This is a genomic window from Actinomyces sp. AC-20-1 (genome assembly GCF_023369555.1).
GTDB lineage: Bacteria > Actinomycetota > Actinomycetes > Actinomycetales > Actinomycetaceae > Actinomyces.
In genome coordinates, this window is the sequence record NZ_JACJVC010000009.1 from 1 (window position 1) to 56,620 (window position 56,620).

The 56,620-nt window shown below is 71.2% G+C and carries 50 protein-coding genes, 1 tRNA gene and 1 riboswitch (1 of these 52 cut by a window edge); of the genes, 19 read left to right on the forward strand and 32 right to left on the reverse strand.

The features are described from left to right. Both H6X67_RS06715 and H6X67_RS06720 read left to right on the forward strand, forming a co-directional pair. A partial coding sequence (locus H6X67_RS06715; RefSeq protein ID WP_283251341.1) for an ATP-dependent helicase C-terminal domain-containing protein occupies positions 1-1,188 on the forward strand: 1,188 nt, incomplete at its 5' end. Between the two features lie 89 nt (positions 1,189-1,277). Beyond that, positions 1,278-1,811 (forward strand): low molecular weight protein-tyrosine-phosphatase, encoded by a 534-nt coding sequence (locus tag H6X67_RS06720; RefSeq protein ID WP_249368674.1) that lies wholly within the window; start codon positions 1,278-1,280, stop codon positions 1,809-1,811. On the opposite strand, the gene H6X67_RS06725 is transcribed toward H6X67_RS06720, so the two are convergent. Beyond that, positions 1,780-2,859 (reverse strand): alpha/beta hydrolase, encoded by a 1,080-nt coding sequence (locus H6X67_RS06725; RefSeq protein ID WP_249368671.1) that lies wholly within the window; start codon positions 2,857-2,859, stop codon positions 1,780-1,782. The genes H6X67_RS06720 and H6X67_RS06725 overlap by 32 nt on opposite strands. Before the next feature lie 99 nt (positions 2,860-2,958). Continuing rightward, positions 2,959-3,050, forward strand: a riboswitch (SAM riboswitch). A gap of 56 nt (positions 3,051-3,106) precedes the next feature. Here H6X67_RS06725 and H6X67_RS06730 point away from each other — a divergent pair. From H6X67_RS06730 to H6X67_RS06740, 3 genes are read left to right on the forward strand one after another with little or no spacing between them, the layout of a single operon-like run. Then, a complete protein-coding gene (locus H6X67_RS06730; protein ID WP_249368673.1) occupies positions 3,107-4,096 on the forward strand; it encodes a methionine ABC transporter ATP-binding protein in 990 nt (329 codons plus the stop codon). After that, positions 4,093-4,839 carry a methionine ABC transporter permease gene (locus H6X67_RS06735; protein WP_249368670.1) on the forward strand — a complete coding sequence of 249 codons (747 nt, stop codon included), beginning with the start codon at positions 4,093-4,095 and terminating at the stop codon, positions 4,837-4,839. Before H6X67_RS06730 ends, H6X67_RS06735 begins: the two co-directional genes overlap by 4 nt. A 57-nt stretch (positions 4,840-4,896) precedes the next feature. Beyond that, a complete protein-coding gene (locus tag H6X67_RS06740; protein ID WP_249368669.1) occupies positions 4,897-5,784 on the forward strand; it encodes a MetQ/NlpA family ABC transporter substrate-binding protein in 888 nt (295 codons plus the stop codon). Between the two features lie 85 nt (positions 5,785-5,869). Here H6X67_RS06740 and H6X67_RS06745 read toward each other — a convergent pair whose 3' ends face one another. The 3 genes from H6X67_RS06745 to H6X67_RS06755 all read right to left on the reverse strand — a co-directional run bounded on the left by H6X67_RS06745 (position 5,870) and on the right by H6X67_RS06755 (position 8,392). Further along, a complete protein-coding gene (locus H6X67_RS06745) occupies positions 5,870-7,204 on the reverse strand; it encodes a hypothetical protein (protein WP_249368668.1) in 1,335 nt (444 codons plus the stop codon). Positions 7,205-7,271: 67 nt separating this feature from the next. Further along, on the reverse strand, positions 7,272-7,910 hold the full coding sequence (gene upp / locus H6X67_RS06750) for a uracil phosphoribosyltransferase (RefSeq protein WP_249368667.1): 639 nt from the start codon (positions 7,908-7,910) through the stop codon (positions 7,272-7,274). A 50-nt stretch (positions 7,911-7,960) separates the two neighbouring features. After that, a complete protein-coding gene (locus H6X67_RS06755) occupies positions 7,961-8,392 on the reverse strand; it encodes a nucleoside deaminase (protein WP_249368672.1) in 432 nt (143 codons plus the stop codon). A gap of 143 nt (positions 8,393-8,535) precedes the next feature. Here H6X67_RS06755 and H6X67_RS06760 point away from each other — a divergent pair, with 143 nt between their 5' ends. The 4 genes from H6X67_RS06760 to H6X67_RS06775 all read left to right on the forward strand — a co-directional run bounded on the left by H6X67_RS06760 (position 8,536) and on the right by H6X67_RS06775 (position 10,776). Then, on the forward strand, positions 8,536-9,123 hold the full coding sequence (locus tag H6X67_RS06760) for a DapH/DapD/GlmU-related protein (protein WP_249368666.1): 588 nt from the start codon (positions 8,536-8,538) through the stop codon (positions 9,121-9,123). 70 nt (positions 9,124-9,193) lie between these two features. Further along, positions 9,194-9,282: transfer RNA gene (locus H6X67_RS06765), tRNA-Ser, on the forward strand. Between the two features lie 124 nt (positions 9,283-9,406). Beyond that, entirely contained in the window at positions 9,407-9,850 is a 444-nt protein-coding gene (locus tag H6X67_RS06770; RefSeq protein ID WP_249368665.1) for a hypothetical protein, read from the forward strand. 389 nt (positions 9,851-10,239) lie between these two features. Continuing rightward, positions 10,240-10,776: a hypothetical protein gene (locus H6X67_RS06775; RefSeq protein WP_249368664.1), complete on the forward strand. Its 537-nt coding sequence runs from the start codon at positions 10,240-10,242 to the stop codon at positions 10,774-10,776. Positions 10,777-11,281: 505 nt separating this feature from the next. Here the strand turns inward: H6X67_RS06775 and H6X67_RS06780 are convergent. The 4 genes from H6X67_RS06780 to nrdF form a co-directional block, all read right to left on the reverse strand. Further along, positions 11,282-12,106 (reverse strand): formate/nitrite transporter family protein, encoded by an 825-nt coding sequence (locus H6X67_RS06780; protein WP_249368663.1) that lies wholly within the window; start codon positions 12,104-12,106, stop codon positions 11,282-11,284. 70 nt (positions 12,107-12,176) lie between these two features. After that, positions 12,177-13,040, reverse strand: coding sequence for a hypothetical protein (locus H6X67_RS06785; protein WP_249368662.1), 864 nt, complete (start codon positions 13,038-13,040; stop codon positions 12,177-12,179). A 50-nt stretch (positions 13,041-13,090) separates the two neighbouring features. Continuing rightward, the gene (locus H6X67_RS06790; protein ID WP_249368661.1) at positions 13,091-14,290 is read right to left on the reverse strand and encodes a Fic family protein; all 1,200 of its coding nucleotides are present in this window, start codon (positions 14,288-14,290) and stop codon (positions 13,091-13,093) included. A gap of 141 nt (positions 14,291-14,431) precedes the next feature. Next, on the reverse strand, positions 14,432-15,406 hold the full coding sequence (nrdF, locus tag H6X67_RS06795; RefSeq protein ID WP_249368660.1) for a class 1b ribonucleoside-diphosphate reductase subunit beta: 975 nt from the start codon (positions 15,404-15,406) through the stop codon (positions 14,432-14,434). Between the two features lie 25 nt (positions 15,407-15,431). On the opposite strand from nrdF, the gene H6X67_RS06800 reads away from it, so the two are divergent. After that, the gene (locus H6X67_RS06800; RefSeq protein ID WP_250649213.1) at positions 15,432-16,124 is read left to right on the forward strand and encodes a nucleoside/nucleotide kinase family protein; all 693 of its coding nucleotides are present in this window, start codon (positions 15,432-15,434) and stop codon (positions 16,122-16,124) included. 55 nt (positions 16,125-16,179) lie between these two features. On the opposite strand, the gene H6X67_RS06805 is transcribed toward H6X67_RS06800, so the two are convergent. From H6X67_RS06805 to nrdH, 4 genes are all read right to left on the reverse strand, one after another. Beyond that, a complete protein-coding gene (locus tag H6X67_RS06805; protein ID WP_249368658.1) occupies positions 16,180-16,563 on the reverse strand; it encodes a rhodanese-like domain-containing protein in 384 nt (127 codons plus the stop codon). A 79-nt stretch (positions 16,564-16,642) separates the two neighbouring features. Next, entirely contained in the window at positions 16,643-18,796 is a 2,154-nt protein-coding gene (gene nrdE, locus H6X67_RS06810) for a class 1b ribonucleoside-diphosphate reductase subunit alpha (RefSeq protein ID WP_249368657.1), read from the reverse strand. Continuing rightward, the gene (nrdI, locus tag H6X67_RS06815) at positions 18,781-19,206 is read right to left on the reverse strand and encodes a class Ib ribonucleoside-diphosphate reductase assembly flavoprotein NrdI (RefSeq protein ID WP_249368656.1); all 426 of its coding nucleotides are present in this window, start codon (positions 19,204-19,206) and stop codon (positions 18,781-18,783) included. The genes nrdE and nrdI overlap by 16 nt, the downstream gene beginning before the upstream one ends. Positions 19,207-19,220: 14 nt before the next feature. Next, on the reverse strand, positions 19,221-19,463 hold the full coding sequence (gene nrdH, locus H6X67_RS06820) for a glutaredoxin-like protein NrdH (RefSeq protein WP_249368655.1): 243 nt from the start codon (positions 19,461-19,463) through the stop codon (positions 19,221-19,223). Between the two features lie 590 nt (positions 19,464-20,053). On the opposite strand from nrdH, the gene H6X67_RS06825 reads away from it, so the two are divergent. The 5 genes from H6X67_RS06825 to H6X67_RS06845 all read left to right on the forward strand — a co-directional run bounded on the left by H6X67_RS06825 (position 20,054) and on the right by H6X67_RS06845 (position 25,480). Continuing rightward, a complete protein-coding gene (locus tag H6X67_RS06825; RefSeq protein WP_249368654.1) occupies positions 20,054-20,563 on the forward strand; it encodes a transcription repressor NadR in 510 nt (169 codons plus the stop codon). Between the two features lie 143 nt (positions 20,564-20,706). Beyond that, positions 20,707-21,786 carry a PTS sugar transporter subunit IIC gene (locus H6X67_RS06830; protein ID WP_249368653.1) on the forward strand — a complete coding sequence of 360 codons (1,080 nt, stop codon included), beginning with the start codon at positions 20,707-20,709 and terminating at the stop codon, positions 21,784-21,786. A gap of 195 nt (positions 21,787-21,981) precedes the next feature. Beyond that, on the forward strand, positions 21,982-22,680 hold the full coding sequence (locus H6X67_RS06835) for a DUF4956 domain-containing protein (protein WP_249435485.1): 699 nt from the start codon (positions 21,982-21,984) through the stop codon (positions 22,678-22,680). Positions 22,681-22,762: 82 nt separating this feature from the next. Continuing rightward, positions 22,763-23,575 carry a polyphosphate polymerase domain-containing protein gene (locus tag H6X67_RS06840; protein WP_249369828.1) on the forward strand — a complete coding sequence of 271 codons (813 nt, stop codon included), beginning with the start codon at positions 22,763-22,765 and terminating at the stop codon, positions 23,573-23,575. 171 nt (positions 23,576-23,746) lie between these two features. After that, positions 23,747-25,480 carry a carbohydrate-binding domain-containing protein gene (locus tag H6X67_RS06845; protein WP_249369830.1) on the forward strand — a complete coding sequence of 578 codons (1,734 nt, stop codon included), beginning with the start codon at positions 23,747-23,749 and terminating at the stop codon, positions 25,478-25,480. 28 nt (positions 25,481-25,508) lie between these two features. Here the strand turns inward: H6X67_RS06845 and H6X67_RS06850 are convergent, their stop codons facing one another. The 4 genes from H6X67_RS06850 to H6X67_RS06865 form a co-directional block, all read right to left on the reverse strand. Beyond that, positions 25,509-27,371: a glycoside hydrolase family 13 protein gene (locus tag H6X67_RS06850; protein ID WP_249435486.1), complete on the reverse strand. Its 1,863-nt coding sequence runs from the start codon at positions 27,369-27,371 to the stop codon at positions 25,509-25,511. A 192-nt stretch (positions 27,372-27,563) separates the two neighbouring features. Beyond that, entirely contained in the window at positions 27,564-29,285 is a 1,722-nt protein-coding gene (locus H6X67_RS06855) for an L-serine ammonia-lyase (protein WP_283251342.1), read from the reverse strand. 74 nt (positions 29,286-29,359) lie between these two features. Further along, entirely contained in the window at positions 29,360-31,411 is a 2,052-nt protein-coding gene (locus H6X67_RS06860; protein WP_249369329.1) for an alpha-amylase family protein, read from the reverse strand. A gap of 39 nt (positions 31,412-31,450) precedes the next feature. Beyond that, entirely contained in the window at positions 31,451-31,873 is a 423-nt protein-coding gene (locus tag H6X67_RS06865) for a winged helix-turn-helix transcriptional regulator (RefSeq protein WP_250707982.1), read from the reverse strand. 97 nt (positions 31,874-31,970) lie between these two features. Between H6X67_RS06865 and H6X67_RS06870 the strand changes: the two genes are divergently transcribed. Next, entirely contained in the window at positions 31,971-32,591 is a 621-nt protein-coding gene (locus H6X67_RS06870; RefSeq protein ID WP_249369327.1) for an NAD(P)-dependent oxidoreductase, read from the forward strand. Positions 32,592-32,717: 126 nt separating this feature from the next. Continuing rightward, entirely contained in the window at positions 32,718-33,536 is an 819-nt protein-coding gene (locus H6X67_RS06875) for a PfkB family carbohydrate kinase (protein ID WP_249369325.1), read from the forward strand. A gap of 358 nt (positions 33,537-33,894) precedes the next feature. Here the strand turns inward: H6X67_RS06875 and dnaB are convergent, their stop codons facing one another. Then, positions 33,895-35,436, reverse strand: coding sequence for a replicative DNA helicase (gene dnaB, locus H6X67_RS06880; RefSeq protein WP_283251343.1), 1,542 nt, complete (start codon positions 35,434-35,436; stop codon positions 33,895-33,897). A gap of 485 nt (positions 35,437-35,921) precedes the next feature. Between dnaB and H6X67_RS06885 the strand changes: the two genes are divergently transcribed. Continuing rightward, positions 35,922-37,331 (forward strand): MATE family efflux transporter, encoded by a 1,410-nt coding sequence (locus H6X67_RS06885; RefSeq protein ID WP_249369331.1) that lies wholly within the window; start codon positions 35,922-35,924, stop codon positions 37,329-37,331. Between the two features lie 183 nt (positions 37,332-37,514). On the opposite strand, the gene H6X67_RS06890 is transcribed toward H6X67_RS06885, so the two are convergent. The 6 genes from H6X67_RS06890 to H6X67_RS06915 form a co-directional block, all read right to left on the reverse strand. Continuing rightward, positions 37,515-38,510: a hypothetical protein gene (locus tag H6X67_RS06890; RefSeq protein ID WP_249369714.1), complete on the reverse strand. Its 996-nt coding sequence runs from the start codon at positions 38,508-38,510 to the stop codon at positions 37,515-37,517. 318 nt (positions 38,511-38,828) lie between these two features. Then, on the reverse strand, positions 38,829-39,284 hold the full coding sequence (rplI, locus tag H6X67_RS06895) for a 50S ribosomal protein L9 (RefSeq protein ID WP_249369716.1): 456 nt from the start codon (positions 39,282-39,284) through the stop codon (positions 38,829-38,831). A gap of 15 nt (positions 39,285-39,299) precedes the next feature. Next, positions 39,300-39,536 carry a 30S ribosomal protein S18 gene (gene rpsR, locus H6X67_RS06900; RefSeq protein WP_166858113.1) on the reverse strand — a complete coding sequence of 79 codons (237 nt, stop codon included), beginning with the start codon at positions 39,534-39,536 and terminating at the stop codon, positions 39,300-39,302. Between the two features lie 90 nt (positions 39,537-39,626). Next, complete coding sequence (locus tag H6X67_RS06905) at positions 39,627-40,190, reverse strand: single-stranded DNA-binding protein (RefSeq protein WP_249369718.1); 564 nt, start codon at positions 40,188-40,190, stop codon at positions 39,627-39,629. A gap of 27 nt (positions 40,191-40,217) precedes the next feature. Then, complete coding sequence (rpsF, locus tag H6X67_RS06910) at positions 40,218-40,505, reverse strand: 30S ribosomal protein S6 (RefSeq protein ID WP_166858109.1); 288 nt, start codon at positions 40,503-40,505, stop codon at positions 40,218-40,220. 208 nt (positions 40,506-40,713) lie between these two features. Further along, positions 40,714-43,008 carry a transglycosylase domain-containing protein gene (locus H6X67_RS06915; RefSeq protein WP_249369720.1) on the reverse strand — a complete coding sequence of 765 codons (2,295 nt, stop codon included), beginning with the start codon at positions 43,006-43,008 and terminating at the stop codon, positions 40,714-40,716. Positions 43,009-43,262: 254 nt separating this feature from the next. Between H6X67_RS06915 and H6X67_RS06920 the strand changes: the two genes are divergently transcribed. Further along, positions 43,263-46,118 carry a cation-translocating P-type ATPase gene (locus tag H6X67_RS06920; protein ID WP_249435487.1) on the forward strand — a complete coding sequence of 952 codons (2,856 nt, stop codon included), beginning with the start codon at positions 43,263-43,265 and terminating at the stop codon, positions 46,116-46,118. Between the two features lie 51 nt (positions 46,119-46,169). Here H6X67_RS06920 and H6X67_RS06925 read toward each other — a convergent pair whose 3' ends face one another. The 9 genes from H6X67_RS06925 to H6X67_RS12000 all read right to left on the reverse strand — a co-directional run. Beyond that, a complete protein-coding gene (locus H6X67_RS06925) occupies positions 46,170-47,825 on the reverse strand; it encodes a glycoside hydrolase family 53 protein (protein ID WP_249367746.1) in 1,656 nt (551 codons plus the stop codon). Positions 47,826-47,871: 46 nt separating this feature from the next. Then, positions 47,872-49,011: a glycoside hydrolase family 53 protein gene (locus H6X67_RS06930; RefSeq protein ID WP_249367745.1), complete on the reverse strand. Its 1,140-nt coding sequence runs from the start codon at positions 49,009-49,011 to the stop codon at positions 47,872-47,874. Between the two features lie 4 nt (positions 49,012-49,015). After that, the gene (locus H6X67_RS06935) at positions 49,016-49,849 is read right to left on the reverse strand and encodes a sugar ABC transporter permease (RefSeq protein ID WP_249367744.1); all 834 of its coding nucleotides are present in this window, start codon (positions 49,847-49,849) and stop codon (positions 49,016-49,018) included. Between the two features lie 5 nt (positions 49,850-49,854). Then, positions 49,855-51,222, reverse strand: coding sequence for a carbohydrate ABC transporter permease (locus H6X67_RS06940; protein ID WP_249367743.1), 1,368 nt, complete (start codon positions 51,220-51,222; stop codon positions 49,855-49,857). A gap of 46 nt (positions 51,223-51,268) precedes the next feature. Beyond that, positions 51,269-52,588, reverse strand: coding sequence for an extracellular solute-binding protein (locus H6X67_RS06945; protein WP_249367742.1), 1,320 nt, complete (start codon positions 52,586-52,588; stop codon positions 51,269-51,271). 271 nt (positions 52,589-52,859) lie between these two features. Further along, positions 52,860-53,693: a MerR family transcriptional regulator gene (locus tag H6X67_RS06950; RefSeq protein ID WP_249367741.1), complete on the reverse strand. Its 834-nt coding sequence runs from the start codon at positions 53,691-53,693 to the stop codon at positions 52,860-52,862. 50 nt (positions 53,694-53,743) lie between these two features. After that, positions 53,744-54,754 (reverse strand): LacI family DNA-binding transcriptional regulator, encoded by a 1,011-nt coding sequence (locus H6X67_RS06955; protein WP_249435488.1) that lies wholly within the window; start codon positions 54,752-54,754, stop codon positions 53,744-53,746. Positions 54,755-54,832: 78 nt separating this feature from the next. Continuing rightward, positions 54,833-55,777 (reverse strand): sugar ABC transporter permease, encoded by a 945-nt coding sequence (locus tag H6X67_RS06960; protein WP_249367739.1) that lies wholly within the window; start codon positions 55,775-55,777, stop codon positions 54,833-54,835. Beyond that, positions 55,777-56,620: the 3' portion of a carbohydrate ABC transporter permease gene (locus H6X67_RS12000; protein WP_249367738.1), read on the reverse strand. It continues 503 nt past the right edge of the window; the window shows 844 of its 1,347 coding nt (coding positions 504-1,347); its start codon lies beyond the right edge, outside the window — the gene reads right to left on this strand; its stop codon occupies positions 55,777-55,779. The genes H6X67_RS06960 and H6X67_RS12000 overlap by 1 nt, the downstream gene beginning before the upstream one ends.

A 56,620-nucleotide genomic window follows, 5' to 3' on the forward strand; every position in this document is an offset into this window, starting at 1 on the left:
GCCCTGCTCAGCGCGGACCTGCGCGCCCCGGGCGGGGACCTCACCGCGCTCGCCCGCCAGGTGCGCGACGCCTCCCCCGCCTGGCGCACCGAGGCCCGGCGGCTGGAGAGGGCGGCCGAGCAGGCGCTGCGCGGGCTGCCGGCCCCGCACAGGTCGGGCTCCTCCGGCAGCACCCGCGGGTCCGGGACGGGACCTGAGACCGTCGGCCTGGGCGAGGCCGTCGCGCGGGTCGCCGCCCTCGCCCACCCCGAGTGGCTCGCCCGCCGCCGCACAGGCGCCCCGGCCGCCGGTCAGGAGGCGGCCTACGCGACGGTCGGCGGCACCGGCCTGCGCCTGCCCGCGTCCTCCCCCCTGGCGGCCTGCGAGTGGCTGGCCGTCGCCGACGTCGACCGCGCCCCCGGGCGCTCGGACGCCCTCGTGCGCGCCGCGGCGCCCGTCGACGAGGACCTGGCGCTCGAGGTCGCCGCCGCCTGGCTCGCCGAGTCCGAGCGCACCGGGTGGAAGGGCACGCGCCTGCGCGCGCAGCGGGTGCGCTCACTCGGCGCCATCGCCCTGTCCACCACCCCTGTCGCACCCTCACCGCAGGTGGTGGGCGACGCCGTCGTCGCGCGCTGCCAGCAGGAGGGGCTGGACCTCCTGCCTTGGGGGGAGGCGGCCCGGCTGCGCGCCCGGATGCGCTTCCTGCACCGCGTGCTCGGTGGGCCGTGGCCCGCCGTCGACGACGCCTCGTTGCTGGAGCGCGCCGATGAGTGGCTGCGCCCGGCCGCCCAGGCGCTGGCCGGCGCTCGGCAGCTCGACCTCGGGCGCCTCGACGTCGGTGCGGCGCTGCGGGCCCTGTTGCCCTGGCCCGAGGCGGTCCGGCTGGACGAGCTGGCCCCCGAGCGCGTCGAGGTGCCCTCCGGCTCCCACGTGAGGATCGACTACGACGGCGAGCGTCCCGTGCTGGCCGTGCGCGTGCAGGAGTGCTTCGGCTGGGCCGCGACGCCGCGCGTGGCCGGGGTGCCCGTCCTGCTGCACCTGCTGTCGCCGGCACGGCGCCCGGTGGCGGTCACCGACGACCTGCGCTCCTTCTGGCAGGGGCCCTACCAGCAGGTGCGGCGCGAGCTGCGCGGGCGCTACCCGAGGCACGCGTGGCCCGAGGACCCGTGGACGGCGCCGGCCCTGCGGGGGACCGGCAGGCGCGGCTGAGCGTCGGCCACAATCGGGGGGTGAGCACCGCACCGGCCCCGCCCGTCCCGCCCGCGCCCCTCGACCCCACCGGGCCCTACCGCGTCGCCATGGTCTGCACCGGCAACATCTGCCGCTCCGCCATGGCGCAGGTGGTCCTCACCGACCGGCTGGCCGCCGCGGGCCTGGGGTCCGACGTCCTCGTCACCTCCTCGGGCGTCAGCGACGAGGAGCACGGCAACCCCATCGACCCACGGGCCCTGCGCCTGCTGCGCGAGCGCGGCTACGGCGCCGGCGACGACGAGGCGGCCCGCGCGGCCGGCAGGGTCCTGGCCTCCCACCGGGCGCACCGCGTCACCGACGCCGAGCTCACCGGCCACGACCTGCTGCTCGCCATGACCGGCGCCCACCGTCGCGAGCTCGTGCGCCGCGCGCAGCAGGTCGGCGCCGACCCCGGGCGCGTGCGCATGTTCCGCGCCTGGGACCCGGTGGCCCCGGCGGGGGCCCCTGACCGCGAGCTGGACGTGCCGGACCCGTGGTACGGGACGATGGCGGACTTCGTCGACACCCTCGAGGTGGTCGAGCGGGTCTGCGACGCCCTGGTGGGCGCCCTCAGCCGAGCCTCGCGGCCAACCAGCCGGTGAGCACGGACAGGTACTCGCCGCGGGCCGGCTCGGGCGACAGCGCGAGGTCGTGCACGCCCCCGGGCACCTGGCGGACCGTGACGTCGCGGCCCAGGTAGGGGGCGCGCGCCACCATCTGGCGCACGTCGAGCACGAGGTCCTGGCGCAGCGCCTCCTCGGGCGTCAGCTCCTCCCTGGCGGCCCCCGTCGCCGAGTCGGTCGAGCAGCACAGGAGCACCGGCACCTCGATGCCCAGACCGTGGTGGACGTCGCGGTGCGCCCGGCGCACGGCCGCCATGAAGCCCGCCCTCACGGGGAAGGACGGCGAGGGCTTGAGCGACAGGTCCCAGTCCCACTCGCCCCCCCAGCGGCGGTGGAGGGTGCGCCCGTACAGGTCGTCGGAGGCATCCCCCAGCGTGGCGCCGAAGGCCCAGTCGGCGGGCCTCTCGCCGTCGCCCGCCCACCCGGGCACCCCCTGCGCCAGCGGGTCGTTGACGACGATGCGGTCCGGGTCCCGGCGCGAGAGCAGGTCGACCAGGGCCGAGCCGTAGGAGCGCATGAGCCCCCCCGCCTGAAGGTCCAGCCACGGGGAGTTGAGCGTCACGGCCTCCACGGCCCCCGGGTGGTCGCCCGCCCACAGGACCACCTGGAGGCCGCCCGTGGAGTGCCCGTTGAGGACGAGGGCCGTGTGGCCGTGCTCCTCGCGGATGATCCGCACCGCCTCGCTGATCTCCTCGTCGTGCACGCGCAGGTCGCGCACGTCGTGCGGGGAGCGGTAGCCGACGCCGGAGCGCCCGCAGGTGCGCAGGTCCAGGGCGTAGAACTCGTAGCCGGCGCCCAGGAGCGCGTCAGCGAGCCAGGTCTGGAAGAAGTAGTCGTTGCGGCCGTGCAGGTACAGGACGGCGCGCGCGTGGCGCGGGGCCCGGCCCGGCTCGGGCACGGCCTCGCGCTGGTGGACCAGGACGGCGTGGTCGGCGCCGGGGGCGTCGTCGCTCACCGTCACGGGCAGGCGGCGGGCGACCCACGGCTCGCCCAGGAGGTCCGTCTCGAGGAGGGGCTCGGTGCTCATGACCGCATCCTGGCACTCCCAGCCGCCCGGCGAGTGACCTTCGTCCCTCACGGCCGGCAGTCCTTGACACACTCCCTCGCCCGCCACCTATCGTGTGCTCAACCATCCAGAGCAACCGAGAGACCTGGCTCGACGACGTTGCAGCAACCCCCGCTTCGCGGTGAGGGTGCTTCCGCCAGGACCGATGGAGGAATGAGTGAGCGACCTGTACGCACCCACCGTCTCCGGCGAGGCCGGAGCGGAGCCCATGATCTCGCTGCGCGACGTCCACAAGGTCTACACGCTGCGCGACGGCACCGAGGTGCGCGCTCTCGACGGCCTGAGCCTCGACGTCGCCCCCGGCTCCATCCACGGCGTCGTCGGGACCTCCGGCGCCGGCAAGTCCACCCTCATCCGCTGCCTCACCGGGCTCGAGCCCGTCACCAGCGGGCAGGTGCTCGTCGCCGGACGGGACATCTCGCACCTGTCCTCCCGCGAGCTGCGCGAGGCCCGCCGCCAGATCGGCATGGTCTTCCAGCACGCCAACCTGCTCGAGCAGCGCACGACCGCCCAGAACACCGCCTACCCGCTCTACCTGGCCGGCGTGCCCAAGGGCGAGCGCCACGAGACCGTCGCCCGCATGCTCGAGCTCGTCGACCTGGCGGACCGCGGCGCGTCCTACCCGGCCCAGCTCTCCGGGGGCCAGCAGCAGCGCGTGGGCATCGCCCGCGCGCTCGCGGACCAGCCCGCCGTGCTCCTGTGCGACGAGCCCACCAGCGCCCTCGACCCGGAGACCACCCGCTCGATCCTCGAGCTCATCCGGGACGTGCGCGACCGTCTCGGTGTCACCGTCATCATCATCACCCACGAGATGAGCGTCGTGCGCTCCGTGTGCGACTCCGTCAGCCTCCTCGAGGCGGGCAGGATCGTCGAGTCCGGCCCCATCGAGCGGGTCGTCTCCGACGTCACCTCCCGCCTGTCCCTCGAGCTGGTACCCGTCCCAGTCGTGCCCGACGACGCCGTCCACCCGGGTGAGGCGGTCATCGACGTCGCCCTCACCGCCCACCCCGGGCAGCCCGCCGCCGCCCAGGTCCTGGCCCTCGTGGCCGAGCAGGGCGCCGACGTCGCCGGCGGCGTCTTCGAGACCCTCGGCCAGGCTCAGGTGGGTCGCCTCGCCCTCACCCTCCCGGCCGAGCGCACCGAGACGGCCCTGGCCGTCCTGCGATCCGCCGGCGTCCACGCGGAGGTCCGCGCATGAGCACCCTCACCACCCTCTCCCTGACGGCCCACCCGGTCCTCGGTGCCCTGTCGGCCGCCGCCTCCAACGACGGCACCTGGTTCGAGCGCAGGGTCATCCAGCAGAAGCTCGTCCCCGCGATCCTCGAGACCCTGGGCATGACCTTCGTGTCCGGCACGCTCGCCATCGCCTTCGGCCTGCTGCTCGGTCTCGCTCTGGTCACCACCGGCAAGCGCGGCCAGCACCGCAACCGTCTCCTCTACGAGGTCCTGTCGCAGGCCGTCAACTTCGGCCGCTCGATGCCCTTCATCATCCTGCTCGTGGCCATCATCGCCTTCACTCGCCTCATCGTGGGCTCCTCCATCGGCTGGGCGGCGGCCTGCGTGCCGCTGACCGTCGGCGCGATCCCCTTCTACGCCCGCCTGGTGGAGAACGCGATCGCGGAGGTTGACGAGGGCAAGGTCGAGGCGGCCCTCATGATGGGCGCGTCCCCCAACCAGATCACCTGGGGCGTGCTCGTGCGCGAGGCCCTGCCGGGGCTCATCAGCGCCGGCACGGTCACCTTCATCACCCTCATCGGCTACTCCGCGATGGCCGGCACCGTCGGCGGCGGAGGGCTCGGGGACCTGGCCATCCAGTATGGGCACAACCGCAACTGGACGGACGTCATCATCCTCACCGTCATCATCATCGCGGCCATCGTCGCCGTCATCCAGGTCGCGGGCGACCTCCTCGCCCGCGTCGTCGACCACCGCCGCCGCTGACAGCCCCGCTGCAGCCCGGCCCACCGCACCCCCCACCAGAAGAGTAAGGACACCACTATGGCCTCCACCCTCACCCGTCGTTCCGTCATCGCCGGCGGTCTCGCCTCCGCGCTCGCGCTCACCCTCGCCGCCTGCGGCGGCTCCGGCTCCTCCACGGGCTCCTCAGGCTCCGGCGAGTCCGGCGCGGTCGACGGCATCAGCGTCGACGGCGAGACCACCACCATCAAGGTCGGCGCCACCCCGAACCCGCACGTCGAGATGCTTCAGTGGATCCAGGACAACCTGGCGGCCGAGGCCGGGCTCAACCTCGACATCGTCGAGATCACCGACTACCAGACGCCCAACACCTCCCTCGCGGACGGCTCCCTGGCGGCGAACTTCTACCAGACGCCCAACTTCCTCGCCCAGCAGATCGACGAGAAGGGCTACGACTTCGTCTCCGTCGCCGACGTGCACATCGAGCCGATGGGCATCTACTCCGCCACGGCCAAGGGCATTGAGGAGATCGCCGACGGCTCCTCCATCACCCTCAACAACGACCCGGCGAACACGGCCCGCGGCCTCAAGCTGCTCGAGGCCGCCGGCCTCATCACCCTCGACGACTCGGTGGACCTGCCCTCCGACCTCGACATCACGGACAACCCGAAGAACCTCAAGATCGTCACGGTCGCCGGTGAGCAGGTCGCCACGACGATGTCGGACGCGAACGTCGGCGCCGTCGTCCTCAACGGCAACTACGCCATCGACGCGGGCCTGACCCCCTCCAAGGACGCCCTCCTCCTCGAGGAGGCCGAGGGCTCCCCCTACGTCAACCAGCTCGTCGTGCGCACCGCCGACAAGGACAACGAGGCCCTCACCACGCTGGCCGGCCTCATGACCTCCCCCGAGCTCAGCGCCTGGATCTCCGAGCGCTGGACGGACGGCTCCGTCATCGCCGCCTTCTGAGCCGCCCCCGGGCCGGCCGGCCCGGGTCGCGACCATGTGCGAGGACCCCGCCTCAGTGTGAGGCGGGGTCCTCGCACATGAGGTCTCAGCCGGCGGGGACGTAGCCGTTCAGGGTGCCGGCGTCGACGTCGTAGCCGACGGCGAGGCTCTCCGTCACCATCGAGAGCTGGTCGCCGGCCATGACGTCCGTGCCCTCGAAGGTGACGGCCTCGCCCGTGGAGGTGTCGTGCATGAAGGCGAAGGCGTTGTCCGTCAGGCGGTCCTTGAGACGGACCGTCATGACCGTGTGCTCCGGGGTCATCGTCACCCAGGTCGCGCAGGACATGGAGGTCTGGGCGATGACGTCGGCGGAGGCGCCGGCCGAGATCGTGGGGACCTCGATGGTCGGGCCGTCAACGGCCCGGACCCTGTCGAGGCAGTCGCTGTCCTGCGGGTGGTAGCCCCAGCCGATGATGGTGCTGAGGTCGCCGTCGGCCCACAGGTCCTTGAACTGCCCGCGGGTGCGCGGGTGGGGGCCGTACTGCGGGGTCTCGTTCGCGACCCACGGCGTGGTGCCCGGGTAGTCCTCCGTCGCCTCGCCGCCCTTGATCCCGTAGGAGTAGATGTGCCAGTACTCCTGGCTCAGGTCCCAGGAGGCGATGGCCCAGCCGTCGGCGGCCGCCGCGATGGTCCAGCCCTGCAGCGCGGGCATCGTGAAGGCGATGGCCTCACCGGTGTCGATGTTGACGGCCGCGTGGGCGCCGACGAGGGCGTAGCGGGCGCCGTCGCGGTGGTAGACCGTGGGGGCCTGGGTCATGGACTCGAGCTCGCGGTGGCCGCTGGGGACCTTGGCGGTCCACACCGGTGCGCTGCTGCCGGGCGCCCAGCCGTAGCAGGACTCGGAGTCGGGGCAGGTGACCACCCGGTCCTCCAGGACGACGGGGCGGTCCGCCGCCGACCACGGGGCGGTGGAGACGGTTCCGGTGGCGAGGTCGATGAGGGTGGTGCCGTGCACGAGCGTGGTCGAGTCCCACACCTGGAAGGGCGCCTCCCCCACGGTCCCGGCGGTGAGGTCGGCCGTGGCGGTCCACGCCTGGGTGGCGCCGGAGGCATCGACCCGGTAGCCGGTGAGGGCGGCGCTCGTGCCCGTGGAGGCGGAGCGCTCCACGGCCACCAGGTAGTCGCCGGCGACGACGACCTCGGCGCCTGCGGGGACCTGGGCGGACCAGACCCGGGTCGCGCCCTGGGCCCAGCCGCCCTCCGGCAGGGCGTAGGGGCGCACGTTCGTGGCGCTCATCGCGGTGCGCTGGTCGGCGGAGGTGACCCAGCCGAGAGCGCCGACGCCCGCGAGGGTGAGCGCACCGGCCAGGACGGCGACGAGGACCGCCCGGAGGCCGGGCCTGTCGGGCTGACGCGCGGGCGAGGCGGGGGACAAGGTCATGGTGTGATGCTAAGGGGGTGGGCGCCGTCGGGCAGCCCCCTCGGGACGGTCCCGGCGCGCCCGAGCGTCAGTCGACGATGCCGTAGAGGCGGTCTCCGGCGTCGCCGAGGCCGGGGACGATATAGGCCTTGTCGTTGAGGCGCTCGTCGACGTGGGCGGTGACGATGGTGACGTTCGCCCGGCCGCCGATGGCCTCCTCGAGGGTCCTCAGGCCCTCGGGGGCGGCGATGAGGCACAGGGCGGTGACGTCGCGGGCACCGTGGGCCAGCAGGTACTCGACGGCGGCGATGAGCGTGTGGCCCGTGGCGAGCATCGGGTCGACGACGAAGCACTGGCGGCCGGAGAGGTCGTCCGGGAGGCGGTTGGCGTAGGTCTCGATCTCGAGGGTGTCCTCGTCGCGCTTCATCCCCAGGAAGCCGACCTCGGCGGTCGGCAGGAGGCGGGTCATGCCCTCGAGCATGCCGAGCCCGGCGCGCAGGATCGGCACGACGATGGGGCGGGGGTCCGCGATGCGACGGCACTGGGCGACGGCAACCGGGGTCTGGATGCTGACCTCCTCGGTGCGTACCTCACGGGTGGCCTCGTAGGCCAGGAGGGTGACGAGCTCGTCGACGAGCTGGCGGAAGACCGCGGAGGGGGTCTTCTCGTCGCGCAGGACGGAGAGCTTGTGGTCGATGAGCGGGTGGTCGGCAACGTGCAGGCGCATGGGCACAGCCTACGGCGCACGCCGGGCCCGTGCCGTTGTCCGGACGGCGATCAGCGGCGCCCGGAGAAGAAGGAGCGGAGCAGGGCCTCGGACTCGGCAGCGCGCAGGCCGGTGAGGACCTCGACGCGGTGGTTCGCGCGCGCGTCGCGCAGGACGTCGCGCACGCTGCCGCAGGCACCGGTGCGCGGCTCCCACGCCCCCAGGACCACGGTGGCGAGGCGGGCGAGCTGGATGGCGCCCGCGCACATCGTGCAGGGCTCCAGGGTGACGACGAGCGTGCAGCCGTCCAGGTGCGAGTCGCCCAGCGCGGCGCCCGCGGCCCTGAGCGCGCGGACCTCGGCATGGGCGGTGGGGTCGTGCTCGGCCTCACGGGCGTTGGCGGCCTCGGCCAGGACCCGGCCGTCGGGGGCGAGGACGACGGCACCGACGGGCACCTCGCCCTGCTCGCCGGCGGTCCGGGCGAGGTCGAGGGCGCGGTCCATGGCGGCGCCGTAGCGCTCGTCGGTCAGGGTCACGGAGACAGCCTCGCACGTGAGCGGCCGGAGCCGGCGGCAGGTCGGCGTGGATCATCCGACGGCGGTGGGCAGCCCTGCCCAGGGGATGTGCCGCTCGATAGTCTGCTCGTATGACAGACGCCGAGATGACCCTTGAGCGGTTCCTTGAGATGACGGCACGTGGGCGGGCCCTGCCCCACGACGAGCAGGTGCATGCCTTCATGGTGGCCGTGGGTGAGGAGAGCCGGCGCCTGACGGCCCGCCTGAACTCCGAGTACCTGGACCCGGCTGAGCGGGCCGAGCTCTTCGGTCGGATCACCGGGGAGGGGGCGCCGGAGGGATTCGGCATCTTCCCGCCCTTCACCACGGACTTCGGCCGCAACATCCACGTCTCTGAAGGCGTGTTCATCAACTCGGGGTGCCGTTTCCAGGACCAGGGCGGCATCTGGATCGGGGCTCGCAGCCTTATCGGGCACAACGTCGTGCTCGCGACCCTCAACCACGACCTGTCCGTGGCCCGGCGCGGTGACACGATCCCCGCGCCGATCCGCATCGGCGAGGACGTGTGGGTCGGCGCGAACGTCACCGTGCTGGCGGGTGTCACCATCGGTGACGGCGCGGTGGTGGCCGCGGGGGCGGTCGTGACCAAGGACGTGCCCGCACGGACCGTGGTGGCCGGGGTGCCGGCGCGGGTGGTGCGTGAGGCACCTGAGGAGTGAGCGCGTGAGCGAGGTCGCAGGGACGCGGGATTGGGCGTGAGGGGCCCGTCCGTGTACCCTCGTTCTCCGAGGTAGTGTGTCCGAGCGGCCGAAGGTGCAGATCTCGAAAGTCTGTGTGGTTCATAGCCACCCTGGGTTCGAATCCCAGCACTACCGCCATCGGGAGGCCCGGCGTTCCTACGGAAAGTTGGATCGCCGGGCCTCTCGCGTGTAGCGCGTGGAACGTACGTGGAACGCTGAGGCGGGTCTGCGTGTCATGGCGCCTGTCCTGAGAGGACCACTCATGAGCCCCCTGTTCCTCGACGTCGACGACGCCGGCCTGGCCCACCCCACGTGGTGCGACCACGGTTCGGGCTGCTACGTGACCGACGACGGCACCCCCGATGTCTCGGTGGTGCACACCAAGCGCCTGCCCATGCTCACGCTCCATGAGTGGCGGTGGGCGGACGGCCGGGTCGAGCGGGTGGTCACCGCTGACTGGGAGGAGATCTGCGACGACGACGTCGACGGCCAGGCTGCGGCCGACCTTGAGGTCCTGGCCCGTGACGCCCGGACGGCGCGTGAGTGGCTGGCGGCCCGGCAGGCCCAGTCCTCCGGCACGGCGTCGTGCGCGCGCACCGAGCGGGCCACGCACGCAGCCGCTGGCGGGCTGGGCACGGTCGGCGATGTCGGCACCGTGCGCAATGTCGGCACGGTTGGTGCTGCCGGTGTGGTGGGGTGCGTCTGACGCTGCTCGCGGAACGCGGCCAGGGGGTGTGAGTGCGGCTCGCACCCCCTGGTCCGTTCCTGCCGGTGTGACGGCCTGTGGGCGCTGGCGTGCGGACGCTGTAACGAAACCGCATGGTGCACGTGCGTCCTTGGGGTGCGTGTTCGACCCTCTTGTGTTCGGCCACTCGGGTCCCTGCCCGCCCCCACAAGGGCTCCCAGGGGCCTTGGAGGCGCGGAAAAAACGGACGCTCACCGCCGCACGCAGGACTGGGGGTGCTATCCGGCGGTTATCCGGCTGGGCCGGGGAGGGGGAGGCCCCCGGTGGGTGCGAGGGGGCCGCGAGCGCGCTCGCGTGCGGGCACGCTAGTGTCTGGGCCTGTGAGTGTGACGGCGTGGGGTGATGAGAGCGTGCGCCGTCGTGGTGTGGGCCAGCCGGTCTACCTGCTGGGCGCCTACCTGCCCCAGGGTGACGGGGCGGGCCTGACGGCAGACCTGTTGCGTTTCGAGCGTGGTCGCAAGCTCCACTGGCGTGACGCCAAACCCAGGGACAAGCGCGCCGTCTGCCAGGTCATCGGCGCGCACGAGGCCTCGCACATCGTCGTCGCGGCCGCGCCGCTGGTCGACGGCGTGCGCGAGGAGAGAGCCAGACAACGCGCGCTCGCGAGCCTGCTCGTCATCCTGGAGCAGTCCTACTCGGTCGACACACTCGTCCTGGAGAGGCGAGAGCGTTCCCAGGACGAGAAGGATGAGGCGCAGTGGGCGGCGCTGACACGCTCGGGAGCGATCCAGGCGCTGCGGCTCTCGCACGTGCACGGCGGCGATGAGCCGCGCTTGTGGGTGCCGGACCAGGTGCTGGGAGCCTACGGTGACTCTCTGGCCGGCGACACCCGGGCCTGGGAGCACCTGGCCCACCGCGTGCGGGTCGAGCACGTGAGCCTGGCGTAGACAGCACCGCAGGCAGCGCGAACGCCGGGCCCTGTGTCGACACAGGAACTCCGGCGTTTACTTCCGCACCGCATCGTAATGCGGGGGCAGGACCCAGTGTGCCCCGCCAGACCCCAAAGGGTCAAGGACAGTGGCACGGAAGGCGCCCAGACCATTGGGCGCCTCCCTCTGTACCAGATGAGGGGCGGGCAGTGGCCTCCCCCCCCGGGCCGCCAGGGATCGCGCGCCCGTGGGAGGGCCAGGCGCAGATGCCAGGCGACGCGGTGCGGGCCTCAACGGCGCGCACAAAGGACAACGTGCCTGCCGATGGACAACCTGCGTGCACCAGGACAACCAGAACGAGGCCAACAGGTTGTCCTGCGAGCAACAGGTTGTCCTTGGAACAACACGTTGTCCTGGGAGCGACAGGTAATCCGGGAGGGCCGCATCAGGGAGCAGCCAGCGCCCACCCGCACCACCCAGCACCGGGCCCGGCGCAGGAGCACCGGCCCCGGACCGCACCCTCTCAGTGCGCGACCGGCAGACCGGCCTCGACGCGAGCCTCGTCGGCCCCCTCCTCCGCCTTGTGGGCGACGAGGTACGCGCAGCCGACAAAGACCGCGCCCCCGACGACATTGCCCAACCCGACGACGAGGAGGTTGCGCGCCGCGTTCACCAGCGTCGCCGCCTCGTAGCCCTCGAGCAGGCCCAGGGAGAAGGTCGTCATGTTCGCCACGACGTGCTCGAAGCCGCAGGTGACGAAGGCGGCCATGCACCAGGCCATCGCGATGATCTTCGAGCCCTCGCTCGTCGAGCGGGTGGTCCACCAGATCGCCAGGCACACGAGGATGTTGCACAGGATCCCTCGGGTGAGCATCTCGAGCACCGAGTAGTCGACTCCCTTGTGGTGGACGGCGTACTCGACGAACGCTCCCGCCGCGGTCCCGGGCTCGACGACGCCCGCCCAGTGCACGAGCAGCGACAGCACGACGGCTCCCAGCAGGTTGCCCAGCAGCATGAACAGCAGGACACCGCCCGCACGGGCCCAGGTGATCGTGCGGCGCACGGCCCCGACGGCGAAGACCATCATCGCGCTCGTCGCCAGCTCTCCACCGGCGAAGACGCACAGGATGAGGCCCATGCCGAACACGGCGCCGGAGATGAGGGAGAACCAGGGGTCGCCGGCCTCACGGAAGGGACCGGCCGCGGTGAGCATGAAGACGTCGGCCAGGCCGATGAAGGCGCCCCCGAGCATGGAGGAGACGAGGAAGGGAAGGGGACGGCGGGCCTCGCCGGTGCGGGTGACGGCGTAGCCGGCGTGGTAGTCGATGTTCTGGGTGAGGGAGAGCATGGTCTGATCCTCCCTCCTCGCACCACGGCGGCACCGGGCTCTACGGCTCACCGCCGCCGTGGTCCACGCCTCATTCCGGCAGGATGAAGGAGCAGCCGAGCGCGAAGGGGAAGCCGGGGGCCAGGACCGCGTCCACTACGGGCTGGGCCATCGCGACCAGCCGCTCGACGTCGAGGCCCTCCTCACCGCCCGCCCGGCTCACCAGTGTCGAGTAGGGCACCTCAAGATCCAGCAGGGTCATGCCGTCCTGGTGGGTCGCCTCCGCCCAGGAGGGGGTGTCGACGTCGAGCAGGGTCCCCAGGTGGAAACGCATGACGGAGTCGGCGTCGACCTCGCTGGGGACGGACAGCAGGTGGTGGGCCTCCGGGTCGCGCGGGGCGCGCAGCGTGAACAGGAGGATGGCGCCGTCGCGGGCGGCCCGCAGCATGAGCCGGGCGACGTGCACGCTGAAGCCGGTGATGTCGAAGTCGGCGGCGGTGTCCCCCATCGCCTCCTGGACGGTCAGCGGGAGGCTGAGCGGCACGCGGGCGCCGTCACCAGGGTCGTTGACGGCCCTGCGCCCCGACGGCGACGCCGCCCTCAGCAGCAGGACGGGCCCCTCCTCTCCGTCCTGGGCGGGCAGGAGCGTGCCCGTCTCGACGTGCTCCGCCCAGCCGGTTGGCGTCGGAGAGGGGCCGGGCTCGGTCTCGACGTGCCCGAGCCCGAGGACGTGGGCGAGGTCGGTCCCGTCGGTGGGTCGGTACCACTCGATGTCGGTGCCGTCGTGCCACAGGGGCACGACGCCGTTGAAGGGCATGCCGAAGCGGACGTGGCGGGGACCGGTCGGCGCCTCAGGGGCCGGGGACGCGCCGTCGGGGGCCGCCCCGGGCAGCGGCGGCTCCATCGGGTCCTCGACGTCGCCGGTGCCGGGCCTGCCCACGAAGTACTCGCTCACGCACGCAGGCTACCAACGCGGGCTCTGCCGCCGGCCTGGGCCTCGGGGTGTCAGGCGCTGGCCAGCAGGACACGAAGCACCTCGGGCGCGGCGAAACGCCGTGCAGCCGGCCCCCTGCCCACCTCTGCCAGGACACCGAGGTCGACGAGCTGGCTGACCAGTGAGTTGGCCCGCCCGTAGGACACTCCGGTCTCCCTCTCGACCGACCGTACCGTGAAGGACGGATGCGCCACGGCGAGGTCGACGACCGACAGGGCGTGGGCCGAGCGCAGGCGCGAGCCCCGCACCTGCTCCCTGAGCTCGTCCTGGACACCGACGAGGGCGAGCATCTGCCGCTGGGTCGTGCTGGCGGCCTCAGCGAGTCCGTGAGCGAAGAAGGTGAGAAAGGTGTCCCAGTCGCCGTCGGTGCTCACGCCCAGCAGGGCGTCGTAGTAGTCGGAGCGCCGGGCCTCGAACCAGGAGGAGACGGTGAGCGTCGGCTCGGACAGAAGGCCGGTACGCAGAAGGGTGAGGACGATGAGATAGCGTCCCAGCCGTCCGTTCCCGTCACGGAACGGGTGGAGGGTCTCGAACTGGTAGTGGGCCATGCCGGCGACGACGACGGGGTCGATGCGGTCGGTGTGGTCGGTGCCGATCCAGTCGAGCAGCGTCTCCACGCCTGCGCGCAGCTGGTCGCCGGGAGGGACCGGGACGAAGCGTGCGGCCTCGATGGGGGTGAGGTCCCGGTCGGCGCCCTCCCTCCGCCCGATGACGACCTGACCGGTGCGCAACCGCCCTGACTCACTCTCGAGAGGGGTTCCCCGCATGAGCCGGCCCTGAAGGTCCTCCAGGAGCCCCAAGGTCAGTGGTCGCTCCTGCTGGACCCAGTCGAAGCCGATGCTCGCCATCGCGACGTAGTTGAGGATCTCGGCCATCTCCGCCGTGGCCGGGAACTCGTCGTCGGCGGTGAGGACCTCGGCGAGAGGCGCGTAGGTTCCTTCGAGCGCAGAGGTCGCCTGGGCCTCCCTCCGCAGGGAGGGCATCCGCAGGAGATAGGGGTTGGGGAGCCGACGCGCGGTGGCGTCCAGTGAGGCGAGGGCCCGGCCGGCTGCGGCCACAGCCCGGTGCGTGGTCCCGTCCAGCACCGGCTCCGCCTCTGGCAGGGGCGTGGGGATGAAGGCCGTGTGCTCCCACGGGCCGCGGAATGGGTCGAATCCGGAGATCTCGACCAGTTGTCCCATCGTCGGGTTTCTGAACATCGAGGTATCCACGATGTCAGCCTAAGACCCGTTGTGTGACATCGCTACAGCCTCGATGTCACACAACGGGCCCTTGTGTGACATCGAGGCCGTGGGTGTGTCCGTTAACGGACATGGTTGGGACCGGTCGCTGCGCTCACCGGCCCGAGGGGCTCAGAAGTCCCAGTCCTCGTCCTCGGTCGCCTCGGCGGTGCCGATGACGTAGGAGGAGCCCGAGCCGGAGAAGAAGTCGTGGTTCTCGTCCGCGTTCGGGGACAGGGAGGCGATGATCGCCGGGTTGACGTCCGTGGTCTCGGCCGGGAACAGCGCCTCGTAGCCGAGGTTCATGAGGGCCTTGTTCGCGTTGTAGCGCAGGAACTTCTTGACGTCCTCGGTCAGGCCCAGCTCGTCGTACAGGCTCTCCGTGTAGGACTCCTCGTTGTCGTAGAGCTCCATGAGCAGGTCGAAGGTGTACTCCTTGAGCTCGGCCTGGCGCTCGGGGGAGGACTCGCGCACCGCCAGCTGGTACTTGTAGCCGATGTAGTAGCCGTGCACGGCCTCGTCACGGATGATGAGGCGGATGAGGTCGGCCGTGTTCGTCAGCTTGGCGTGGCTGGACCAGTACATCGGCGCGTAGAAGCCCGAGTAGAAGAGGAAGGACTCGAGCATGGTCGAGGCGACCTTGCGCTTGGCCGGGTCGTCACCGCGGTAGTAGTCGAGGATGATGCGCGCCTTCTTCTGCAGGTACTCGTTCTCCTCGGACCAGCGGAAGGCCTCGTCGATCTCCTGCGTGGAGATGAGCGTGGAGAAGATCGAGGAGTAGGAGCGCGCGTGCACCGACTCCATGAAGGCGATGTTGGTGAGCACGGCCTCCTCGTGCGGGGTGCGCGCGTCCGGGATGAGGGAGACGGCGCCGACCGTGCCCTGGATCGTGTCCAGGAGGGTCAGGCCCGTGAAGACGCGGGTCGTCATGTTCTGCTCGGCCGGGTTGAGCGTGGCCCAGGACTGCACGTCGTTGGACAGCGGCACCTTCTCCGGGAGCCAGAAGTTACCGGTGAGACGGTCCCAGACCTCGAGGTCCTTGTCGTCCTCAAGACGGTTCCAGTTGATGGCCTGGACACGGTCAATGAGCTTGATCGGCTCGGGCATGGGGGCTCCTCCGTACGTCTGGGTGATGGCCTCATGCTACCGACGGCGACAGACGGATACTGGCCCCGTGAGCACACCGCAGTACCGCGACGGCGGCCTCGACGTCCTTGTCCCCGGTCTTGTGGACCGCCTTGCCTCGCTTCTTCCCGACGGCGGCCGGCTCGTCGTCGGGCTGACCGGGGCGCCCGGGTCCGGCAAGTCGACGCTGGCCGGCTCCCTGTGCGCGGCACTGGCCGGACGGGGCCTGCTGGCCGGGTCCGTGCCGATGGACGGGTTCCACATGTCCAACGCGGTGCTGGACGAGCTCGGCCGGCACGGGCGCAAGGGAGCGCCCGACACCTTCGACGTCGAGGGCTACCTGGCGGCCCTGGACCGGGTGCGCAGGGGCGGTGAGGTCCTGGCGCCCGTGTACCGCAGGGACCTGCACGAGCCGGTCGCGGCGGGCACGCGGGTGGCGGGCCCCGGCGTCGTCGTCACGGAGGGCAACTACCTGGCTCTCGGCTCGTACGGCTGGACCGGGGCGCGCGAGCGGATCGACCTGCTCCTCATGCTCGACGTCGCGCAGGACGAGCTCATCCGCCGTCTCGTCGCCAGGCACGAGGCCTTCGGGCGCAGCCGCGCCGAGGCGGCGCACTGGGTGAGGGTCGTGGACGTGCCCAACGCGGCCCTGGTGGCGGCCTCGGCAGCGCGCTGCGACGAGGTGTGGCGCGTCCGCTGAGCGGCAGGGCGGGTGCCGGGCCGCCCGGCCGGGGCCCGTCTGCTCGTCCGGGCGCCTACTCGGTGACGACCTCGAGCCCCAGCGTCTCGGCGGCGTCCTTGAGGCCGCCGAGGTCACGGACGTCCGTGAAGCCGGCCGCCTCCATGCGGGCGACCGCCTGGGCCGAGCGGTTGCCGCTGCGGCAGTAGACGCCGTAGGAGACGGTCGTGTCGAGGGCGGCGATGCTCTCGTCGAAGTTCTCGGAGGAGACGTCGATGTTGACGGCGCCCTCGAGGTGCCCCTCGGCGAACTCCTCCGGGGTGCGTACGTCGATGATGGCCTCGGGAGCCGCGTCGGCCACGGCCCCCGAGGAGGACTCGTCCGAGCCGCAGCCGCTGAGCGCGGCGGCAGCGGTGGAGACGGTGAGCAGGGCGAAGGCGCGCCGGGACAGGGTAGACACGTGTGTTCTCTCGGGTGGTCCATGAGGTGGCGCGCCCAGTGTGCCAGAGCCGATGAGGGCGGGCGTCATCCGTCCCGGGTCAGAGCATGCAGCTGACGCAGCCCTCGACCTCGGTGCCCTCCAGCGCCATCTGGCGCAGACGGATGTAGTAGAGCGTCTTGATGCCCTTGCGCCAGGCGTAGATCTGGGCCTTGTTGACGTCTCGCGTCGTGGCCGTGTCCGGGAAGAACAGGGTGAGGCTCAGGCCCTGGTCCACGTGCTGGGTGGCGGCGGCGTAGGTGTCGATGATCTTCTCGGGACCGATCTCGTACGCGTCCTGGTAGTACTCCAGGTTGTCGTTGGTCATGTAGGGCGCCGGGTAGTAGACCCGCCCGATCTTGCCCTCCTTGCGGATCTCGATCTTGGAGACGATCGGGTGGATCGACGACGTCGAGTTGTTGATGTAGGAGATCGAGCCGGTGGGCGGCACGGCCTGGAGGTTGCGGTTGTACATGCCGCCCTCCTTGATGCGCGCCGCCAGCGCCGCCCAGTCCTCACGGGTGGGGACGCTGATGGAGGAGCGCTCGAAGACCTCCTTGACGCGCTCGGTCACGGGCAGGAAGTCCTGGGTCGTGTACTTCTCGAAGAAGGCGCCGGAGTAGTAGTCGGACTCCTCGAAGCCGACGAAGGACTCACCGCGCTCGACGGCGAGCTCGTTGGTGGCCGTCAGGGCCGCGTAGAGCACGCAGGCGAAGTAGACGTTGGTGAAGTCCAGGCCCTCCTCGCTTCCGTAGAAGATCCGCTCGCGGGCGAGGAAGCCGTGGAGGTTCATCTGGCCCAGGCCGATGGCGTGGGACTCCTTGTTGCCGCGGTCGATGGAGGGCACGGAGGGCAGGTCCACCTGGTCGGAGACGGCGGTCAGGCCGCGCACCGCCGTGCGGATCGTGCGCATGAAGTCCGGCGAGTCCATCGTCTTGGCGATGTTGAGGGAGCCGAGGTTGCAGGCGATGTCCTTGCCGACGTGGGCGAAGCTGAGGTCCTCGTTGAGGACGCTGGGCTCGGAGACCTGGAGGATCTCGGAGCACAGGTTGGACATGATGACCTTGCCCTTGACGGGGTTGGCGCGGTTGACCGTGTCCTCGAACATGACGTACGGGTAGCCGGACTCGAACTGGATCTCCGCGAGGGTCTGGAAGAACTGGCGCGCGTCGATCTTGGTCTTCCTGATGCGCGGGTCGTCCACCATCTCGCGGTACCTCTCGGTCACCGAGATGTCGGAGAAGGGCACCCCGTAGACGCGCTCGACATCGTAGGGGCTGAAGAGGTACATCGGCTCCTTGTTGCGGGCGAGCTCGAAGGTGATGTCCGGGATGACCACGCCCAGGGACAGCGTCTTGATGCGGATCTTCTCGTCGGCGTTCTCGCGCTTGGTGTCGAGGAACCGCATGATGTCGGGGTGGTGCGCGTGCAGGTAGACGGCGCCGGCTCCCTGGCGGGCCCCGAGCTGGTTGGCGTAGGAGAAGGAGTCCTCGAGCAGCTTCATCACCGGGATGACACCGCTGGACTGGTTCTCGATGCGCTTGATGGGCGCGCCCATCTCACGCAGGTTGGTCAGCAGCAGGGCGACGCCGCCACCTCGTTTGGACAGCTGCAGGGCGGAGTTGATGCCGCGGGCGATCGACTCCATGTTGTCCTCGATGCGCACGAGGAAGCAGGAGACGGGCTCTCCGCGCTGGGCCTTGCCCTCGTTGAGGAAGGTGGGGGTGGCGGGCTGGAAGCGGCCCGTCATCATCTCCTCGACGAGGTCGAGGGCGAGCTGCTCGTCGCCGCCGGCCAGGGTGAGGGCCACCATGGAGACACGGTCCTCGAAGCGCTCGAGGTAGCGCTTGCCGTCGAAGGTCTTGAGCGTGTACGAGGTGTAGTACTTGAAGGCGCCGAGGAAGGTCTCGAAGCGGAGCTTGTGCGCGTAGGCCGCCTTGAAGACCGACTTGACGAAGTCGGGGTCGTAGCGGTCCAGGACGTGCTTCTCGTAGTAGCCCTCCTCGGCCAGGTACTCCAGCTTCTCCTCGAGGTCGTGGAAGAAGACGGTGTTCTGGTTGACGTGCTGGAGGAAGTACTGGCGCGCGGCCTCGTGGTCCGCGTCGAACTGGATCCTGCCGTTCGCGTCGTACAGGTTCAGCTTGGCGTTGAGGGCGTGGTAGTCCAGGGCCGGGGGGACCGACTCGGAGCCGGTGTCCGTCAGCGTGTCTGCCAAAACGTGTCCAATCCTTCGGTGACGCGTGCGACGTCGGTGGGGGTGCCAAGGAGCTCGTAGCGGTACATGTGGGGCACGCCGAGCTTGGCGGAGATGATGTCTCCGGCGATGCAGTAGGCCTCGCCGAAGTTGGTGTTGCCGGAGGAGATGACCCCGCGGCACAGCGAGCGGTTGCGCTCGTTGTTGAGGAACCTGATGACCTGCTTGGGCACAGCGCCCTTGTGGTTGCCGCCGCCGTAGGTCGGCACGAGCAGCACGTACTCGCGGTCGACGACGAGCGGCTCCTGCGTGGGACGCAGGGGGATGCGCGCGCTGGGGACGCCGAGCTTGGCCACGAACCGGTGCGTGTTCTCCGAGACGGAGGAGAAGTAGACGACGAAGGGCCCGTCGGGCTCCTGGGTGCAGGTCACGGGGTGACGTGCGCTCAGACGGCGACGGCCTCGGCGGCGGCGAGGGACTTGATCTTGTCCGGGCGGAAGCCGGACCAGTGGTCCCCGCCCGCGACGACGACGGGCGCCTGGGCGTAGCCGAGGGACTTGACCTGCTCGAGCGCCTCGGCGTCGACGGAGACATCCACCGTGCTGTAGTCCAGGCCGGCCTTGTCCAGGGCGCGGTAGGTGGCGTTGCACTGGACGCAGTTGGGCTTGCTGTAGACGGTGATGGCCATGTCAGTCGCTTCCTGGCTGTCGTGATCGGGGCCGGTCCCTGTGTCCGCGCGAGGCTCCGGCCAAGGCCCCGTGCGGGGGGATCTCAGTCGTGTAAGCACACGGATGTAGTTCTCGGGAGGGCAGGGGTGCCTCACGAGGTAAGACACTACCCCTAGGGGTCGGCGCCTGCCAGCACCCCAACATGCTGTGTTCCGCCACCACCTGTGCATGACACGCTCCTTCCCTGTGGACAGGCCCGCGAGTCCTGTGGACGGGCCCGCGAGCACCTCTCCAGAACGCCCTCGGGCAGGGTCCGGTGGAAGGCGTCGGATCGGCGGAAACATCGTCACGCAGGGGTGTGACACGAATTCGGCGTCGAGTCCCCACCCCTCCCCAGGACACCGGTGACGCAGGTCCCCAGCCTGGGGACAGCAGCCGGGAAACTCATCTCGATCACCCGCTCGCCCGGGCGTGTCGCGCCCCTGCCGCGTCCTGCCCACAGCCACCCTCCCGTCACCCGCGTCCACTGCTCGCCCACCGCCCACCCACAGGACATCTGACGTGCTAGCGTCCCGCCAAGCCCCCTCCCTCCACCTCCACGAGGAGGACCATGGAAGCCGCACGACGCCGTGAGCGCGTCCTCGACCGCCTCAGCGCGGCCACCACCCCCGTCCCGGCCGCCACCCTGGGCAGTGAGCTCGGCGTCTCGCGCCAGATCGTCGTCGGCGACGTCGCCCTGCTGCGCGCCGCGGGCCAGGCGATCAGGGCGACCAACCGCGGCTACGTCCTCGCGCGCCCGACCACGCGCGCACGCCGCTCCTTCCACGTCCAGCACGGCCCGGAGCTGGTCGAGGCGGAGCTGGACGCCGTCATCGACGCCGGGGGGACCCTCCTGGACCTGAGCATCCCGCACGCCGCCTACGGCCAGGTCACAGTGGACCTGCTCATCCGCAACCACGAGGACATCGCCCAGCTGCTCGAGCAGCTGCGCACCTCTCCCCCGCTGTCCCAGCTCACCAACGGCGACCACTTCCACACGGTGGAGGCCGACGACGAGGCCACCCTCGACGCCGTGCGCGAGGCTCTCGACGCGCTCGGGGTCCTCGTTCACGAGGACTGAGCCCCGCACCACCCCTGCGGTCAGCCCGGCCCACCCGGTGTCGCGACGCTCACAGGGCCCGCCCCACCCCGGCGCCCGCCCCGCACCGTAGGCTCCGGGTGTCAAGACACTCGTCTGACCGTACCGCCACCCCAGGAGCACCCGTGAACCACCTGCGCGCGCTCGCCACCCGGATCTTCGTCGAGGGCCTCACCGGCATGGCGCACGGCCTCTTCGCCACCCTCATCATCGGCACGATCCTCACCCAGCTCGGCGGCCTCCTGCCCGCCGGCATCGGCGCCACCACCGTCCTGCTCGGGCGTGTCGCGGCCAGCATCACAGGCGCCGGCATCGGGATCGGCACCGCCCTGCGGCTCAAGGCCTCCACCTTCACCACCGTCAGCGCGGCCGTCGTCGGGCAGGTCGGCGCCCAGGCGGGCGCCCTCCTGTCCGGCAGCGCCCTCCATGCCGACGACGCCGGGGCCGCCCTCCTCCTGCGCGGTCCCGGAGAGCCCCTCGGCGCCTTCATCGCCGCCTACACGGCCATCGAGGTCGGCCGCCTCGTCTCCGGCCGCACCCCCGTCGACCTCCTCGCCACGCCACTGGCCACCGTCCTCGCCGGAGGCGGCGTCGGCCTGCTCGTCGGTCCCCCGATCTCCACGGCCATGACCGCGCTCGGCGAGGTCGTCAACTGGGGCACCGAGCGCCAGCCCCTGCTCATGGGGGCCGTCGTCGCCGTCGTCATGGGCATGGTCCTCACCCTGCCGATCTCCTCCGCCGCCCTGGGCGTCATCCTCGGCCTGTCAGGGCTCGCCGCCGGCGCCGCCACCATCGGCTGCACCACCCAGATGGTCGGCTTCGCCGTCGCCTCCTTCCGCGAGAACCGCTGGTCCGGGCTGCTCGCGCAGGGCCTGGGCACCTCCATGCTCCAGGTGCCCAACATCGTGCGCCACCCCCTCATCTGGGTGCCCCCGACGCTGGCCTCCGCCATCCTCGGCCCCGTCTCCACCACCCTCATCGGCATGGAGTCCAACGCCGTCGGCTCCGGCATGGGCTCAGCCGGCCTCGTCGGCCAGATCATGACGTGGCAGACCATGGCGCCGACGACGTCGCCCGCCGCGCTCTGGGCGATCATCCTCGGCTTCCAGGTCCTCGCCCCGGCGCTGCTCACACTGGCCCTGAGCGAGGCGATGCGCCGGCACGGGTGGATCAAGCCGGGGGACATGCGCCTCGCCCGGGCCTGAGGGCCCGGTCCGGCCCTCACAACCGGGGCCGACGACGAAGGCCACCGGCCGCCGTCGGCCCCCCTCGCCGTCGGCGACGAACCCATGCCTGAGGGACATGCTCATCACAGCCCGCTCATAGGGCCACTGTCTTGACTGATGGTCAACCCGCCCGGGGCCCAGGCCGCCGGGAGACCCCCACCGTCAGGACCCAGCATGAGCACCACCGCCCTCGCCTTCATCGCCGCCGACCTCGTCGCCGTCAGCGTCCTCGTCCTCGCCCTCTACGTCCCGCGCCACACGCGCAAGGACCTCATGGCCGCCTACATCGGCGTCAACATCGGTGTCCTCGCCGTCACCGCCCTGCTGTCCACCAGCTCGGTGGGCGCCGGCCTGGGCCTGGGGCTCTTCGGCGTGCTGTCGATCATCCGGCTGCGCTCGACCGAGCTGAGCCAGCACGAGGTCGCCTACTTCTTCGCCTCCCTCGCGCTCGGCCTCCTTGGCGGCATCCAGACCGCGCCCCTGGCGCTCACCGTCGCCCTCATGGCGCTCGTCGTCCTCTCCCTCGCCGTCGCCGACGCCCCCGCCCTCCTGCGCCGCAACCGCCACCAGCTCGTCATGATCGACCGCGCCATCGCCGACGAGCACGCGCTCGCCGCCCACCTGGAGGAGCTGCTCGGCGCCCGGGTGCGCTCCTTCGAGGTCCAGCGCCTCGACATGGTCAACGACACCACGCTCGTCGACGTCCGCTACGTCCTGCACCGGGCCGGCGCCACGGCGGACAGGTCCACTGACCGCACCGAGCACGCCCAGCCGGCCCGCCCCCACGCCGTCGCGCCGCTTCCCGCCTCCATCGCCCCGGTTGACGGCACGCGCGCCGCCCGTCGCCGCGAGCCGGTCGTCATCGCGCGCTGAGCCCCGTGGGCCCGGCGCAGCACCGGGCCCACGCACCCGCCCGGGCCCCACCGACCGCACGACCACCCCAGCAGGAGCAGCCATGACCCCCAGCCCCCTGGACCCGAGCCACCTCGAGAGGATCAGCCTCGACGAGCTCAACGCCGTCGCCGGGCTCCTCACCCGTGTGGACCGCAAGTACCTCGTGCCGACGGCGAGCGCGCAGGACCTCCTCGACTCCCTGGCCGGCCGGGCGCGCGTCCTGTCCGTGGCGGGGGCCACCTCCTCGCGCTACGCCTCGGTCTACTTCGACACCCCGGCCCTCGACTCCTACCTGCTGGCCGCCCGCAAGCGCCGCCGCCGCTTCAAGGTCCGCACCCGCACCTACCTCGACTCCGGGCTGTGCTTCCTCGAGGTCAAGACCCGCGGGGCCCGGGGCGCCACTGTCAAGAAGCGCCTCGCCTACGACGCCGGCTCCGCCGAGGTCCTCACCCAGGAGGGCCGGGACTTCGTGGCGGAGCAGCTCGCCGCCGCGCGCATCAGCGTGGCCCCCGGTCGCCTGGCCGAGGTCCTGGGCCCGGTCATGGGCACCACCTACGAGCGCACGACCGTGCACCTGCCGGCCGCGAGCGCCCGCCTCACCCTCGACACCGCCCTCGCCTGGCAGGACCTCACCGGCCGCCTGGTGGGCGACGTGCCGGCCGGGGACCTCGCCGTCGTCGAGACGAAGAACCCCGCCGCGCCCGGTCCCGCCGACCGGCTCCTGTGGGCGGCGGGACACCGGCCCACGAGGATCTCGAAGTACGCGACCGGCCTGGCGGTCCTGAGCCCCGAGCTGCCCGCCAACAAGTGGCACCGGGTCATGCACCACGACCTCGAGCAGGCCAGGAGGGCGGCGGCGCGCCACGCGGCCTGAGCCGCGGCCCCTCCGGCCGCACCAGTCCTGCCCGTCCCCACCACGCGCACAAGCGCCCCACGACAACCTCATGCCCCACGGACACGGTCCTCACAGCCTGCTCATGGGACCGCTGCCTTGACTGGGACCCATCACCGACGCGGGAGCACCCCGCACCGAAGGAGCCTCACCATGACGACCTCACTCACCCGAAGCAGCGGGCGGCACGCCGCCCACCGGCGCAGCCGCCGCGTCACCGGGGCCATCGCCGTGCTCGCCGGCCTCGCGCTCGCCGCTGCCTGCGGCAGCACGTCCACGACCGCCGCGGCCGGCGGCTCCACCACCACGCAGGCCGTCGTCGAGACCGTCGCCACGGCCGACGACGGCGAGGAGAGCGACGAGGGGACGGGCACCGTCTGGACGACGATCACCACCGCCGTGCGCCAGGCCACCGCGGGCACCGACGCCACCACCGTGCTCGCCGCCAACGCCGACACCTCCGAGGCCGTCGCCGCGGGCGCCCGCTACGAGAACGGCACCTATGACACCTCCACCGCCACGACGATCACCCTCGCCGGCAGCTCCGTCACCGTGTCGGGCGACGCCTCCTCACTGGTGGAGGTGGACGGCACCACCGTGACGATCACCGGCTCGGGCACCTACGTCCTGACCGGGACGCTCGACGACGGCGAGGTCCTCGTCAACGCGGCCGACGCCGACGTCGTCCTCGTCCTCGACGGCGCCTCGATCAGCAACGCGGACGGCCCGGCCGTCAACATCCAGGACGCGGGCAGCGCCGTCCTCGTCCTGGCCAAGGGCAGCACGAGCACGCTCACGGACGGCGCGGCCTACGCCGACACGAGTGAGGACGCGCCCACGGCCGCCCTCTACTCCTCCGACACGCTCACCCTCACCGGCACCGGCTCGCTCACCGTCACCGGCCAGTCGAATGACGGCATCTCCTCGAAGAACGGCCTGGCCCTCACCGGTGAGCCGGTCCTCACCGTCAACGCCGCCGACGACGGCCTGCGCGGCAAGGACTGGCTGCTGGTCGACGGCGGCACGCTCACCGTCACGGCGGGCGGCGACGGCCTGAAGTCCACCGAGGACGACGACGAGACGAAGGGCTTCGTGGCGCTCACCGGCGGGTCGGTCACCCTCACCTCGGGAGACGACGGCATCGCCGCGACCACCGACGTCGTCGTCGACGGCGCCACGCTCACGATCACGGCCGGCGGCGGGCAGGCCCAGGCCGTCGGGGAGGAGGCCGAGGAGTCCCCGAAGGGCGTCAACGCGGGCGTCGCCTACGCCCAGTCCTCGGGCAGCGTGCGCATCGACGCCGCCGACGAGGGCGTGCAGGGCGCCTTCGTCACGGTCACCGGCGGTGAGCTGAGCGTCAGCTCCGGCGACGACGGCCTCAACGCCTCCAACGGCGACTACACGATCGAGGGCTACGAGAGCGCCGACTCCGAGTCCGACGACGGCTCGGTGCTCACGATCTCCGGCGGCACCGTGCAGGTGGACTTCGCCGCCTCCGACGGCATCGACTCCAACGGCTCGGCCTACGTCACGGGCGGGCAGGTGCTCGTGACGGGCACGGCCGGCGCCATGGACGGCGCGGTCGACGCGAACGGGCAGACCCAGCTGGTGGGGGTCACCGGCGCTCTCAGCGTCGCGGTGGGCGACACGGTCACGGTGACGGGTGACGACGGCACGAGCTGGTCGGTGACCTCGACGGTCTCGGACAGCAGCATCACGGTGCTGGGGCTGACTGAGGGGGTGTCGTACACGGTGTCGACGTCGTCGGGGGGCTCCTTCACCGCGACGGCCTCCGCGCTCAGCTCCGGCATGGGCGGCATGGGCGGGGGCATGGGCGGCCAGCCCGGCGGCCCCGGCGGCGCGCCCGGGGCTCCAGGCGGCTTCTGACAGCGAGGGGCCAGCAGGCGCAGGAGGGTCAGGGCTCGACGCGCACCCAGGCGGTGGCGTCGGCGGGCAGGACCCGCACGCTCCGGCCGTCGTCGCCCACGCGCTCCTCAACGGGGGCGGAGGAGACGAGGACGCGCCCCTGCGGCAGCTCGACCTCCGCGCCGAAGGCCGTCCACGACTGCACCGCGCCGCGGGCGAAGGCGAGCACGCCCTCCTCGCGCCGCACCCACGTGAGGCCGTCGTCGACGCCGTCGGCCACCAGCGCCCGACGGGCCGCGAGCGCCCGGCGGTAGAAGGAGAGGAAGGAGTCGTCGTCGGCCTCCTGGGACTCGACGGACAGGCCGCCCCACCAGGCGGGCTGCGGCAGGTGCGCCTCAGCACCGCCGTCGGGACCGAAGCCGAAGGAGGTGCCGGAGGCCGCCCACGGCAGCGGCACGCGGCACCCGTCCCGCCCCTTCTCCACGTCCCGGTTGCGCGTGGCGATCGGGTCCTGCAGCCGCTCCTCCGGGATGTCGGGGACCTCCGGCAGGCCGAGCTCGTCGCCCTGCCACACGTACATCGAGCCCGGCAGCGCCATGACCGCCAGGGCGCCGGCTGCGGCCCGGCGCCGGCCCGCGGCGGCGTCGTAGCGGAAGAGGGCGTCGTCGCCGTCGGCCAGGAGCCAGCGGCGCGACAGGTCCAGCGAGCGCCCGAAGACCTCCCCCTGGGCGCCCGCCGTGCGGGCCGTGTCCTCACCCGGCGCCTCCTCCGGCACCCGGTGGGTGGGGTCGAAGCCGTAGCGGCTGGCGACGCGGACGACGTCGTGGCAGCCCAGGACCCAGGTGGTCGAGCCGCTGCTCGCCAGGTCCGCGAGCCCCGCGGTGATCGCCCACTCGTAGGAGGCCGAGGTGAAGTCCGCGTCCTGCATCTGGAAGTTGAAGGCCTGGCCGACGCTGCGCGCGTAGGCGGCGCGGCGCTCCGGCATGACGCCGGCCTCGGCCACGGCGAAGCGGGGCGGGTCGTAGGACTCGAGGACCGTGCGCCACTCGGCGTAGATGGCGTGGACCTCGTCGCGGTCGAGCAGCGGGTGGGAGCCGTCGGCGGTCAGCGGCCAGGGCAGCTCGGACCACGGGCGGTCGATCTGGCTCAGGTCCTTCGCCATGCCCGAGGCGACGTCGATGCGGAAGCCGTCGACGCCGTGGTCGCACCAGAAGCGCAGGGTCTCGATGAGGTCGGCGTGGACGTCGGGCTCCTCCCAGCTCAGGTCCGGCTGCTCGGGCGCGAAGATGTGCATGTACCACTGGTAGGGGCGGCCGGTGCCGGGGCCGGTGAGGGGGCGGCCGTCGGTGTCGACGTCGTCGATGCGCTCCCAGATGGAGCCGCCGAAGAGGGAGCGCCAGTCGTTCGGGGGGAGCTCGCCGTCGGCGCCCTTGCCCTCACGGACGATGTAGAGGCGCCGCTCGGGGGCGTCGGGGCCTCCGGTGAGGGCGGCACGGAACCAGGCGTGGCGGTCGGAGGTGTGGTTGGGGACGATGTCGACGAGGACGCGGATGCCGGCGCCGTGGAGCGCGGCGACCATCTCGTCGAAGTCCGCCATCGTGCCGATCTCGGGGGCGACGTCGCGGTGGTCGTCGACGTCGTAGCCGCCGTCGGCGAGGGCGGAGGGGTAGAAGGGGGAGAGCCACACGGCGTCGACGCCGAGCGCACGCAGGTAGGGCACGCGGCTCGTGACGCCCTTGAGGTCTCCGGTGCCGTTGCCGTCGAGGTCCGCGAAGGAGCGGGGGTAGACCTGGTAGATGACGGCGTCGTGCCACCACTGGCGGGCGGGGCCGGCCTGGGCGGCGGTCGGCACGTCGGGGTCGGGCTGGGCGGTCGGCTGCTGGGGCGGGGCGGGCTGCTGGGTCGCGGTCACCGCGTCATGGTGCCAGGTTCTTGGTGTACCGCAATACCTCAGGACGGGCGCACTCACCCTCCTCACCTCCCACCGTCCCCGACCTCCTCGGTTTGCGCTCGAACGTACGGCAAAACCCCAGGGAGTTCGAGCGCAAACCGAGGAGGTGGGCGGCGGGGAAGGGCGAGCCGGCCGGGGCGGGGCGCCCCGCGCTCAGCACTCGACGACGTTGACGGCCAGGCCTCCGCGGCTCGTCTCCTTGTACTTGGCGAGCATGTCCTCACCGGTCTGACGCATCGTCTCGATCACCGTGTCCAGGGAGACGGCGTGCCTCCCCTGGCCCCACAGGGCCATGCGCGCGGCGTTGATCGCCTTGACCGCCGCCACCGCGTTGCGCTCGATGCACGGGATCTGCACGAGCCCGCCCACCGGGTCGCAGGTGAGCCCCAGGTTGTGCTCCATCGCGATCTCGGCGGCGTTCTCCACCTGGGCGGGGCTGCCGCCCAGGGCCTCGGCGAGCCCGGCCGCCGCCATCGACGACGCCGATCCCACCTCCCCCTGGCAGCCGACCTCCGCCCCGGCGATGGAGGCGTTGGTCTTGATGAGGGAGCCGACGGCGGTCGCCGCCAGCAGGAAGCGGCGCACGCCGTCGTCGTCGGCCCCGGGGACGAAGTCCTGGTAGTAGCGCATGACCGCCGGCACGATGCCCGCCGCCCCGTTGGTCGGGGCGGTGACGACGCGGCGCCCGGCCGCGTTCTCCTCGTTGACGGCCAGGGCGAACAGGTCCACCCAGTCCATGCCGCGCAGGGGGTCGGCCAGGGTGTAGGCGGAGGCGGGGCCGGTGGCCTGGGCGAGCAGGCGCTCATGGAGGGCCTTGGCGCGGCGCTGGACACCGAGGCCGCCGGGCAGGACGCCGTCGGAGCCCATGCCCGCCTCGATGCAGGCGTTCATCGTCGCCCGCAGGCGGTCGAGGTAGGCGCAGACCTCCTCCTCGCTGCGGGCGGAGACCTCGTTGGCGCGCACGACGTCGGAGACGCGCAGCCCCTCGCGCTCGCAGATGGCCAGCAGCTCCGCGGAGGAGGAGAAGGGGTAGGGGGCGGGTGTCGCGTGCGCCTCGGCGCTCGAGGCGGTGGCGAGCGCCCGGATCGACGGGGCGCCGCTCACGCCGACGTCCTCCATGACGAAGCCGCCGCCCACCGAGTAGTAGGTGCGGCGCAGGACCTCACGGCCCGAGGGGCAGTAGGCGGTGATGGTCATGCCGTTGACGTGGTAGGGCAGGACGCGGCCGGGCAGGAAGTGGATGTCGGTGGCCGGGTCGAAGGGGACGTCCCCGACGCCGTCGACGGTGAGGGTCCCGACGGCGGCGACCTCCTCCATCTGCCGGGCGCAGACCTCGGCGGGCACCGTCTCGGGCTCGTAGCCCGCCAGGCCCATGACGACGGCCCGGTCGGTGGCGTGACCGCGGCCGGTGGCGCCGAGGGAGCCGTAGAGCTCGACGGTGACACGGGTGACCCGGTCGGCGCCCCCGGCTCCCGTGGGCTCCACCGCCAGGTGCAGGGCGTCGTCGGAGACGACGGCGGCGGCCAGCTCACCGGCGAAGGCCCGCCCCGCGCGCATGGGGCCCACGGTGTGGGAGGAGGAGGGGCCGATGCCGATGCGCATGAGGTCGAAGACGCTCAGGGGGCGCGAGGCCTGCTCGGCGGAGATCTCACCGGCCAGGAGCGCCGCCGGAGTGGTGGCGTCCAGCGTCGCGAGGTGCAGGGTGGTGTCGGCGCCGTCGTCCGCGGACAGGGCGGAGACGGCGCTCGGGGTGGGCAGGGCCGCGGGCCGGTCGCTCACGGCACTGGCTGCGCTGGCGGCACTGATGGCGGCGCCGCGGGTCCCGACGGCGCTGCCGGGGGCGCTCGGCCCGGTCCCCACGAGGTCGCTGGTCATGGGGCCATGATGCCCCGGATCGGTGGCCCCGCCCACACCAGACGGGTGCAGCGGGCCGGCGCCGTCGCCGCCCCTCAGTCCGTGGCGCGCACGAGCCACCAGGCGGCGTAGGGGGGCACCGGGACGAGTCCGTCGCCCGCGCCCTCCAGCGTCGTCGACCACTCCGGGACCGTGTCCGTCAGGACGTCGACGGCGCCCAGCACCCCGTACCCTGCCAGGCGCGAGGCCGGCACCGAGCGCCAGTCGGGGGTGACGTTGTAGACGCCGACGAAGCTGCCCCGCGGGTGGTCGCGGAAGGTGACGAGGACGCCGTCGTCGTCCACCGGCGCCACGAGGGTGCGCACGTCCGCGCGCAGCTGCGGCAGCGAGGCCCGCACCCGGCCCATCCTCACGAGGTCGCTGAAGACGCGGCCGGCGACCGTCGTCGGGTCATGACGCTGGGCCACCAGGGTCTCGGACAGGACCGGGCGGCCGGCCCACCGCGAGTCGGCCTCGTGCCCGGGCTCGGTGTCCCAGTTGGGGTCGTTGAGCTGGCCGACCTCGTCGCCGCTCCACAGGACCGGCACGCCGCCCCACCCGTAGATGATGGCGTTCGCCAGGCGCAGCGCGTCCAGGCGCTGGGCGAGCCAGGTGCGCAGCTCCTCCTCGCGCCACAGGGGCGTGTCGTCACCGATGCCCTCGACGGCCTCCGCCGCCGCCTCGATGCCGATGAGGGAGGCGGCTGTGCCGGTGATGCGCCGGTCCTGGGTGACGGGGTTGTGCTGGAAGACGAGGCCCCGGGCGTCGCTCATGGGGTACACGCCGCGGTACCAGTCGGCGAGGAACTGGCGGTGCCAGAAGCCGTTGAGGCCCACCGCCTCGGCGTCGTCGTCGTCGATGGCCCAGCCGATGTCGTCGTGGCAGCGGATGTAGGTGATCCACGTGGCCGTGGCCGGCTCCACCGGCAGGCAGGACAGGGCCCGGGCGGCGAGGCGGACGTTGCGGGAGGCGAGCATGGACCAGACCTGGACCATGAGGGAGTTGTGGTAGGCGAGGTCGGAGACCTTGCCCGTGTAGCGGCCCTGGCCGAGGTACTGCAGGAGCTCGGTGGGGGCGACGATCGCCTCGGCCTTGAGGTCGACGGCGGGGCAGGCGATGCGGGTGAGCGCGCGCAGGACCTGGGTGATGGCGTGGACCTCGGGCTGGCCCTGGCAGTCAGTGCCCTTGCGCTTGATGGTGAAGGCGATGGCGTCCAGGCGCAGCACCTCAACTCCCCTGTTGGCCAGGTCCAGGACGATGGAGGCGTACTCCTCCATGACGTGGGGGTTGCGCCAGTTGACGTCCCACTGGAAGGAGTTGAAGGTGGTCCACACCCAGCCGGCGGCCTCCTCGTCCCAGGTGAAGCTGCCGGGGGCGAAGTCGGGGAAGATCTCGGGCAGGGTCCTCTCGTACTCGTCCGGCTCGGTGCGGTCGGGGTAGATGTGGAAGTAGTCGCGGTAGCGCTGCTCGCCGGCGCGTGCGCGCACCGCCCACTCGTGCTCGCGGGCGACGTGGTTGAGCACGAGGTCGATGACGAGGCTCATCCCGTGCTCGCGCAGCCGCCCTGCCAGGTGGGCGAGGTCCTCCATGTCGCCCAGGTCCGCCCGGACCGAGCGGTAGTCGGCGACGGCGTAACCGCCGTCGGAGTCGCCGGGGCGCGGGGTGAGCAGGGGCATGAGGTGCAGGTAGGTGACGCCCAGCTCGCGCAGGTAGTCGATGCGCTCCTCGACGCCGCGCAGGTCCCCGGCGAAGCGCTCGGTGTAGGCGGCGTAGCCGATGCGGGAGGGGTCCTGGACCCAGGTGGGGTCGAGGGTGCGGGCGAGGTCGAGGCGGCGCAGCTGGGGGTCGCGCGCGACCCAGGCGGTGGCCGCCTCGGTGAGGAGGTGGACCGCGGTGGTGCGCACGGCGTCGTCGCCGCGCTCGCCGTAGAGGGTGACGAGGCCGTCGGCGATGTCGGGGTACCAGCGCTCGACACGGGTGGCGAGGACCTCGCGCTCGGGCTCCGGCAGGGCGGCGTCGTCGAGGACGGCGTCGACGGCGCTGCGGACCTGCTCGGGGACGGCGCTGTCCGTGGACCAGGGGCTGCGGGAGGGTGCGGTGGCGCTCATAGGTCCATGGTCGCGCATGCGGGCGGCCGGGGGGAGGGCTTAGAGCCGCTCCGTGCGGTTGCGGGCAGGGTCGGGCCCTGCGGCGGTGTGACGCTCGTCGTGGTGCTCGCGGTGGGCGAGGACCTCGGCGGCGTGGGCCTCGGCCCAGTGGCGCAGCGCGGCCACGGGCTCGGTCAGGCTCGCCCCCAGGGCCGTGAGGCGGTAGTCGACGCGCGGCGGGACGCCGGGGGTCTCCTCGCGCAGGACGAGCCCGTCGCGCTCCATGGAGCGCAGCGTCTGGGTGAGGACCTTGGCGGTGACGCCTCCGACCCGTCGGCGCAGGTCGGTGAAGCGCAGGGGTCCGTCGGTGAGGGCGACGACGACGAGAGGGGTCCACCTGTCGGCGACGTGCCGCAGCACCGTGCGCGAGGGGCAGGCGGGGGACATGAGGTCGAAGTCGTAGAGACTGGCTTCGCGTGTCACAGCACACCTTCTAAGTTTCCTTGAGGTACTTGGTATCCAAAACATACCATCCGATGCGGCCGGCACCCGCCGGAAGATCAGCGCACCAGGAGACAGCATGAACATCACCGTCATCGGCGGCACCGGCACCACCGGGTCGGCCGTCGTCGCCGAGGCCGCCCGCCGCGGCCACACCGTCACCTCCGTCAGCCGCTCCGGCACCCGCCCCGACGGCGCCCGGACCGCCGTCGCCGCGGACCTGGCCGACACCGACGCCGTCGTCGCCCTTGTCAACGACGCCGACGTCACCGTCATCGCCGTCTCCCCCGACCGCGCCGGCGGCCCCACCCAGCCGACGGTGGACGCCTTCGCCGCCCTCATCAACGCGCGTCCCACCGGCCGGCTCGTCGTCGGCGGTGCCGGCTCGCTCCTCGACGAGCAGGGTCAGCGCCTGGTCGACTCCCCGTCCCCGGCCTTCCTCGAGGAGTGGAGGCCCGAGGCCCTGGCCCTCGCCACGGTCCTCGAGCTCCTGCGCGAGGCGGGTGACGCCCTCGCCTGGACCTTCGTCTCCCCCGCCCCGATGTACCCGGTGGCCGAGGCAACGACGGGCCGCTACGCCGTCGGCGCTGACACGCCGGCGGGTGAGCGGCTGTCCGCCGCGGACCTCGCCCTCGCCCTCGTCGACGAGGCGGAGCGCGACGCCCACCGCGGGGTGCGCTTCACCGTCGCGAGCGCCTGAGGCCGGCCGCCGGGCCAGCTAACCGCCGACCTGTCACTTATTGCTAATTTCGCCCAAATTAGCAATTGGCGACAGTTGTGGGTGCCGTGTTTGCGCCGGGCCCCGCGCAGGGGCACGCTTTACCCCATGACCAGCATCGACAAGTCCCTCCCTCCCATCGCCCTCGCCATCGCGGGGACGGAGGCCTCCGGCGGCGCCGGCGCGCAGACGGACCTCAAGACCTTCACCCAGCTCGGCGTGTACGGCTGCGTGGCTCTGACCTGCATCGTCTCGATGGACCCCGCCCACGACTTCAACCACCGCGTCGTCGGCGTCGAGCCGCAGGTGATCCTGGACCAGGTGGAGGCCTGCGTGGGGGTCAACCCCCGCATCGACGCGGTCAAGATCGGCATGCTCGGCTCCCTGCCGACGATCGACGCCGTGGACCGGGCGCTCGAGACCCACGGCTTCACCAACGTCGTGCTCGACCCGGTGCTCGTGTGCAAGGGCCAGGAGTTCGCTGAGGCCAAGGCCGTCGACGACGAGCTGCGCGCCCGGATCCTGCCGCGTGCGACGATCGCCACCCCCAACCTCTTCGAGTCGGCCACACTCGCCGGCATGGAGGAGATCACGACCGTCGCCCAGCTCAAGGACGCGGCCAAGCGCATCCACGACCACGGTGTGCCGAACGTGCTGGCGAAGGCCGGACCAAGCCTCGGCACCGGCACGGCCCTCGACGTCTTCTACGACGGCACGAGCCTCGAGGTGCTGGAGACGGAGGTCGTCGGCAACGTGCGCGTGCACGGCGCGGGCTGCACGCTCGCCGCAGCGGTGACGGCCGAGCTCGCCAAGGGTGCGACGCCGCTCGAGGCGGCCGTGACGGCGAAGAACGTCGTCAACGCGTCCATCGGCATGCGCGGGAACATCCCCTTCACCTACGTCTGGCAGGGCTGGTACCAGGCCTGAGACCCGGCGGGCCGGGGCGCAGCACCGGCGGGCCGGGGCTGGCACGGCGCACAGGCTCAGCCTGAGGCGCAGCGCCAGCCCAACCGGGACGCAGCGTCGGCGGGGCCGGGGGCCGTACCGGGCGGCACACGCGCGCAAGGACAACCTGCCCGCGCAAGGACAACTTATGCGCACCAGGACAACCTGCCCGCGCAAGGACAACCTGTGGGCGTCATCTACGTTGTCCTGGTGGCAGCAGGTTGTCCACCCACGCTTAAGTTGTCCAACCGGAAGCACGTTGTCCGAGCCGGGCGGGGCATCAGCCGGCGCCCCACTCACCGCGCCGGCTCGCACCCAGTGCACCGGCTCGCGCCCCCGCTCAGTACTCCGGCTCGGCCGGGGCGATGTCGCGGGCCATGTTCGCGAAGCGCGACAGGTGGCCCTGGAAGGCGACCGGGATCGTGCGCGTCTGGCCGTTGCGGTGCTTGGCGACGATGATGTCGGCCTCCCCGGGCCGGTCCTCCGGCTGGTAGTACTCCGGCCGGTGCAGCAGCATGATGATGTCCGCGTCCTGCTCCAGCGAGCCCGACTCACGCAGGTCGGACATCTGCGGCTTGTTGCCCGTGCGCTGCTCGGGCCCACGGTTGAGCTGCGCCACGGCGATGACCGGGATCTCGAGCTCCTTGGCGAGCAGCTTGAGCGAGCGTGAGAACTCGGAGACCTCCTGCTGACGCGACTCCACGCGCTTGCCCGAGCTCATGAGCTGCAGGTAGTCGATGACCATGAGACCCAGGTTGTGCTGCTGCTTGAGGCGCAGCGCCTTCGAACGGATCTCGGGCATCGTGAGGTTCGGGGAGTCGTCGATGAACAGGGGCGCCTCGCTCACGGGGTTGTAGGCGAGGGCGACGTCCGTCCAGTCGCGGTCGTTCATCTTCTTGCCGCCGCGCAGCTTGGTCATCTCGACGCCGGACTCGGCGGCCAGCACGCGCATCATGAGCTCGCTGCGGCCCATCTCGAGGGAGAAGTAGCAGGAGGTGATGGCCCGGCCGCTCTCGTCGCGCGAGTGGATCGAGGCCGAGCGGCAGATGTCGACGGCGAGCGTGGACTTTCCCATGGCGGGGCGCGCCGCGATGATGATCATCTGCCCGCCCTTGAGGCCGCCGGTGAAGAGCTCGTCCAGCTCGATGAAGCCCGTGGGCACGCCGAAGGAGGCCCCCCGGTCCTGGGACTGGCCCGCCTCGATCTCGAGGTTGGTCTCGTTGAGGAGCTGTCCGACGGCGATGTAGTCCTCACGGTCGCCCTCGCGGTGGGCGACGGCGTAGACCTCGGCCTCCGCCATGGTGACGAGCTCGTCGATGTCGCCGGCGTCGGTGGAGAAGCCGAGCTGGGTGATGCGCGTGCCGGCCTGGACGAGCCCGCGCATGAGGGACTTCTCCTTGACGATGCGCGCGTAGTAGGCGGCGTTGGCGGCGACCTGGACGCCGGCGATGAGGTCGGCAAGGTAGGAGGCGCCGCCGACGATCTCGAGCTCGCCGCGCTTGGACAGCTCGTCGGCGACGATGAGGGCGTCGGCCGGCTCGGAGCGGTTGTAGATCTCGACGATGGCGTCGAAGATCATCTCGTGCGCGGGCTTGTAGAACTCGGGCCCGCGCAGGACCTCGATGACGTCGGTGACGGCCTCCTTGCTCATGAGCATGCCGCCGAGCGTGGCCATCTCCGCGGCGAGGTCCTGTGGGGGGACCCGGTCGAAGACGCCGTCGAAACGGGCTCCTCGGGCGTCGCGGCGGTCGTTCCTGTCGTGCGCGTCCCGACGGCGACCGCCCCAGTCCTCGCCGCCGGCACGGGTGCCGGCCGTGTCCGGGTGGGTGGGCTCATAGGGAGGCTCGTAGGAGGGGGCGGCCCCTGGGTCGATGTCCGTCATGCGCTCCTCCTCGCCGGTCCGTGGACGCGGCGGGGGTCGTTCCCCACACCGTCGCTCAGGTCCCGTGCGCGCGCACGATAGCCATCGTCGGGGGCACGGGCAAACGCTCGGGCACAGGGTCATGTGGACAACGCGGGAAGGCCTGTGGACCGGTGGGCCGGTCCTGTGCCCGACACGCTCACCGCATGTGGATAACCGTGTGACGAACTCGCATGACGAGAAACACGCAACGTACTGATCCTTGGAATCTCAACGTTCTCATGGTCTGGATGGAGGTTCCTGCGCGGCCGGGGCAATCTGTGGACAAGTCCGTCCGCCTGTGGACGCACCTCAACCCGTCCCTGAGGTTCGGGCGCTCGCGCACGGTTGTCCCCAGCCCCGCCGGCGCGTGAGACACTGACCGCCCCCGACCCGTGGAGAGACCCGTGCCGCCAGCACCCTCAGGACCGCAGCCCCAGGACAGCACCGCTCCGGCCACCCCTCCCGTGGTCCTTCCCGCACGCGCGCTCGACCGGCGCATCCTGTCCCTCGCCGTCCCCGCGCTCGGCGCGCTGGTCGCCGAGCCGCTCTTCGTCATCATCGACTCCGCGATGGTCGGGCACCTGGGCGCGACGAGCCTGGCCGGCCTGTCCCTGGCCTCGACGGTGCTCACCACCGTCGTCGGCCTGTTCGTCTTCCTCGCCTACGCCACGACGGCCACCACCTCCCGGCTCTTCGGCGCCGGCGACCGCGGGGGCGGTCTGCGCGCCGGCGTCGACGGCCTGTGGCTCGCGACGCTTCTCGGGGCCGCTGCCGCTCTCCTGCTGTGGTCCACGGCCCCCTGGGTCACGGGTGCGCTCGGGGCCGACGGCGAGGTGGCGCGCGCGTCGGTCGCCTACCTGCGCGCCTCCGCACCGGGTCTGCCCGGCATGCTGCTGGTCTTCGCCGCCACGGGGACCTTGCGCGGGCTGCTGGACACGCGCACGCCCTTCGTCGTCGCCACGGCCGGGGCGGTGCTCAACGTGGGCCTCAACGCGACCTTCCTGTACGTCGTCGGCATGGGGGTGGCGGGCTCGGGCCTGGGCACGGCGATCACCCAGACGCTCATGGCGGTGGCGCTCGTCCTGCCGGTGGTGCTCACGGCCCGCACGCAGGGCGTGAGCCTGGCACCGCGGTGCACGGGGCTGGGGGCCTCGCTGGGGGCCGGCGCCCCGTTGCTCGTGCGCACGCTCACGCTCCGGGTCGCGGTCCTCGCGACCGTGTGGGCGGCGACGGCGCTGGGCGAGGTTCCGCTCGCCGCCCACCAGGTGGTGACCTCCCTGTGGACCTTCACCGCCTTCTGCCTGGACGCGCTGGCGATCGCGGCGCAGGCGCTCATCGGCACGGCCCTGGGGCAGGCGGACGCCGCGGCGGGCGGGGGCCGGGTGGAGGACGGGGCCGAGCCGCTGCCGGCAGGCTCCGGGCAGCCGGCTCCTGTTCCGTCACGTGAGCCGTCGCTGCCGATCGACGCGGTGCTGCGCCGGTCGCTGGCGTGGGGCGTGGGAACCGGTGCGGTGACCGGTGTCCTCCTGGCGGCGCTGAGCCCGTGGCTGCCCCGGGTGTTCACCTCGGACCCGCAGGTGGTGGCGGCGGTGGCGCCGGTGCTGCTCGTGACGGCCTCGGCGCTGCCGGTGGCGGGCGCGGTCTTCCTCTTCGACGGCGTGCTCATGGGTGCGGGTGACGGGGTGTACCTGGCGAAGGCGGGGGTCGTCACGCTCGTGCCGTACCTGCCGCTGGCTTTGGCGGTCCACTCCAGGTGGCCGGCGGGTGGCGCCGCGGGCCTGGTGTGGTTGTGGGCGGCCTTCGCGTGGGTGTTCATGGGCGCACGGCTGGTGACGACGGGCCTGCGCGCCCGCAGTGACGCGTGGCGCCACTGAGTGCTCCCTCCCCTCCCGCCCCCTTCCCCGCCTTCTTCCAGCCTCCGCCCCGCCCCCGCGAGCTCGAGGGTTACGTGCCGAGTTCGAGTGCTGAGACCTCGAGCTCAGCACGCAACCCTCGAAGTCGACACTGGGTGAGGGCGTGATGGCGGGTTCAAGGCCGGTGCAGCCGGGACGCCCCCGCTACCGCCACAGGTCGGCCACGGGCCTCAGCCCGGCGGCTCCGGGAGGAAGCAGCGCCAGCAGCCGCGTCCTCAGTCCGCGCTGGTCGCGCAGGTCCGCCCAGGTCACGTGCAGGCTCCGCCAGCCCATCCTCGCCAGCGTGTCCCGGCGCCGTTTCTCGCGCCACAGGCTGCGCTCGTCCCGGTACTTGAGCTCCCCGTCGAACTCGAGGTAGGCCCGAGCCTCGGGCCAGGCGAGGTCCGGGAAGAACACGTCCACCGACTCCTCCACCTGGATCCCCATCTGAGGCACCATGGCAGGCATTCCCAGAGCGGCGACGAACCAGCGCAGGACCGACTCCCCGGGGGACTCCGCCCACGCCGAGGCGATGGCCACCACGGCCCGTGCCCGGCGCGCGCCGCGCCTGCCCGGTTGCGCGTCAATGGCGGCCCGAGGCGCACGCACGGCCTTGGCGACGCGCTCCTCGCTGGAGACGCGCCGGTAGCGCTCGGGACGGGCCAGCGCGCGCAGCGCGGAGTCGACGACGCACACCGACTCGCGTGCGGGCAGGTCGAAGGCGCAGTCGACGGCGGTGCGCAGCAGGCTCGTCACCGCGAGGCCGCCGACGACAGTGATGTCCTCCTCCGGGACGGACAGCAGGCGACGACGCATCCGCACATCCTGGCGACCGACTGGCACCGCGGGGAGGAGCTGCACCGTCCGGTTCGGCCGTGACCGCATGACGAGGCTGACATCCGGCTCCTGCGCGCGCACCACGAGGCCGTGGACGAGGGCGGCGGACTCGTGGCTCAGGCACCGAGCGGACGGAACGTGCCACGACGCCGCCACGCACCTGGCCAGGCTGACGTCGTACCTGGCCTGCCAGGGCTCGACGGAGGTCAGGTCGCGGTCGGTGTAGAGGCCGCGCATGAGACGCACAGGGTGTGCCATCGCCGTCGGCGGGCGGTCGGCACTGACGACGACCGGCAGGGCCGGCGGCTGCGGGTATCGCTCCATGGATGCGAGCCTGCTCGCACCGCGGGCCTCGGGCCACGCTGCTGGTACCCACCTGTGGACAGCGCGCGCGGCGGGAGCGCCTGTGGAGCCCGGCGCACCCGTGCTCCTGCTCTGCCCCTGCCCGCGAGCTCGAGGGTTGCGTACCGAGTTCGAGGGTTGCGTGCCGAGTTCGAGGTCTCAGCACTCGAGCTCAGCGCATAACCCTCGAACTCGGCAACATGGGCGGGCAGGAGACGACCGCACCAGCACGCGCGGGAGCCCGCCACCGCGGTGGTGGCGGGCTCCCGCGTGCCGTCGACGACGGCGAGTCAGCAGCGCTCAGCGAGCGGCGACGACGTTGACCTCGAGGGGGGCGACGACGTCGGCGTGCAGGCGCACGGAGGCCGAGTGGCGACCGGTGGACTTGATCGGGGGGATGACCTCGATCTTGCGGCGGTCGAGGACCGGGCCGCCCGCGGCCTTGACGGCCTCGGCGAGCTCGGCGGTGGTGACGGCACCGAAGAGGCGGCCGTTGGCGCCCGCGGTGGCGGTCACGGTGACGACGTTCTCCTGCAGCCAGGCGCGACCGGCCTGGGCCTGCTCCAGCGACTCGATGGTGCGCTTGCGGCGAGCCTCGGCCATCTGGTCGATCTGGCGCTGGGCGCCCTTGGTCCACGGCGTGGCCAGCTTGCGGGGGACGAGGTAGTTACGGGCGTAGCCGTCCTTGACCTCGACCACGTCGCCGGCGGAGCCGAGCTTGGTCACGTCGTGCGTGAGGATGAGCTTGGTGGTCATGTCGGTGTCCTCCGATCAGCGAGCAGAGCTCGAGTAGGGCAGCAGGGCCATCTCGCGGGCGTTCTTGACGGCCTTGGCGATCTTGCGCTGGTCCTGGACGGAGACGCCGGTGACGCGGCGGGCGCGGATCTTGCCGCGGTCCGAGATGAACTTCCGCAGGGTGGCGGTGTCCTTGTAGTCGATGGTGCCGACCCTGATGGCCTTGACCGGGCCGAGCTTCTTCTTCGGCTTACGAAGCTGAGGCTTCGCCATAGTGGTGCTCCTTGGTCCGAGCGCCCGGGGCGCTCATACGAGATAGGGGGTGTGGGGCGCTGCGCGCGGGCGCGGCGCCGAGGGGAACGATCAGAACGGGGGCTCGTCGCCGAAGCTGGTGGCACCGCCCGTGGCCCACGGGTCGTCCGTGGCACCGCCGGAGGGGGCGTTGTAGGAGGCCTGCTGGCCGCCGTAGCCGCTGTTGCCACCACCCTGGTAGCCGCCCTGTGGGGCGCCGCCCTGGTTGTAGCCTCCGCGGCCGCCACCCTGGTAGCCGCCCTGGCCGCCACCCGTGGTGCGGGTGACCTGGGCCTTGGCGCGCCACAGGGACGGGCCGATCTCGTCGACCTGCATCTCGACGACGGTGCGCTGGGCGCCCTCACGGTCCGTGTAGGAGCGCTGCTGCAGACGGCCCTGGGCGATGACGCGCATGCCCTTGTCGAGGCTGTCGGCGACGTTCTCCGCCATGTCGCGCCAGGCCGAGCAGCGCATGAACAGCGTCTCGCCGTCCTGCCACTCGTTCGCCTGGCGGTTGAAGGTCCGCGGCGTCGACGCGATGGTGAAGGACGCCACCGGCGCGCCGGAGTTGGTGTAGCGGATCTCCGGCTTGGCCGTGAGGTTGCCGATGATCGTGATGACGGTGTCGCCAGCCATGCTCGTCTACCGTTCCCCGTCCGAGGCTCAGGCCTCGGGACGCAGCAGCTTCGTGCGCAGGACGGACTCGTTGAGGCCGAGCTGGCGGTCGAGCTCCTGGGCGATGGCCGGCGTGGTGGTCATGTCGACGACGACGTAGAAGCCCTCGGACTTCTTCTTGATGTCGTACGCAAGACGGCGCTTGCCCCAGACGTCGACCTTGTCGACGGTGCCCCCGTTGCTGGGAACGACCTGCAGCAGCTTCTCGAGAGACGCGGCGACGGTGCGCTCGTCGGTCTCGGGCTCGAGGATGATCATGATCTCGTAGTGACGCATGCTTGGTACCCACCTCCTCTGGTCTGTGGCGGTCACGGTCTTTCCGTGACAGGAGGGTGATGCGTGAACCGTGCCGCGCGAGCGGGTGCCCGACGGCGCAGCCAGGTCACGACCCTACCGGAGGGCCCGGGGCGGGGGAAAGGCGAGGGGCCGCCTCGACGCGTGGGATCCAGCACGCCGACGACGGCCCCTCAGCTCCCGGGGGAGGCTACCCCGCGCCCTGGGTGGGTCCGGCTGTGGCCTCCTCCTCCGGCTGCTGCGTCGCCACCGTCTGGGTCGGCTCCTGCGCGGGCTGCGTCGGCTGGGCGGGCTGGGTGGGCTGCTGGGGCTCGGCGGGCGTCTCGGTGGTCGGCGCCTCGGTGGGCTCCTCGGTGGGGACCTGCGTCGTCGCCTCCTCGATGGGCTGGGCGGTGCCGTACAGGCCACCGCGGTAGTAGGAGCCCTCGGTGCGGTCGGGGAAGTCCACGACCGGCAGGTCCGCGAGCGCGGTGGCCATGTAGTCGGTGAAGATGTCGGCCGGGTAGGTGGAGCCGGTGATCTCGTCGTACTCGCCCCAGGGGGTGATCGACTCCTCCGAGCCGTCCGCGCCCGTCTGGTACAGGGTGACGGCCGTCGTGACCTGGGGGGTGTAGCCGACGAACTGGGCGGACTTGTTGTCCGACGACGAGCCGGTCTTCGCGGCGACCGGGCGGTCGAGCTCGAGGGCCGTTGTGCCAGAGCCGTACTCGACGACCTTCTGCATCGCGTAGGTGGCGTCCGCCATGACGCCGGTGTCGAAGACCTGCTCGCCGTCCGTGGAGGGCTGGTAGGCGACCGAGCCCGCCGAGTTCGTCACCGAGGCGACGATGTGGGTGTCGTGGCGCACGCCCTGCGCGGAGAAGGTCGCGAAGGCGGTGGCGATGTCGATCGTGTGGGGCGAGGCGGAGCCCAGGACGTTCTGGGCGTAGGCGTCCAGGCCGATGGTGTCCTTGGGGTAGCCGGCGCGCACGGCGACCTCGTTGGTGACCTCCGCGCCCAGGTCGCGGTTGAGCTGGACGTAGGAGGTGTTGATGGAGAAGGCCGTCATCTTGATGAGGTCCGACCACGAGTAGGAGACGTCGCCGTAGTTCCTGAAGGTGTTGCCGTCGATCTCCATGGGGGAGGCGCCGCTGTAGCCGTTGACGAGGGTCGCGCCGTTCTCGAGGGCGGCGACGAGGGCGAAGGGCTTGAAGGTGGAGCCCGCCTGGGCGACGGCGTCGGTGGCGGCGTTGACCTGGTTGGTGAGGTAGTCGGAGCCTCCGTAGAGGGCGAGGATCCCTCCGGTGGCGGAGTCGACGGACACGAGGGCGACCCTGAGGTTCTCGGAGTGGCCCTCGGGGAGGTTGTTGACGGCGGCGACGGCGGCGTCCTGGTCCGTCTTGTTGATGGTGGTGACGATGGTGTAGCCGCCGGTGTCGATCTGCTCGGCGCTCAGGCCGGCGTCGGCCTGGAGCTCGGCGCGCACCATCTGCAGGAGGTAGCCGTTGGGGCCGCCGTAGACCTCCTCGGCGTCGTTGGCGATGGTCTCGGGCATGACGGCGGCGTCGCGCTCGGCCTGGGTGATGTGGCCGTCCTCGAGCATGAGGTCGAGGACGCGCTCGAAGCGCGCGGCGGCCTGCTCGGGGTCGATGGCGGGGTCCCAGGCGCTGGGGGCGGGCAGGATGCCGGCGAGCAGGGCGGACTCGGCGACGGTCAGCTCGCTGGCGGGGTGGCCGTAGAAGGCCTGGGAGGCGGCCTCGATGCCGTAGGCGCCACGGCCGAAGTAGACGGTGTTGAGGTAGGAGCCGAGGATCTGTTCCTTGGGCAGCTCGCGGTCGATCTTGATGGCCATGATGGCCTGCTGGAACTTGCCGGCGTAGGAGCTGGTGGTGTCGACGTAGTAGTTCTTGATGTACTGCTGGGTGAGGGTGGAGGCACCCTGGGTGGCACCGCCGCGCAGGTTGTTCCACAGGGCGCGGATGATGCCCTTGGGGTCGACGCCGCTGTTGGTCCAGAAGGTGCGGTCCTCGCTGGCGACGACGGCGTTGCCGACGTGCTCCGGCAGGGTCGTCGTGTCGATGATGGTGCGGTCGACCTCGGCGAAGGTGCCCATCTCGGTAGCGCCGTCGGCGTAGTAGACGGTGGTGGACTGGGCCTGGGCGAACTCGCTGGGCTCGGGGACCTTGATGACGCTGTAGGCGACGATGAAGGTGGTGGCCAGGGCGGCGACGAGGAGGAGGAAGGAGCCGAGGAGGAAGCGCCAGCCGGGCAGCCAGCGCATGACGGGGCCCTTGCCGGCGCGGGGGTAGTTGATGAGGCGGCGGCGCCCGGTGGGGCGGCCCTTGGCGGCGGCGCGGCTCCTGGCCGGTGCGCTCCTGGCGGGCCGACGGCGGGTGGCGCGCCCGCTCCTGCCGGTGCGGGAGGTCCCCTTGCTGCTGCTCCTGGCCGCGTCGGCCAGGCGTCGTCCGGTGGGGCGGCCGCCGCTGCTCGCGCTGGTGTCTGCCACGCACTCCTCGTTTCCGGTCGGGTCCGCGGCCCTGCGACCGCGTGAGTGCCGTCCAGTATGGCGTCCGTGGGCCGGAAGGGACAGGACGCACGTCACGGGAAGCGCCTGGGGACCGCCCGTGCGGACACCATGCGCCCGCCGTGCGGCCGGGTGCACGGGCCCTGCACCACCCGCCCGGGATCCTCCCACCCCCGGGCGCCTGCCGACGGCGAAAGCAGGTGACACCCGCCCGCCGCGTCCGCCAGGGTGGGCCCATGACGACCCCACCCACCGCCCCCTGGAGCGAGGCCGCCGAGACGGTCGCCTCCGCCGTCGGGACCGACCCCACCACCGGCCTGAGCCCCGAGGAGGCCGCGCGCCGGCTCGCCGCCGACGGCCCCAACGAGCTGCCCTCGAAGCCGCCGGTGCCCGCTTGGCGGCGCCTCCTCGCCCAGTTCCAGGACCCGCTCGTCTACCTGCTCATCGCCGCCATCCTCATCTCGGCGGCCGCCTGGGTCCTCGAGGGCGCCCACGGCGTGCCGGTGGACTCCCTCGTCATCCTGGCCGTCATCACCCTCAACGCGGTCCTCGGCTTCGTCCAGGCGGACAAGGCGGCCGACGCCGTCGCCGCCCTGTCCGCCATGACCAAGGCCCGGTCCACCGTCCTGCGGGGCGGCAACCGCGTCCTCGTGCCCTCCAGCGAGCTCGTCGGCGGCGACGTCCTGCTCCTGGGCGAGGGCGACCAGGTGGGGGCCGACGCGCGCCTGACCCAGTCGGCGGCGCTGCGCGTCATCGAGTCCTCCCTCACGGGTGAGGCCGACGCCGTCTCCAAGACCGCCGACACCGTGGACGCGGGCACGGACCTCGCCGACCGCACCTCGATGGTCTACCGCGGCACCTCCGTCGCCCAGGGCACGGGCCGCGCCGTCGTCACCGCCACCGGCGCGGGCACCGAGATGGGCGCCATCGCCCGGATGCTCGACTCGGTGGAGGAGGAGCCCACGCCCCTGTCGCGCGAGATCGCCCAGATCTCCAAGATGCTCGGCGTCATCGTCGTCGTCATCGCCGTCGTCACCGTCGCCACCCTGCTGCTGCTCGCGGACGACCTCACGAGCCACACGGTCATCGACGCCCTCCTGCTGGGCGTGTCCCTCGCGGTGGCCGCCGTGCCCGAGGGCCTGCCCGCGATCCTGTCGGTGGTGCTCGCGCTGGGCGTGCAGCGCATGGCCCTGCACCAGGCGGTGGTCAAGAAGCTCACGAGCGTGGAGACCCTCGGTTCCGCCTCGGTCATCTGCTCGGACAAGACCGGCACGCTCACCCGCTCGGAGATGACGGTCCAGGAGGTCGTCACCCTCTCGGGCGACGCCGTCGTCACCGGTATCGGCTACGTGCCCGAGGGGGAGGTCTCCCCCGACGCCGACGGCGACGGCGCCCCCGACGTCGAGAGCCTCGCCGGTGACCAGCTCGCCGAGGTCACGGTGGTGCTCTCCGGCGGTGCCATGGCCTCCGACGCCGAGCTCGCCGCCGACGAGGGCGTGTGGTCCGTCATCGGCGACCCGACCGAGGGCGCCTTCCTCGTCGCGGAGCGCAAGCTCGGCACCGACGGTCACCGTGAGGGCCGCTTCGAGCGCGTCGGCGAGGTCCCCTTCACCTCCGAGCGCAAGCTCATGAGCGTCATCTACACCGACGCCCACCACGAGGGGCGGATGACGATCATCTCCAAGGGCGCCCCGGACGTCCTGCTCGAGCGCTGCACCCGCGTGCGACGGGGCACGGGCGAGGAGGAGCTGGGCGACGGCGTGCGCCGCCACTTCACCGACTCCATCAGCGCGATGTCGGGGAGGGCGCTGCGCACCCTCGGTGTCGCCTCGCGCCTGCTCACCGCCGAGGAGACTGCCGCCGTCACCCAGGCGCTGGCGGACGGCGGGGACACGGACTTCTCCGACCTGGAGCACTCCCTCGTCCTGGCGGGCGTCGTCGGGATCATCGACCCGCCGCGCCCCGAGGCTGCGGACGCCGTCGCCGAGGCCCACCGTGCGGGCATCCGCGTGCTCATGATCACCGGTGACCACCCGGCCACCGCCGGTCGCATCGCCGCGGACCTCGGCATCGCCGAGCCCGGCGCGCAGGTGCTCACGGGCCGCGAGCTGACCGACATGGACGACGAGGCCCTGAGCGGGGCCGTGGCGCGCACGAACGTGTACGCGCGCGTCGCCCCCGAGCACAAGATGCGCATCGTCGCTGCCCTGAAGTCCCAGGGCCACACGGTCTCCATGACGGGCGACGGCGTCAACGACGCCCCGGCGCTGCGCCAGGCGGACATCGGCGTGGCCATGGGCATCACCGGCACGCAGGTGACGAAGGAGGCGGCCACGATGGTCCTGGCGGACGACAACTTCGCCACGATCGTCGCCGCCGTCGCCGAGGGGCGGCGCATCTTCGACAACATCAAGAAGTTCCTGCGCTACCTGCTGAGCTCGAACATGGGTGAGGTCATCACCGTCTTCGGCGGCGTGGTGCTCGCCGGGGTCCTCGGGCTGAGCGACCACTCGACGTCGGGCGTGGTGCTGCCGCTGGTGGCCACCCAGATCCTGTGGATCAACCTCGTGACCGACTCCGGTCCGGCCCTGGCGATGGGCGTGGACCCGAGCGTGGAGGACGTCATGGGGCGCGCACCGCGCAAGCCCACGGACAGGGTCATCGACTCCTCGATGTGGGCGGGCGTCATCATGATCGGTGCGGTCATGGGCCTGGCGACGCTCACGACCCTCGACATCTTCCTGCCCGGTGGCCTCATCGACATCGCCGGGACCTCCGTGGACGACCTCACGACGGCGCGCACCGCCGCCTTCACCACCCTGGTGCTCGCCCAGCTGTTCAACACGGTCAACTCCCGCTCGGAGAGCGTGTCCGCCTTCAACCACCTGTTCGTCAACCGCTGGCTGTGGGCCGCGATCGCGCTGGGCCTGGTGCTCCAGGTCGCGGTCGTGGAGGTGCCGCTGCTGCAGGCGGCCTTCTCGACGGCGTCGCTCGACCTCACCCACTGGGCGGTGTGCGTGGTGATGGGCTCGCTCGTCCTGTGGTTCGACGAGCTGCGCAAGGTGGTGCGCCGGGCCCGCGCCCGGGGCTGAGCCCGGAACTGAGTGAGGGACCCGGGAGGGGCCTTTCGCACGCCGTCTCACCTACTGCTGAGCGAACACTCTCACGTCATCGACGTTGATCCAGTTTCCCGGTTGGGCGTCCGAGTAGAAGCCGATCTCGAGCTTTCCGGACGAGACACGCAGGTCCTCGATCGCGACGCGCGTCCACACTCCTGGTGACTGCGGCAGAGCCACCTGCCGCTCAGATCCTCCGTGGCGCTTGGCGTACATATAGGCCGCGTTCTGCCCGCCGGAGCACAGGACCCACGCCTCGACTCGGTAGGTCCCGGCCGCTACCCCCGAGAGCACCTGGTAGTTGGAGACGACGTAGGCCGAGTCCTTCCAGTGCGTCAGCTTGTAGTCACCACGCACCCCGGGCGCCGAGACGAAGGACGCGTCATTGTCCGTTCCAGGAGACCATCGCCCCCACCCGGAGGGGACGCTCGTGTAGCCGTCCTTCTCGAAGGATCCGTTCGCAAGGATGTTCGTCGGACTTGGTTCGCCCAGAACCGTCATGGTGGACAGTGGGTGCCCATCGAAGTCGAAAAGGGTCTGGTTGTCCCACGGGTTCCCGAGGACGCCACCGTCGTCATTGTCCCTCTTCCCGGCCTCCGTCCCCCAGTAGGCGCCTGGGACCGGCAACCACGCAGGTTCCCACCACACGTATCCGAGACCGTGCCCGTCCGGGACCGCCGCGATGAGATCACGAAGATCTCGCAAGTAGGCCGTCTGCCCCTCAACCGTAGCCGGATAGCCACCCGCTGCTTCCTCCTTGGTGTAGAAGGAGTCGGTGATTCCATCACCATCCTCAAGCGTCCATCCGTATGCTGTCTCGACAATGAGAATGTCTTTCGCGTACCGGTTCACCAGGTCATTCAGGTTCTCTTTCAGCTCTCCCATGCTCCGGTGCCAGAAGGGGTAGTACGACAGGCCAATGACATCGAAGTCAACACCCTCGTGAACGACGCCGTCGAACCACCACCGGTAGAGCGCGTTGTCTCCGCCCATGTCCAGGTGGAGGATCTTCTTCACTGCGTGATGGGGACCAAGAGCTTGATCCATCCCCTCGAATCCTGCTGAGAGAAGGGCACCCAAGCCAGAGAAGTCATCGATTCCTCCGCCGACGCGACCATCCGGCCAGAGGATGCCCGAGCTGATCTCGTTACCCATCTGGACCATTGCAGGGCGGACACCATGTCGCCCCAGCTCCACAAGGGAGTCATACACGTGCGATCGCACAGCCTCCTGCAACGGCTTCCCTGAGAGGCCACGCCATGCCTTCGGCTTGGTCTGTGTCCCGGGATCCGCCCACCAGTCCGACAGGTGGAAGTCCAAGAGCACGTCCATTCCAGCGCTCTTGGCACGTTGTGCGAGGGCGATGGTCCGAGCAAGGTCATTCGTTCCACCTCCGTACGCCTCGCCGTCCGCGGTGTAGGGATCGACCCAGAGCCTCAGGCGAACCAGGTTCGCACCCGCACCGGCCAACGTTCTCACAGGATCTGCGATATTCCCGTGGCCGTCGTAGAACCGTCCTCCTTTTTCCTCAACCTCGAGCAGCATCCCAAGGTCGACCCCGCGGAACCTGAGACCTGTCTCAGCCGCGTGTGCCGACGGCGTCAACAGTCGTGAGCCGAGCAACGCACCCGCTCCAACCAGAGTCAAGGCTTCGAGACAATCCCGTCTTTTGATCGTCACCATCGTCGTTTTCCTCCTCATTGAGTACGAGTGACCGGTCACGTGAATGTCAGGGGCGGAACGCGCCCCAGGCAGGCAGCGCCCGGCCGTCGCGGTCGAAGAGGGCCTGGTTGGCCCACGACGCCCCTGCGGGTGCGACGTCGTCGCTGTAGGCCATGCCCGCCGGCGAGGCCCACGACGTGCCGGGCACCGCGACCCACGCGGGCTCCCAGTAGACGAAGCCGAGACCGAGCCCTCCGGGCACTGCCGCCACGGCCTCGCGCAGGGCCTCGAGGTACGCGGCCTGCCCCTCGGGGGTGCCGGGGTAGCCCCCCGCCTGGGCGAGCTCACGGGAGAAGACCAGCGTCCGGTCCCCGTCCTCCCTCGGCGCGTAGCCGTAGGCGGTCTCCAGGACGATGAGGCCCTTGCCGTAGCGCTCGGCCAGGAAGGCCAGGTTGCTCGACAGCTCCGCCAACGGACCGTGCCAGAACGGGTAGTACGACAGGCCGATCTCATCCGTGTCCAGCCCTCGCGCCAGCGCGGCGTCGAACCAGTCCCGGTACATGCCCAGGTGGCCACCCTGGTCGAGGTGGGTGACCAGGAGGGCCTCGGGCAGCACCCTCCGGGTGGCCTCCCCTCCCGCCCTCAGGAGCGGCACGAGGGCGTCGAAGGCCCGCTCGACCTCGACGGCTGTCCCTCGACGGCTGCGTGCGGCGTCGTCGTAGTGCGGAAGCCGGCCGTGGGGCCAGAGCATGCCGTTGGTGATCTCGTTGCCGACCTGGACCCTGGCGGGACGAGCCCCCGCCTCCACGAAGGCGGTCAGCACCCTCTCGGTATAGGTGCCAACCTCCTCACGCACCTCACGGTAGGACAGCCCCTCCCAGCCGCGGGGCAGCTGCTGCTTGCGCGGGTCGGTCCAGAAGTCGGAGTAGTGCAGGTCGACCATGACCTGCATACCCAGCGACGCGGCGCGCGCGGCGATCGCGGTGCTGGTTCCCAGGTCGTTGCCACCGCCCAGGTAGCCGCGGCCCTCCGCGTCCCGGGGGTCCACCCACACGCGTAGACGGACCAGGTTGACGCCGTGACGGTGGGCGACGGTGAGCGCGTCCGCCTCCTCGCTGTCGTCGGTGAATGCCGCTCCGCAGCGCTCGACCTCGATGAGGCTCGAGGGGTCGATGCCGCGGACCTGCAGGCCGCCGGTGGTGCTCATGTGGTCATCCCTTCTCCCCACCGACAGTGAGGCCGGCGATGAGGTGCTTCTGGAGGGCGATGTAGAGGATCGTGATCGGCACGGCCACCAGGACGGCGCCGGCGGCAAAGGACGTGAAGTCGTTCCTCGTCGGGTCGCTGACCATGGCGAACAGCCCGATGGCGACGGTCTTCTTCTCCGGGCTGGAGATGAGCAGCTGCGGCAGGACGAAGTCCATCCACGGCACGGCGAACTGGGTGACGGCCACGAAGGTGAGCATGGGGCGGGTCAACGGCAGGATGATCATGCGGAAGACCTGTACGCGCGACGCTCCGTCGATGAGGGCCGCCTCGTCGAAGCTGAGCGAGATGTTGTCGAGGTATCCCTTGAGCAACCAGGTGTTGTAAGGCAGCTGTGCCGCCACCGACACCACCACGAGTCCCATGAGCGAGTCGAGCAGTCCGAAGTTGAGGAACAGCATGTAGACGGCGATCGCCGTGAGGAATGAGGGGAAGACCTGCAGCACCATCATGACCACGAGCCCCACCTTCTTCCCCCGGAAGCGCATGCGGGAGAAGACGTAGGCGTTGAAGGCGGACAGGGTCGTGCTCAGCACCGAGTTGGCGGTTGCCACGAGGAGGGAGTTGAGGTACCACCGCGGGTAGTCCGTGCCGCCGAGCAGGTCGCGGTAGTTGTCCAGGGTCGCTCCCGAGGGGATGGGGGTCGCGTTCGCCAGGCCCTTGGTGGGTCCGAAGGACGCGCCGATGATCCACATGAGCGGATAGATCACGGCCGCTGCGACGACCAGGAGCTCCAGGTGGATGAGGCCAAGCCGCAGCCACCTTCCGGTTCTCGCCAAGCGGTTCATCGTTCCGCCCCCTCAGTCATGGCGTTGCGCCGCAGGCTCCACGTGGAGAAGGTCCCGACGATGACGAAGATGAACAGGGACATCACCGAGCCGATGTTGTACATGCGGTTGTCGAGGGTGAGCTTGTAGAGCCAGGTGATGAGAAGGTCGGTGCTGCCCGCGTAGGTGTAGGCGGAGCTCGCCGGCCCTCCCTCGGTGAGGAAGTAGATCACCCCGAAGTTGTTGAAGTTGCTCACCAGGCTCATGAGGACCAGCGGTGCGGTGGCACGGTAGACGATGGGCAGCGTGATGTAGCGGTGCGCCTGCCAGGGCTTGGCGCCGTCGATGTCCGCCGCCTCGTACAGGCTCTTGTCGATGTTGGTCAGCGTTCCCGAGATCAGGGCCATGAAGTACGGGAATCCCAGCCAGAGGTTGAGCAGGAGGGCCACCGCCCGTGCCAGGTGTGGCTGGCTGGCGTCGGTGAACCAGTTGACCCGCTCATCAGTAAGGCCGATGTCGACCAGGAACCTGCTGACCGGCCCGAACTGGCCGTTGAACATCGATCGGAACACGAGTGCCGAGACCATCGCCGGTACCGCCCAGGGCAGGATGAAGATGCTGCGCCACATCTTCGGGAACAGGACCCCTCGGGCATTGATGAGCAGCGCCTGGAGGAAGCCGAAGAGGTAGGTGGTCGCGGTGGCGAGCACCGCCCAGGACACGCTCCACGTCAGGACCCCGAAGAACGTCCTCGCCCAGGTCCCGACGGCGAGGACCTTGCCGAAGTTCTCGAGCCCGACCCAGGAGACGAGCTCAGCAGGAGGGGTGTGGTTGCGGTCGTAGCTGGTGAACCCGATGAGCACACCGAAGACGATGGGCAGGACGGAGACGAAGAACAGGAGCAGGACCGACGGCACGAGCATGACGTAGGCGGTGGTGCCGTTGAGCGTGTCCCGCACCCACTGCCTGCTGCTCTGCGGGGCCTGGCCGTCTCGCAGGCTCCGTGCGACGGTGAGCGCGTCGCGCACTCCCCACCACCACACCGCGGCGCACAGCAGGAGCCCGAAGGCCGCGATGAGCCCCTGGGCGAGCAGGGCAATCGAGTGGTCTCCCTCGCTCAGGCCCGCCAGGGTCATCGCGCGCGGCTGGGTGCCGAGCGTCACCAGGCCCCACAGGCCGTGGACGATCCATCCTCCGTTGGCGCGCGGGCTGTAGCCCTCGGGCCCGATGAGGTAGTGCCCGGTGACCACCTCGGAGACGACGACGAGCACCGCCAGGAGGAACCAGCCGGCCCCCTTGGCGGGCTGCCGGTTGATGACCTGGCCACTGCCGGGCAGGACGGCGCTCGCCACGGCGACGGCACCGGGCCGGATCCTCCCGCTCACTGCTGACGACTCCTTCGTCTCCACCGCACGCGCCCTTCCCCGCCTGTCAGCTGGCGAGGGCCCGCAGCTCGTCGTAGGAGGCGGCCGCCCGCTCCTGGGTGGCAGGGATCTCCTGGATGCCGTCCCAGACGGTGGAGACGAGCTCGTCACCCGCGGTGTACATGTACTCGGGGATCTCCTTGACGAAGTCGGCCTGCTGCGCCTGGGAGAGCACCCCGGCGACGCGCTCGTCACCGCCCAGCCCGGGCACGTCCGCGAGGTTGTCCTCCGTGAGGGCGGGAATGGCTCCGACGGAGGAGTAGAGCGCCTCAGCCCCTTCCGCGGAGGCCAGGAAGTTGGCCAGCACGCGGGCTGCGGCCGGGTACGTGGAGTAGCCGGAGACCACGCCGACGGCGAGGCCCGCGAAGGAGGCGGCCCTCTGCCCGCCGTCGATCATGGGCAGGGTCGTCACGCCGTACTCGAAGCCCTGGGCCTCGGCGGCGGCGTCGAAGTCGGAGAAGACCCAGGGGCCGGTGATGACGTAGGGGGTCTGGCCCTTGATGAACTCGTTCTCGATGTAGTCGTAGGTGGCGTCGGCAGAGTTGACGTCCCAGATCTCGCGGAGGCTCTTGTAGTACTCGAGACCGTCGGTCATGGTGGTGGCGGTGAGGTCGGGGTTCGCGAGGTCCCCGTCCGGGTAGAGGTGCCATCCCGCGGAGGACAGGACGCAGTAGGCGTAGTAGATCTGGCCCGCGAGGAAGCGGATCGTCCAGCGGTTGGCGGCCTTGTCGTTGTAGGTCCGCGCGAGCTCGATGATCTCCTCCCAGGTCGTGGCCGGCTGGTCCGACCCGGTGAGCTCCTTGAGGAGGGTCTTGTTGTAGAACAGCGCGATGGACTCCGTGGAGACGGGGACCCCGTAGAGCTCGCCCTCGCGCTCGACGATGGAGGTGAAGCTGTCACCGCAGCGAGAGCGGATGCTGCCGGCGTACTCACCCATGGGCCCGGCCAGTGACGAGGAGACCGCCTGGGCGAGGTCGTCGAAGTTGGTCATGTAGACGTCGGGTCCCGTGCCCGCCTCTCCGTCAAGGGACATCCTGTCGACGGCGTCGACCTTGGCCACGATCTCGTAGTCGAGGACGGTGCCGGGGAACTTCGCCTCGAAGGCCTTCTTGAGCGCCTTGCCGTACTCCTCGTACTCGACCCAGATCCTGAGGTGGGCCTCGCCGCTGGCGACGGCCTCCTCCAGGACGTACTCCTGGGTGTCGGCGTCCCAGACCGGGTTGTCGGCACTGCCGGCACCCGCGTGGCTCTCGGGGGAGGAGCAGGCCGCCAGGGCGGCGGTGAGTGCTGTCAGTCCTGCGGCTGTGAGCGCGTGTCGGCGGGACATGGCACAGCTGCTTCGGCGGGGACGCTCGATGCTCATGAGGATCTCACCCTTCTGTCGGCCGGGGCGGCTCCCTCCTTGGAACCGCACTCCCACGACCTGTGATCGATCCCAATCATCGACGCGACCTTACCCTCGTGTCAACCGCTGAATCGATGAGATTTCCCGGACGGACGCCTCTACCGACGAGATCACAGAATGGGACCGTTCACAATACTGGGGCGGCGCAGGGAGGTGATCCCCCTACGCCGCCCCAGCGCCTACCGGGTGCGTCTCACTCCCAGACGGCGGTGACCGGGTCCACCCCGTGGACGGTGGCGTTGGCGTCGATGACCTCCTTGAGCCAGGAGGCCAGGCCCGGCTCGAGCGCGTCGTAGTGCGCGGCGAAGCGCGGGTCGCCGACGTAGCCGCGTGCGAGCAGGACGTGCTTGGCGGGCGTGACGTCGAACCAGGTGAGGCTCGCCCGGTGCTCCTCGGCCAGGGCGTTGGCCCGCTCGCTTCCGGGGAGCACGCCCTCGCGCTTGGCGGCCGCGAGCGCCCGCTCAACCTGCTCGACGCGCGCCCTGGCCGCCGCCCGCTCCTCGGGGCCCTGTGCCGCCTGGCGCTCGGCCGAGGCCTTCCAGTCGTCGGTCTGCCCCCAGCGCTGCTCGGCCTCCGCCTCCCAGGCGGGGTCCCAACCGGTGCCGAGGCTCTCGGCGCGCTGCTCGGGTGTGGTGCTCATACGGGCCTCCTTGTCTGTGAGCTCCTCAACCGCGCGGACCATCCGCTGCAGCCTGGCGATGCGGTCCATCAGGAGCACGTGCTGGCGCTCGAGGTGCTCGAGCGCGCTCGTGCCGGGCTCGTCCAGGAGCTCGCCGATACGGGCGAGCGGCATACCGGTCTCCCGGTAGACGAGGACCTGCTGGAGGCGGGCGACGTCGTCGGGCGAGTAGAGCCGGTATCCGGACCAGGTGCGGCCCGACGGCGTGACGAGTCCGAGCGCGTCCCAGTGGTGGAGGGTGCGCACGGACACCCCGGCGAGGCGCGCCGCCTCGCCGACGGTCAGGTCCTCGCGGGCTCCGGGGGTCTCGCCGTCCTGCACGCGCTCAGCATCCCAGTGGTGTCTCACGGGTGCGAGCCTGGGGCCTGACGCCGCGTGAGGGTCAAGCGGGTGAGTGCTCAGTCCCCGGTGGACCCGCGCACGACGAGCTCGACCGGGACCGTGACCGTCGCCCTCACGCCGTCGTCGATCCCCGCCACGAGTGCGGCGACGAGCTTGCGGCTGATGACGTCGAAGGGCTGACGGACGGTGGTCAGGGGCGGGTGGGTGCGCTGGGCGGGCTCCGAGTCGTCGAAGCCGGCGAGCAGGATGTCCTCGGGCACGCGCAGCCCGCGTGCGCGCAGCTCGTCGAGGACCCCCTCGGCCATGACGTCGCTCGCCGCCCACACGGCGTCGACGCCGTCGGTGCCGTCCAGCAGGTCGGCGGCCAGGGCGCGCCCGCTGCTGCGGGTGTAGTCGCCATGGCGGACGCTGCCGTCGACCAGCCTGTCGCCCACGGCCTCGCGGAAGCCGGCCAGGCGCAGGGTCCCTCCGGGAGAGTCCTCGGGGCCGACGATGGCCACGACACGGCGCGCCCCCCGGTCGACGAGGTGCTGGCCCACGAGCCGGCCGCCCTGGTGCTCGTCCGCGGTGACGTACGCGACCCGTCCCGCGGGGGCGGCGGGCTCACCGCAGTTGACGAAGGGCACGCCCGTGGTGGCCAGGGCCTTGAGGGTGCTCGTGTGGGTGCTGGCGGCGACCACTCCGGCCACCGCCCCGGAGCGGATGAAGTCGAGGGTGCGCTCGGTCTGCCCGCCCCCGCCGGCGAGGAGCAGGACCATCGGCATGCGCCGGGCGGCGAGGCAGTCCGAGACCTGGGAGACGATGACCTCGAAGTTCGGGTCGGAGAAGAAGGCGGCCGGGGAGTCGTCGACGAGGAAGGCGACAGTGTGCCCGCGTCCCGTGCGCAGCTGCCTGGCGGAGGCCGAGGCGACGTAGCCGGTGGACTTGATGGCCTTGAGGACGGCGTCACTGGCGTCCTTCGAGACCCACTTGCCCCCGTTGAGCACCCGCGAGACGGTGCCGCGCGAGACACCGGCGACGCGGGCGACGTCGGAGATCGTGACCCTCTGGGTGGTCCTGGTGACCATGGTGACGACGGCTCCTCCCAGGCTCGCGCACAGCACCGTGCGGGCGGGTGACGTCCCCGCCACGCCATGGTACGGCGCTCACTCCTTGACGGCGGCCCCCGCGAGCGAGGAGACGAGCATCTTCTGGGTCAGGACGAAGAAGATGACGAAGGGGATGGCCACGACCATCGCGCCTGCGGCGAAGCTCGTGAAGAAGTTGTTCTTGTCGGAGACGAAGGACATGAGGCCGAGCGCGATGGTCTGGTTCTCCGGGGAGCGCAGGACCATCTTGGGGAAGATGAAGTCCATCCACGGCTGGGTGAAGCTCGTGATGCCGAGGAACACGAGGATCGGTCTGGCGACGGGCAGGATGATCGTCCAGTAGACGCGCAGGCTCGAGGCCCCGTCCAGGCGCGCGGCCTCGTCGAGGGAGCGGGGGATGTTGTCCATGTAGGACTTCACCATCCAGGTCGTGTAGGGCAGGTTCCCGGCGAGGTAGACGAGCACGAGCCCCCACAGGGTGTCCAGCGCGCCGATGCGCAGCAGCACGACGTAGATGGCCACCATGCCGACGAAGGAGGGGAAGACGTTGAGCACGAGCAGGCTCATGAGGAAGGGCCGCTTGAAGGTGAAGGTGAAGCGGCTGAAGACGTAGGCGCCCATCGAGGCGAGGACCATCGTGCCGGCGGTGGTGAGCAGGGCGATGACGAGCGTGTTGAGGAACCAGCGCGGGTACTGCGTCTGGGTGAAGACGTAGGTGAAGTGCTCGGTGGTCAGGCCCGCGGAGAAGGGCACGACCGGCATGTTGGAGATCGACTGGCCAGGGGTGAAGGCGGCGGCGACCATGTGGACCACGGGCCACAGGACGATGAGCGCGACGAGGCAGAGGAACGTGGTCAGGACGATGGTGTTGACGAGCCTGACCGCGCGCGGGGCGCGCGGCTGCCCGACGACGTGGGCCGTTCGCCCGGTGCTGTGGGCCGCGCCCCCGACGTCGTCGAGGCCGGCGGGTGTGGCGGCCAGGGCCGCGGTGGTCTGCGCCATCAGAGATCGCCCTCCTTGTAGGACCGCGTCTGGCGGAAGTTGTAGATCGCGAAGGGTGCGATGACCATGAAGATCATGATGGCCAGGACGGAGGCGTTCTGGTACTGCTGCAGGTTGACCGTCAGCTTGTAGATCCAGGACACCATGATGTCGGTGCCCCCGGCTCCCGTGGTCACCGAGTCGGAGACGGTCGGGTCACCTCCGGTGAGGAAGAAGATCGCCCCGAAGTTGTTGATGTTGGCCGCGAAGCTCATGATGATGAGCGGCATCGTCTGGTAGAGGATGATCGGCGCCTGGATGCGCCGGAAGATCTGCCAGGACCCCGCTCCGTCGATCTTGGCCGCCTCGATGATGTCCGGCGGGATCGAGGTCATGGTGCCGGTGACGAGCAGCATGAAGTACGGGAACCCGCACCACAGGTTGATGAGGACGACGACGAGCTTCGCCAGCCACGGGTCGCTCAGCCAGGGGATCGGGTCCGAGATGAGGTGCATCGCCTCAAGCGTGCGGTTGACGGTGCCGAAGGCCCCGTTGAGCAGGTTGCGCCACACGAGCAGGGAGACGACGCCCGGGATCGCGTAGGGCAGGATGAAGACCGCCCGGAGGACGGGTGTGATGCGCAGGTGGGAGTTCTGCATGACGACGGCCATCACCATGCCTCCCGCGTAGCAGGTGGCGGTGGCCAGGACGGCCCACACGATGGTCCAGGCGAAGACGCGCACGAGGGCGCCGGTCCAGGCGGCGCTGCCGCCGAACATCCGGTGGAAGTTGTCCAGCCCGACCCAGTCGATGGTGGCGGCGGGCGGGATGTTGGCCGGGGCCGAGTAGTTCGTGAAGGCCACG

What these genes read in the sequence shown, in the direction of transcription:
- H6X67_RS06720 (WP_249368674.1), top strand. Translation starts at nt 1,278, where the DNA reads ATGGTCTGCACCGGCAACATCTGCCGCTCCGCCATGGCGCAGGTGGTC.
- H6X67_RS06725 (WP_249368671.1), bottom strand. Translation starts at nt 2,859, where the DNA reads ATGAGCACCGAGCCCCTCCTCGAGACGGACCTCCTGGGCGAGCCGTGG.
- H6X67_RS06730 (WP_249368673.1), top strand. Translation starts at nt 3,107, where the DNA reads ATGATCTCGCTGCGCGACGTCCACAAGGTCTACACGCTGCGCGACGGC.
- H6X67_RS06735 (WP_249368670.1), top strand. Translation starts at nt 4,093, where the DNA reads ATGAGCACCCTCACCACCCTCTCCCTGACGGCCCACCCGGTCCTCGGT.
- H6X67_RS06740 (WP_249368669.1), top strand. Translation starts at nt 4,897, where the DNA reads ATGGCCTCCACCCTCACCCGTCGTTCCGTCATCGCCGGCGGTCTCGCC.
- H6X67_RS06745 (WP_249368668.1), bottom strand. Translation starts at nt 7,204, where the DNA reads ATGACCTTGTCCCCCGCCTCGCCCGCGCGTCAGCCCGACAGGCCCGGC.
- upp (WP_249368667.1), bottom strand. Translation starts at nt 7,910, where the DNA reads ATGCGCCTGCACGTTGCCGACCACCCGCTCATCGACCACAAGCTCTCC.
- H6X67_RS06755 (WP_249368672.1), bottom strand. Translation starts at nt 8,392, where the DNA reads ATGGACCGCGCCCTCGACCTCGCCCGGACCGCCGGCGAGCAGGGCGAG.
- H6X67_RS06760 (WP_249368666.1), top strand. Translation starts at nt 8,536, where the DNA reads ATGACAGACGCCGAGATGACCCTTGAGCGGTTCCTTGAGATGACGGCA.
- H6X67_RS06770 (WP_249368665.1), top strand. Translation starts at nt 9,407, where the DNA reads ATGAGCCCCCTGTTCCTCGACGTCGACGACGCCGGCCTGGCCCACCCC.
- H6X67_RS06780 (WP_249368663.1), bottom strand. Translation starts at nt 12,106, where the DNA reads ATGCTCTCCCTCACCCAGAACATCGACTACCACGCCGGCTACGCCGTC.
- nrdF (WP_249368660.1), bottom strand. Translation starts at nt 15,406, where the DNA reads ATGCCCGAGCCGATCAAGCTCATTGACCGTGTCCAGGCCATCAACTGG.
- H6X67_RS06800 (WP_250649213.1), top strand. Translation starts at nt 15,432, where the DNA reads ATGGCCTCATGCTACCGACGGCGACAGACGGATACTGGCCCCGTGAGC.
- nrdH (WP_249368655.1), bottom strand. Translation starts at nt 19,463, where the DNA reads ATGGCCATCACCGTCTACAGCAAGCCCAACTGCGTCCAGTGCAACGCC.
- H6X67_RS06825 (WP_249368654.1), top strand. Translation starts at nt 20,054, where the DNA reads ATGGAAGCCGCACGACGCCGTGAGCGCGTCCTCGACCGCCTCAGCGCG.
- H6X67_RS06835 (WP_249435485.1), top strand. Translation starts at nt 21,982, where the DNA reads ATGAGCACCACCGCCCTCGCCTTCATCGCCGCCGACCTCGTCGCCGTC.
- H6X67_RS06840 (WP_249369828.1), top strand. Translation starts at nt 22,763, where the DNA reads ATGACCCCCAGCCCCCTGGACCCGAGCCACCTCGAGAGGATCAGCCTC.
- H6X67_RS06845 (WP_249369830.1), top strand. Translation starts at nt 23,747, where the DNA reads ATGACGACCTCACTCACCCGAAGCAGCGGGCGGCACGCCGCCCACCGG.
- H6X67_RS06855 (WP_283251342.1), bottom strand. Translation starts at nt 29,285, where the DNA reads ATGACCAGCGACCTCGTGGGGACCGGGCCGAGCGCCCCCGGCAGCGCC.
- H6X67_RS06860 (WP_249369329.1), bottom strand. Translation starts at nt 31,411, where the DNA reads ATGAGCGCCACCGCACCCTCCCGCAGCCCCTGGTCCACGGACAGCGCC.
- H6X67_RS06870 (WP_249369327.1), top strand. Translation starts at nt 31,971, where the DNA reads ATGAACATCACCGTCATCGGCGGCACCGGCACCACCGGGTCGGCCGTC.
- H6X67_RS06875 (WP_249369325.1), top strand. Translation starts at nt 32,718, where the DNA reads ATGACCAGCATCGACAAGTCCCTCCCTCCCATCGCCCTCGCCATCGCG.
- dnaB (WP_283251343.1), bottom strand. Translation starts at nt 35,436, where the DNA reads ATGACGGACATCGACCCAGGGGCCGCCCCCTCCTACGAGCCTCCCTAT.
- H6X67_RS06890 (WP_249369714.1), bottom strand. Translation starts at nt 38,510, where the DNA reads ATGGAGCGATACCCGCAGCCGCCGGCCCTGCCGGTCGTCGTCAGTGCC.
- rplI (WP_249369716.1), bottom strand. Translation starts at nt 39,284, where the DNA reads ATGACCACCAAGCTCATCCTCACGCACGACGTGACCAAGCTCGGCTCC.
- rpsR (WP_166858113.1), bottom strand. Translation starts at nt 39,536, where the DNA reads ATGGCGAAGCCTCAGCTTCGTAAGCCGAAGAAGAAGCTCGGCCCGGTC.
- H6X67_RS06905 (WP_249369718.1), bottom strand. Translation starts at nt 40,190, where the DNA reads ATGGCTGGCGACACCGTCATCACGATCATCGGCAACCTCACGGCCAAG.
- rpsF (WP_166858109.1), bottom strand. Translation starts at nt 40,505, where the DNA reads ATGCGTCACTACGAGATCATGATCATCCTCGAGCCCGAGACCGACGAG.
- H6X67_RS06920 (WP_249435487.1), top strand. Translation starts at nt 43,263, where the DNA reads ATGACGACCCCACCCACCGCCCCCTGGAGCGAGGCCGCCGAGACGGTC.
- H6X67_RS06925 (WP_249367746.1), bottom strand. Translation starts at nt 47,825, where the DNA reads ATGGTGACGATCAAAAGACGGGATTGTCTCGAAGCCTTGACTCTGGTT.
- H6X67_RS06930 (WP_249367745.1), bottom strand. Translation starts at nt 49,011, where the DNA reads ATGAGCACCACCGGCGGCCTGCAGGTCCGCGGCATCGACCCCTCGAGC.
- H6X67_RS06945 (WP_249367742.1), bottom strand. Translation starts at nt 52,588, where the DNA reads ATGTCCCGCCGACACGCGCTCACAGCCGCAGGACTGACAGCACTCACC.
- H6X67_RS06955 (WP_249435488.1), bottom strand. Translation starts at nt 54,754, where the DNA reads ATGGTCACCAGGACCACCCAGAGGGTCACGATCTCCGACGTCGCCCGC.
- H6X67_RS06960 (WP_249367739.1), bottom strand. Translation starts at nt 55,777, where the DNA reads ATGGCGCAGACCACCGCGGCCCTGGCCGCCACACCCGCCGGCCTCGAC.